The sequence below is a fragment of the Nocardia vulneris genome (assembly GCF_001613425.1).
Taxonomy (GTDB): domain Bacteria; phylum Actinomycetota; class Actinomycetes; order Mycobacteriales; family Mycobacteriaceae; genus Nocardia; species Nocardia vulneris.
Map to the genome: position 1 here is coordinate 171,376 of NZ_BDCI01000021.1, position 54,180 is coordinate 225,555.

A 54,180-nucleotide genomic window follows, 5' to 3' on the forward strand; every position below is an offset into this window, starting at 1 on the left:
CCCCGCGTGGCAGGCTCGGCCCGGCCGCGCGAAGGACGCGAAGGACGCCCCGCCGCGCGCGGCGCCGCCCGCCCGACCGCGGCCATGCCCCGCACCGACAACGACCCGGCCCGCGGCAACACCGCCCGCCGTCGCAGCGAACTCCCTCCGCCACACCCCCAACCCAACGTCCGCTACCGCGAACGTGATTCGAGCCGCACCGAACGCCGCCGCCCCGAAAACCTCTGAACGGGTCGCACTCCAGGCTGTCCGTAGTCACACTCTGCGATGCCACGACCTAGGCCCCATAAGGCGTCACCAGTCACGCTCGGCGATGACATGACCAGGCAGTCGTCAGCCGGACAATCGCGGTCGCGCTCAGCCACGCCGGAACCACTGAACCGGCCTCAGCTCGACAGTCCGATGTCGCGCTCAGCAACGTCGCGATCACTGAGCCATCCGCCGGCCCGACGGCCGCCGGTCACGGTCGGCGATGCCGCGACCGAGACCGCCCCTGGGCTGCTGCGGTCCTGCTCGGCGACACCGCGGCTGCTGAGCCGGTGTAGCCGGGACTGTTGGTAGTCCTGCTCGGCGACAGCGCGGCCCGAATCGCCGCGCGTCGGCGGGCGCGCCGCCGTTTGCACGCACATTTGCAAGTACATTTTGGTAGTTCCAGTGCCAGACTCGATGGCGTGAACGCAGAGCAGCGCTTCGAATGCCCCGAGCCGGCCGGGACCCGGGGGAGCATCAATATCGGCGATGTGCCGACGGTGCTTCGTCGGATGCTGGGGTTGCGCCTCCAGCAACTGCGTAAGGAACGGGGGTTGACCCAGCACGAGGTCGGTCGGCAGCTCTACTGGACCGGATCCAAGGTCAGCCGGATCGAATCCGGCATGGTCGGCCTCAATCGGCCCGACGTGGTCGAATTGCTGCACTGCTACGGCATCACCGATCCCGAAGAGCACGACCGGTATCTGTCGCTCGTGCAGCTGGGCAACCGTCCCGGCTGGTGGCACAGCGACAGTGACTCGCTCCCCAAGGGATTCGAGCTGCTCAGCCTCGAAGGGGCCGCACGCACGATCCGCTGCTACGAACCCGCGATCATCCCCGACCTTTTGCAAACACCCGAATACGCAAGGGCAGCACTGTGTTTGCGGCACCCTTACCGTCCCGACGCCGAGATCGACCAGCTGCTGGCGGTGCGCCTGCAGCGGCAGCAGATCCTGTACCGCGACAATCCGCCGTACCTGTGGACCCTGGTCGAAGAGAGCGCGTTACGCAGGCAGATCGGCGGTGCCGCGGTCTGGCGGGCGCAACTGGAGTACCTGGCACGGTGTATCGAGCGGGAGCACATCGTGATCCAGATCGTGGACGAGGCCGCCTTCGGGCCCGCGATCGTGGACAGCGCGTTCGTCTATCTGCGTTTCGCCGAGACCCTGCTGCCGGACGTCGTATGCATCGCGCAACCCACCAGCACGCTGTACATGGAGGGCCGGGACCACATCGTCCGCTATCTCAATATCGCGGAGACCCTGGCCCAGCAGTCCGCACGCCCGTCCGAAACCGGTCGGCTCCTCCAGACGCTGCTGGAGTCCGCATGAGCACCCACCCACCGCAGGAGGAACGCAACTCTCAGCCGAGCCCACCGCCGCCCGCACCCCCGTGGCGAGAACTCGCCGCCGCCATTGCCACCGCCGCACCGGTCGGTCTGCTGGTCGACTGGCCGACGGCGGTACAGGTTCTGCTCACCGTCTTCGCGGGCCTGACCGCCGCACGCCGAAGCCCGGACCACGAATGACGCTCCGCACCAACGGCGGACGCTGCACCAACGGCGGACGCTGCACCAACGGCGCACGCTGCACCAAGGGCGGGTAGCCCTGCACAGCCACGGGCACTCAGCGCCAACGGCAGGCGTCCTGAGTTCAGCGGCGAGTGGTGGTGCGCAGTTCTCGGGGGAGGGAGAAAACCAGGGTTTCGTTGGCGGTGGTGACCGGCTGGACGTCGCCGAAACCGTGCTCCTCGAGCATGTCGAGCACGCCGCGCACCAGGATGTCGGGCACCGAGGCGCCGGAGGTGATGCCGATCGTCTGCACACCGGCGAGCCAGGCGGGATCCACCTCGCGGGCGAAGTCGACCAAGTAGGCCGCCTTCGCGCCCGCGTTGAGCGCGACCTCGACCAGGCGGACCGAGTTGGAGGAGTTCTTCGAGCCGACGACGATCACCAGATCGCATTCGGGCGCCATCGCCTTGACCGCCGTCTGCCGGTTCGAGGTGGCGTAGCAGATGTCGTCGCTCGGCGGATCCTGCAGCGTGGGGAACCGCTCGCGCAGCCGCCGCACCGTCTCCATCGTTTCGTCGACGCTGAGCGTGGTCTGGGACAACCAGATCACCTTCGACTCGTCGCGCACGGTGACGTTGTCCACCGAGTCGGGGCCGTCGACGAGTTGGATGTGCTCGGGCGCCTCGCCCGCCGTGCCCTCCACCTCTTCGTGGCCTTCGTGACCGATCAGCAGGATGTCGTAGTCGTCGCGGGCGAAGCGCTTGGCCTCTTGGTGCACCTTGGTCACCAGCGGGCAGGTCGCGTCGATGGTGTGCAGGTTGCGGGCGGCCGCCGATTCGTGCACCGCGGGCGAGACGCCGTGCGCGGAGAACACGACCAGCGCCCCTTCGGGCACCTCGTCGGTTTCGTCGACGAAGATGACCCCGCGCTCACGCAACGTCTCCACGACATGCCGGTTGTGCACGATCTCCTTGCGCACGTAGATCGGCGCGCCGTGCTTGTCCAGCGCCTTCTCGACGGTTTCCACCGCGCGGTCCACGCCGGCGCAGTACCCGCGCGGCTCCGCTAGCAGCACCCGCTTGCCACCGGCGCGCTCGGTGGTTCCGGCTCCCGTCGAGCGGGCGATTCCGAGGTTCAAGGGTATGGCCGTGGACATGCCGACAGCTTACGTGCGGATACCGACCTCGCGCTGTCCGGGCGCCGGCGCGCTCGGCGTCCGTATCGGCCGCACACCGTGCTCTACGTGCCGGGTGACCGACCGCGCCGACCGGGCGCGCGCCGCCGCGAAGGTGTGCCATCTCACCGCCGGATCGAGTCGCGCGAACGCTGCCGCACCGGCGGCGAGGCGTGCGGCGAGCGCGCCCGTTCATACGCCAGAATCACACCCCGTGATCCCCGACCTTTGCTTAGCACACCATTTCGGGCAGGCTAGGACCATGTTTCGACCACCGTTCCTGGCCCGGGTAGCCGCCGGGGCCGCCGTTTACGCCATCGAGGAGACTCGTCGGCTACCCACGGCCGCAATGAATTTGCCGATCACCGCCATCAGCCAGCTGCTGCAGACGACGATGCACGTCCAGCAGTTCGTGACCAGCCTCGCGCTCAAGGGCGACGCGGTCTTCGACCGGTTGGCCACGACTCCGGAGGAGCAGCCGGAGTGGGCGACCTTCGACGAGGACCTGCCCGCCGAACCGGCGTCCGGCCAGGTCCGCGCGAGCCGCTTCGACCTGTACGCCGACGACCCGGAGCCCGAGACCCGCGCGGGCGAGCGCAACGGCCATGGCGCCACCGTGCACGCCATCGAGCCGGAACCCCTTGCCCCCGTGGCAGAACCCGAGATCGACCGCGCGGCCGACCCCGCGCCGGAGATCCGTGAGCCGGAAGTAGCCACCCGCTACGACTACGCGAACATGACTTTGGCCCAGTTGCGCGCCCGCCTGCGCATGCTGAGCCTCGAAGACCTTTCCGCGCTGCTCGAGTACGAGCAGCAGACCCTCGCCAGGGCGCCGTTCGTGACCATGCTGACGAATCGGATCGCCACCGTGCGGGCGCAGTGACCGAACCCCGGACCTCACCGTCGCAGGCGGGCCGGGAAACCCCCGGTCCGCCGCGCGAATCCGGCCCCGCCGCCGCGGCCGCGCCGAACGCTGCGCCCGGCCGGGAGAACTCCGCCGAACAGCCGTGGCCGGTCCGCTCCGTCGCGCTCAAGGTCGCCCAGTGGATCGACCGGCTCGGCAGCATCTGGGTCGAAGGGCAGATCACCCAGATCACTCTGCGGCCGGGCACCCGCACCGCGTTCCTGGTGCTACGCGATCCGTCGGCCGATATGTCCCTGTCGGTCACCTGCGACCCGGATCTCATCCGTAAATCGCCCGTCCCGCTGCAAGAGGGCAGCCGCGTGGTGGTCTACGGCAAGCTCGCGTTCTTCACCGGCCGCGGCACTCTGTCCCTGCGGGTCATCGAGATCCGCCCGGTCGGCGTCGGCGAATTGCTCGCCCGCATCGAACGACTCAAAGCGCTGCTGGCCGCCGAGGGGCTCTTCGACCCGCGGCTCAAGCGCGCGCTGCCGTTCCTGCCCAAGACGATCGGCCTGATCACCGGACGGGCCAGCGCCGCCGAACGCGACGTCCTGACCGTGGCCCGTAATCGTTGGCCCGCAGTACGTTTCGAGATCCGCAATACAGCGGTGCAGGGACCGACCGCGGTCCCGCAGATGCTGGAGGCACTGGCGCAGCTCGATCGCGACCCGGCGGTCGAGGTGATCGTGCTCGCCCGCGGCGGGGGCAGTGTCGAGGATCTGCTGCCGTTCTCCGACGAGGCCCTCTGCCGCGCGATCGTCGCCGCGACCACCCCCATCGTCAGCGCGATCGGGCACGAACCCGACAACCCGCTCAGCGATCTCGTCGCCGACCTGCGGGCCGCGACACCGACCGACGCCGCCAAACGTGTGGTGCCCGACGCCGCCGCGGAACTGGCGGGGGTGCGCGAGATGCGCGCCCGCTCGGCCGCCGCGCTGCGGGGCTGGGTCGAGCGGGAAACGCGCGCGCTCACCCAGCTGCGGTCACGTCCGGTCCTGGCCGATCCGCTGCGCGAAATCGACCGCCGCACCGAGGAAGTCGAACGGCTGCGCGCCTCGGCCCGGCGCTGCGCCGAACAGTTCCTCCGCGCCGAGGCGACCGCGACCCGGCACCTGCGCGAAAAGCTCACCGCCGTGGGACCGGCCGCGACCATGGCCCGTGGTTACGCTGTCGTGCAGCGCGTCACGGGCACCGAACGCCACGTGGTGCGCACCATCGAGGACGCCCCCGCGGGCAGCCAGCTACGCATCCGCGTCGCCGACGGCGCGATCACTGCCGCGGGACTGGGCACGCAGGCGCTGGGGCCGCGGGCCACCGACACCGACACCGAAACGAGAAGGAGCTGATCCTTGGCCGAGCCCGGTAAGGACACCGACACCGAACTGGCCGAGATCGCTACCTTCGGTTACGAACGTGCCCGCGACGAACTGGTCAATGTCGTGAAGATGCTGGAGCAGGGCGGCCTCGACCTGGACGAGTCGCTGACCCTGTGGGAGCGGGGCGAGGCCCTGGCCAACCGCTGCGAGGAGCATCTGGCCGGCGCCAGGAAGCGCGTCGAGGACGCCCTGTCGCGCACCGACCTTGAGGACGAGAAATGACGATCCGGCGCGCCACCCCCGACATCCGCACCGACGATATCGAGGGCAGCCGCGAGTTCTACCGGCTGCTCGGTTTCGAGGAGGCGATGGATCTCGGCTGGGTCGTCACCATGGTGTCCCCAACGAACCCGACCGCTCAGGTCTTGCTCGTCGGGCCGGACGCGGAGAAACTCCAGCCGAATATGAGCGTGGAGGTCGAGGACGTCGACGCGGTGCACGCGGCGATGACCGCGGCAGGCGCCGATATCGTCTACCCCCTACGCGACGAACAGTGGGGCGTACGCAGGTTTTTCGTCCGCGATCCGAGCGGCACCATCGTCAACGTGGTCAGCCACCGCTAGGGAAACGCACGTCGGCCCGAACTGTCGACGTAGCCGGCCCGCACGACCCCGATTCCGGACGTCGGCGACGGCGACCGCGGCGGTGATCCAGCGCGGGTGGTATCCGCCGTCCTGCGTATCGGGTACCGCCGGGATCAGGCGCCGGCTTTGAGGGGCTGCGCGGCGACGACGGCCTGGGCCAGGGTGGTGAACGCGGCCCGATCGCCCGCGCCGGTGATCAGCACCCGGGACTGGCCGAGGTCGGCGACCCAGGCCGGTTCCGAACCGGGTTCGGAGTACACGACCCACTTCTGCTCGCCGATCGTTTCGGCACCGGTGGCGTAGCGCGAGCCCAGGACGTAGCGCGAGAGCGCCTCTTCGGTCGCGTTGCTCTGCGTGAACCGCATGTAGGTGCCCTGCGTAGTGATATAGCCGACAGTGCTGACCGGTCCGCCGCCGGTGCCGCTGATGGCTTGGCGACTGCCGGAGTTCGGCGTCCAGTCCGCCGGCACGGCCGGGTTCCGGATCGGGAACGGCAGCGAGCGCGCGTCGGCGGTGAGCGCGGCCTTCACGTCGAAATGCGGGATCTGGCCCTGCGTCGGACCGTTTCCGGCGAAACTGCACTGGCTGGCGAGCCCGGCGAACACCACCGCGATCAGCACCAGCGGAATCAGCGACCAGAACAGATCCCGGTAGTCGTTCAGGATGCGCGGCTTTTGGTTGGGCACGGTTCCAGTATCCACTCGCCCCTACGGTGTTCCTTCTCGCACCCCGATCCACCGAGCAGGGTGTACGGCCGTCTCAAACCGAGTGAGACAATCGTCCGGTACGTACCGACGCACAGGAGGCACCCCGCAATGACGGCATCTTCCCCGACACCGAGCCGCCGCGAGGCGCCGGACCGCAACCTCGCGCTCGAGTTGGTCCGCGTCACCGAGGCCGGGGCGATGGCCGCCGGCCGGTGGGTCGGCCGTGGCGACAAGGAGGGCGGCGACGGCGCGGCCGTCGACGCGATGCGGCAGCTGGTCAATTCGGTGTCCATGCGCGGCATCGTGGTGATCGGTGAGGGCGAGAAGGACGAGGCGCCCATGCTGTTCAACGGTGAACTGGTCGGAGACGGCACCGGTCCCGAGGTCGACTTCGCGGTGGACCCGGTGGACGGCACCACCCTGATGTCGAAGGGTTCGCCGGGCGCCATCGCCGTGCTCGCGGTCGCCCAGCGCGGCGCGATGTTCGATCCGTCGGCGGTGTTCTACATGAGCAAGATCGCGGTCGGCCCCGACGCCGCCGACGTGATCGATATCTCGGTGCCGATCAGCGAGAACATCCGCCGCGTCGCCAAGGCCAAGGGCCTGTCGAAGTCGGACCTGACCGTCTGCATCCTGGACCGCCCCCGCCACGCCGACCTCATCCAGCAGGTGCGTGACGCGGGTGCGCGCATCCGACTGATCTCCGACGGTGACGTCGCGGGCGCCATCGCCGCGGCCCGCCCCGATTCGGGCACCGACATCCTGGTCGGCGTCGGTGGCACCCCGGAGGGCATCATCGCCGCCGCCGCCATGCGCTGTATGGGCGGCGAACTCCAGGGCATGCTCGCGCCCACCGACGACGACGAGAAGCAGAAGGCGATCGACGCGGGCCACGACCTGGACCGGGTGCTCACCACCGAAGACCTGGTGGCCGGGGACAACGTCTTCTTCTGCGCCACCGGCGTCACCGACGGCGACCTGCTGCGCGGCGTCCGCTACTACGGGGGCGGCGCGTCGACCCAGTCGATCGTCATGCGCTCCAAGTCCGGCACTGTCCGCATGATCGACGCCTACCACCGGCTGACCAAGCTGCGCGAGTACTCCTCGGTCGATTTCATCGGCGACGAGCACGCGGTCCCGCCGCTCCCCTGACCGGGACCCCGAATCGATCAAGGCGCGCAGGCACATCCGCCCGCGCGCCTTTTTCATGCCGGCACCCCTATTCCCGATCGACGCTGCCACGGCGGTGTGCGAATCACTACAGGCGTGGCAGCCCCACTGCGCTCCGCTCGGGCATATGGTCGGAAACATGGCAGACGAGACGCAGTACCGCATCGAGCACGACACCATGGGCGAGGTCCGGGTCCCGGTGGATGCGCTGTGGCGGGCGCAGACCCAGCGGGCCGTGGAGAACTTCCCGATCAGCGGACGCGGCCTGGAGCGCGCGCAGATCCGCGCGCTCGGCCTGCTGAAGGGCGCCTGCGCCAAGGTGAACAAGGACCTCGGCCTGCTCGATCCGGCCAAGGCGGACGCCATCATCGCCGCGGCGAACGAGATCGCCGCGGGCGCGCACGACGACCAGTTCCCGATCGATGTGTTCCAGACCGGCTCGGGCACCAGCTCGAACATGAACGCCAACGAGGTGATCGCCTCGATCGCGAAGGCCAACGGCGTCACCGTGCACCCGAACGACGACGTGAACATGTCCCAGTCGTCCAACGACACCTTCCCGACGGCCGTGCACCTGGCCGCCACCGAGGCCGTGATCACCGACCTGGTACCGGCGCTGGAGCATCTGCGGCTCGCGTTGCTGGACAAGGCGACCGAGTGGCGGACGGTGGTCAAGTCCGGTCGTACCCACCTGATGGACGCGGTCCCGGTGACACTCGGCCAGGAGTTCGGCGGTTACACCCGGCAGATCGCCGCGAGCATCGACCGCGTGATGGCGACCCTGCCGCGCCTCGGCGAGCTGCCGATCGGCGGCACCGCGGTGGGCAGCGGCCTGAACGCACCGGACGGCTTCGGCGGCAAGGTCGTCGCGGAGCTGGTCCGCGCGACCGGGATCGACGCGCTGCGCGAGGCGCGCGATCACTTCGAGGCGCAGGCCGCCCGGGATGGTCTGGTGGAGGCGTCGGGTGCGGTGCGCACCGTCGCGGTGAGCCTCACCAAGATCGCCAACGATATTCGCTGGATGGGTTCGGGCCCGCTCACCGGTCTCGGTGAGCTCCAGCTGCCCGATCTGCAGCCCGGCAGCTCGATCATGCCCGGGAAAGTGAATCCCGTGCTCCCCGAAGCGGTGACGCAGGTTGCCGCGCAGGTGATCGGCAACGATGCCGCGGTCGCCTTCGGCGGCGCGAACGGCGCGTTCGAACTGAACGTCTACATTCCGGTGATGGCGCGCAATCTGCTCGAATCGATTCGCTTGCTCGCCAATGTTTCCCGGCTGTTCGCGGACAAGTGCGTGCACGGTTTGGTCGCGAATGTGGAACACCTGCGCACGCTTGCCGAATCGTCGCCGTCCATTGTGACCCCGCTGAATTCGGCGATCGGTTACGAGGAGGCCGCCGCGGTAGCCAAGGAAGCGTTGAAGAACAAGAAGACAATTCGACAGACGGTCATCGACCGCGGCCTGCTCGACGAGAAACTCACCGAAGCAGAACTCGACCGCCGATTGGATGTGCTGTCGATGGCGAAGGTGAAAGACGGGAAATAGAAATACTCTTCGAGCGTCACGTCGGATGCGCTGCGAACTGCACCGACGTGACGTTCGAGAACATGCGCGCGGGTACGTCAGCCGAAGTCGGACGTACCCGCGCCGGGCATCACAGGAAGATGCCGAGTGCCGCGAGGAACGCGCCTGCGCCGACCGTGGCCAGAGCGAGAAGACCGCCGAGAATTGCACTGATCATGTTTCTTTCCTTTCTTGCTCCCGCCGAAGCGGGCGTACACACAGCTAATCGCCGGCTATACGACGTGTGTTTCACCACATTTTCGCGGGAGCAGAAAAGAAAACCGGTCGGCGCCAGAAATCCTGGCACCGACCGGGAGAAATTCAGCGCAGGTGCGAAAGTTCCTCGCGGGCCTTTTCACCCGCGGTACCGAGATCGGTACGCGTGAAAACGTTCCACCGCTGCAGCAGCGGCTTGAAAACCAGCTCGTCCTGCCGCGCCGGATCGTAGATCCCGGCCGCGGCGAGTACGTCGTCGCTGTTGCGCCCGTCGGCCAGGGTCACCGATGGCACGGCGAAATCGGCGATCCGATCGGCGATGGCCCGCATCGTCTGATCCGGCGCCACGTTGAAGCCCGCCTCGACCATCTTCGCGAAGAACTCGGCCTGCAGTTCGTCGTCGCGCGCGATGCGCTCGGCGATCGCGGTGACCATCGGGCTCTCGTTCAGCGCGGCGGTGTTGCGGTGCCGGATCGCGGCGGCGACCTCTTCGAAAGCGCACGCGGCGAGCACGTCGAGCAGATGCATGCCGGGGCGGCGGAAGCCGGTGGTCATGTGCGCCATCCGCATCCGCTCCAGTTCGACCGGGTCCACCGACCTGGTCACCATGAGGAAGTTGCGGATCAGGATCTCGTGACGGTTCTCCTCGGCGGTCCAGCGGCCGACCCAGCGCCACCAGGCCCCGGTGCGCAGGTACTTGCCGAGCTCGCGATGGTACGAGGGCAGGTTGTCCGCGATGAGCACGCTGACGGTCAAGGCCAGCTTGGCCACCTCGCTGAGTTCGGACTGTTCCGGATCCCAGTCGATACCACCGAGGAACGAGAAGTTACGGCCGTCGTCCCACGGCACGTAGTCGTGCGGCTGCCACCCGTCGGCGGCGTCGATGTGACGGCGCAGGGTGGATTCCACGTCCAGCTCGAGCGATTCGAGCAACTCGCGATCGGTCAAGAGAGTTTGCACCTAGACAACCTAGCGGTTGAGCCCGTGATACGGGGATTCAATGAATGAGACCGGACGGGCGTCCAGGACCGCCGTGGGCGGTCCCGGACGCCGAAATGCCAACTACTACTTCATCGTGACGGTCGTCTTGCCGTCCACCCAGGTGATGGTGCCGCCGGTGAAGTCGCTCTCCTTGCCGCCCGCGATGTCCTTCTCGTCGCTGGTGGGGTAGCCCAGCTTGCCCATGGCGCCGCCGTTCTCCTCCCACGCCTTGCGGATCTCGCCCCAGACGATGTGCGCCTGGCCGTCTTTGGCCTTGTAGACCGTGCCGCCGACGAAGTCCTGGTACTTGCCCTCTTCGGGACCGGACTCCTGCGCCTCCAGCGGAGCGCCGAGGGCGCCGGTCGGGCCGCCGCTCTGCATGTACTTGTCGAAGATGTCGCCGGAAACGGTGAGTTCGCCACGCTGCGTGGCGATCTTGGTCTCCTCCGCGGCACCCGAGGCGTGCTCCTCACCGCTGTGCATCGCGGCCGAGGTGGCCGTGACCGACGCCGCGGCGTTGTTGTCGTTCTTGTCGTCGTCCTTGCTGCAACCCGCGACGATCAGGCCAGCGGCCGCGAGCAGGGCAGTGTATCCAGCCGTTCGTCGAGCGAAGTGGTGCATTTCCATCCTCTCGAAAGTGGCTACCGCGGACGTCCCCGGCACGGTGACGCCGCTGGCAGCCTAGGCCGATGTTCAGCAATGACCCGGCGAATCATCAAGTGACACGCCGGGTCATGCGGAACAGCTATGGCCGGGATATTACCCGTCGGCTATTCGGCGAAACACACCGCCCAGATCAGGCGTTGGGCCCGTACTCCTCCAGCATCTCTGTGACGAGCGCCGCAATCGGCGAGCGCTCACTGCGGGTGAGTGTGATGTGAGCAAACAGCGGGTGACCCTTCAGCTTCTCGATCACCGCGGCCACACCGTCGTGCCGGCCGACCCGCAGATTGTCCCGCTGGGCCACGTCGTGGGTGAGCACCACCCGCGACCCGGTGCCGAGCCGGCTGAGCACGGTGAGCAGCACGTTGCGTTCCAGCGACTGCGCCTCGTCCACGATCACGAAGGAGTCGTGCAGCGATCGGCCGCGAATGTGGGTGAGCGGCAACACCTCCAGCATGTCGCGACTGAGCACCTCCTCCATCACCTCGCGGCTGGCCAGTCCGTCGAGCGTGTCGAAGACCGCCTGCGCCCAGGGGCCCATCTTCTCGCTCTCACTACCCGGCAGATAGCCGAGTTCCTGGCCGCCGACGGCGTAGAGCGGCCGGAACACCACCACTTTGCGCTGGGTGCGCCGCTCCAGCACCGCCTCCAGGCCCGCGGTCAGCGCGAGCGCGGACTTACCGGTGCCCGCCCGGCCGCCGAGCGAAACGATGCCGACGCTCTCGTCCAGCAGCAGATCCAGGGCGATGCGCTGCTCGGCGGAGCGGCCGTGCAGGCCGAACGCCTCGCGCTCGCGCACCAGCTGGACCCGCTTGTCCGGGGTGACCCGGCCGAGCGCGCTGGAACTGCTGCCGAGGAGCCGGATTCCGGTGTGGCACGGCAGTTCCCGCGCGCCATCGAGATCCAGCACGGACTCCGCGTAGAGCTGGTCGATCTGCGCCGAGTTGACGTCGAGTTCCACCATGCCGGACCAGCCGGAGGTGACGACGTCCTGCGCGTGATACTCGTCGGCCTGTAAGCCCACCGCACTCGCTTTGACCCGCAGCGGAATGTCCTTCGACACGAGCACCACCTGGCGGCCCTCGGCCGCGAGATTGAGTGCGCACGCCAGGATTCGGGAATCATTGGTGTCGGTGCGGAAGCCGACCGGAAGGACCGCGGGATCGGTGTGGTTCAGTTCCACCTGCAGCGTTCCACCCTCGGTGCCGATCGGCACCTGCTGATCCAGCCTGCCGTGCTGCAGGCGCAGATCATCCAGGTTGCGCAGGGCTTCCCGCGCGAACCAGCCCAGTTCGTGGTGATGCCGCTTGCCTTCGAGTTCGCTGATGACCACCAGCGGAAGCACGACGTCGTGTTCGCCGAAACGGGTGAAAGCCCAGGGATCGGACAACAGGACCGACGTGTCGATGACGAAGGTATCGGCCGGGGAATGCGAGGGGTGTGCCCCCTTCGCGGCGGTTCCGCCTTTCGCGGAACGGGATTGCGCCGAGGGAGCGGGAACGGAGCGTGAAGCAGTCACGGTGGGCTCCTCTTTGTCCGCGCGGCACCCGCACGAACGATCTCGCTGGACCGGTCCGTCCTGATGGACCCGACGTTGCCGTCAGATGCCACGAGGGCCGGGTGCCGGCCCCCTCGTACTGAATAGCTCAGTCACGGTCAGGACCTCCCGTACGAGCCACACCGCCGCGGCCCGCACCACCGACGCTACCGCCGAACCACGCTTCCCCGCTTCCGCACAGGTAGGCGTGTCCGTGAATTTGTCGTTAACCTCACGCCCCGGCCGCGCTCGCCGGGCCGTCGCTGCCGGTCGGCGCGAGCCGCCGCTGCGCCGGTGCGGTCCCCGGCCCGCATCCGGCGCGGCCCGCTACAGTCGCTGGTATGGCCGGTAACGAGGACCTGGACACGCTGTCGTCGAAGGAACTGCACGACCGAGCGGTGAAGCTTGCCGTCCGACACGGGGACGTGAAGTTCCTGTGGCGGCTGCTCACCTCGATCCCGGCCGCCGAGGCCGCCGCGGGCAACCTCGGCGAGAGCGAGGCCGATATCAAGTACGTGCTGCCCATGATCGACGACTACATCCACGCCGGTGACGGCGAGATCGCCGAGGTGTTGCGGCCGTTCTATCTGGAATACCTGAACGAGCACAGCTGACCTCGGTCTAGGAGTCCGTTGCGGTGGTCACCGAGATCGCCGCGGACGGACAGGTCTGCTCCGCTTCCCGCGCCGCGGTGTGCTGCCCGGGCGGCGGCGCGGCATCGAGCAGCCACACCCGGCCGTCGGCGGTGTCCTGATCGAACACGGCGGGGGCGAGCAGCGCGCACATCCCCGCGCCGACGCAGCGGTCCCGATCGACGGTGATCTTCATCGAGCGCTCCTCCCTACCAGGTGACCGGAAGCCGGTACACGCCGTAGATGTCCATGTCGTGCCGTAGCGGCACCTGCTCGGGCGGCACCGCGAGCCGCAGGGTCGGGAACCGAGTCAGCAAGGCGGGCAACGCGACCCGCATCTCGACGCGCGCCAGTTGCTGACCGAGACACTGATGCGGGCCGTGCCCGAAGCCGAGATGCCCGACGGCGTTGCGGCGGATATCGAAGCTGTCCGGGTCGTCGTACTTGGCGGGGTCGCGATCGGCCGCCTGGAACGACAGCGCGACCGTCTGGCCCGCCGTGATCAGCTGCCCGTCGATCTCGACGTCCTCGAGCGCGACCCGGGTCGAGGTGTGCGTGATGGTGAGATAGCGCATCAGCTCTTCGATCGTCTGATCCGCGAGTTCGGGGCGCGCCCGCAGCTCGGCCAGTTGATCGGGGTGGCCGAGCAGCGCGAAGGTGCCCAGCGCGATCATGTTCGCCGTGGTGTCCAGGCCCGCCCCGAGCAGCAGCGCGCCGACACCGGACAGCTCGTCCTCGGCGAGTTCGGTGCCGGTGAGGTCGCTGAGCAGGTCGTCGGTGGGCGCGGCCCGCTTGGCCACGACCAGCTCGCGGATGTAGTTCTGCACCTCGATGAACGCGTTGTTGCGATCCACGACCGCCGAGTTCACGCTGTTCGCGGCGACGAGGAACCGATGGAAGGTGTCCCGGTCGGCCGGGGGCACACCGAGCAGTTCGCAGACGGTCAGCGCGGGCACCGGAAAAGCGAACGCCTCCACCAGATCCACCGGACCGCCGGTGCGCGCCATGGCGTCCAGATGGTCGGTGGTGATCTGCTCGACCCGCTCGGTGAGCTGTCCCATGCGCCGGACAGTGAACTTGCCCGCCAGCAACTTTCGGTATCGCGTGTGCGCCGGGGCGTCGACGCCGAGCATGTCGCCGGGCAGGGCGGGCGGCATCTCGCCCATCGGGGCGAACGGGTAGTGGATCAGCTCGTAGCGGACGCTGAACCGCGGATCGGCCAGGATCGCCCGTACCGTCGCGTAACCCGTGGCGAGCCAGCCGCGGTGGTCGTCCGGAAAGGTGAACGGCACCAGCGGACGCAGCGCGGCCAGTTCCGCGGGCGGATCGAACGGGCACCCCGGCGGTCGGACGGTCGGCAGCTCGACGACTTCGGACAAGGACTCGTTCATGGCGATTCCCCTCGATCGATGATGTTTTTGGCTTGATCTGAACGCTACGTTGCGTTCGGATCAGGTCAATGCGGGAATCGCTGATTTCACGGAACTTACTGGTATGAGCCAGATTTGAATTGCAATGGGAATGCGGGTGAATGCACCGACGGAGTCCCGTCGTTGCAATGAGATGCGACTGAGCGCAATACTTGGGTCCCACGGAACGGACGGGGAGGCGCACATGCCGGGCGGCAGATTGACCGAGCAGGAACGCATGCTCATCGCCGAAGGTCTGTCCGCAGGGATCGGCTACGCCGAGATCGCCCGGCAGTTGGCGCGGCCGACCTCGACCGTGAGCCGGGAGGTCACCCGCAACGGCGGACCGAGCCGCTATCACCCGGGCCGGGCGCACCGGGCCACCGAGCGGCGCGCGCGGCGCAGCGGATCACGCACCGGCGCAACGACTCCCGCGCCCGGAGCAGGCGCACTGCGCGAATTCGCCGAGCAGCTCACCGTGTTGATGGCCAAGTCCGGCCTGCCGCGCACCGCGGCCGCCGTGCTCACCTCGCTCTATCTCACCGATTCCGGCAGCCGCACCGCCGCCGAACTCGTCGAACAATTGCACGTCAGCCCGGCGACCGTTTCGGCCGCGGTGAAGGCGCTCGAAGTCCAGGGGCTGATCCGGCGCGAACGCGAGGCCGGCAGTCGGCGCGAGCGCTATGTCGTCGACGAACACGCTTGGGTCCGTGCGACTGTGACCAGCGCGCAGCAGATCTACGATCTCGCCGAGATCTCCCGGCGCGGCGTCGAAGTGCTCGGCGTCGACACCCCCGCCGGCGCCCGCGCGCACGAGACCAGCCGCTTCTTCGAGTTCGTCGGCCGCGACATGATCGAATCCGCCGAGCGGTGGCGAAAGGTGCTGGATCAGGAGCGAATACGGGACTGACTCACCGCGACAGCGCGGCCCGCGCGACGCCGGCGACCGCGCCGCGCAGCAGGTTCTCCCAGCTGAAGTGGTCGTCCCACAGGATGATTCGGCCGTCGCGCACCTCGAGCGTGCCCATCACCCAGAACGCCACCCGCACGGGCCCGACCCGCAGCACGTCGGTGCGATCGGTGAGCACGAAGTCGCCGTCGGCGGCGATGTGATGGATCTGCACCTCGAAACCGAACGCGTCGCGCTCCAGTCCGCGCAGGATCTTGCGCGTCAGCCCGCCGCCGACAGCGGGCAGCGTGGAATTCTTCCAGACCACGTCGGGGTGCAGCAGTTCCAGCGCCTCGGCGACGGCGCCTAGCTCGAGCGCGGAGAAGAACTCCCGCACCGTGGTGATCGCGTCCTGCTGGAGGTCGAGGTCCTGGGTCATGGTCCGACCATAGGCCGCAGACCCACTGTTCGACAGACCCGATCCGAAACGGCTACGTCGTGGCGCGGGCCGCGATCAGCACGCCGAGACCGTCGAGGATGCGATCGATGCCGAACCGCAGCGCACCCACCCCGCCCGCGACCGCGCCCTCCTCGGCGAACGCGGCCACCGCCAGCGGATATCGGTCCGACGCCACCGACACCATGGCCGCGAGTTGCCCCGCGACCTGTTCCTGGAACGCCTCCGCGACGGCCGGACCCTGCTGCACGAGGCTGCGCACGTGTCCCGACAGCAGCACGATGGAGTCCAGGCACTCCGGTGCGGTCAGCCGGGTCTCGGCGAGCGCACCCAGCGCGGCTTCCATCCACCCCATCTCGTTGGGCCCCATCGGCCGCACCCCCACGGTGAGCTCGATCCCCCACGGATGGGCACGGTAGCGCTCGAACAATGTCTCGGCCCACCCACAGAGCGCGGCGCGCCAGGGTTCCTCACCCGAGTCACGCTGCACCGCAGCGATTTCCGGCGGTGCGCCGATGGCTTCCTCCAGCATCAGCGCGGTCAGCTGCTCCTTGCCCGGCACATACCGGTACAGCGACATCTTCGTGAACCCGAGCCGATCCGCGAGCCGCTGCATGGACAGGTTCGCCAGCCCTTCGGCGTCGGCGAGCGCGATCGCCTCCGCCACGATCCCCGCCAGCGTGAGAGCGGGTTTCGGCCCGCGCTTGGGCCGCTGCTGGATACCCCAGAGCAGTTCGACGGTGGTCGGCGTCGGCATGGCCCCATCCTTCCGGAGGACGTCTTGACTTCAAAACTGTGTCTACCATACGCTGATCTGTGTCCATCGGAAACAGAATCCGTCGGACACAGATCAGGACTTCAGGAGCCACCATGCGCAACAAGACCGTTCTCATCTCCGGCGCGAGCATCGCCGGGCCCGCCCTCGCCTACTGGCTGCACCGCTACGGTTTCGACGTCACCGTGGTCGAACGCGCCCCGGCGCTGCGGCCGGGCGGCCAGGCCATCGACTTCAAAGGCCACACCCACTTCACCGTGCTGGAACGGATGGGCATCCTCGACGACATCCGGGCCCGCCGGACCGGGACCAGCGACACCGTCTTCGTCGACGACAACGGCACACGGCTCGCCGTGATGTCCGGCGAGTTCACCGGCGGCGAGCTGGAGATCCTGCGCGGCGACCTGGCCGAGGTGATGTACCAGCGCACCGCCGACCGCTGCACATACCTGTTCGGCGACTCGATCAGCGCGCTCACCCAGCACGCCGACGGCGTGCACGTCGAATTCGAGCACGGGCCCGCCCGCACCTTCGACCTGGTCTTCGGCGCCGACGGCATCCACTCCCGGGTACGCCGACTCGCGTTCGGGCCGGAACGCGATCTCGTCGAATACCTCGGCTACTACTACTGCATCGCGGGCGCGAGTCCGTGGCGCGGCGACCGTCTCGGGTCGCGCGAACGCGCGATCGGTCACGGGCACAACGTCCCCGGCAAGCTCGCGATCAGCGGCGGCGCGAAAGCACAGCAGATGTACGTGTTCGCCTCCCCCGAACTCGACTACGCGCGCGACGACACCGCGGCCCAGCGCCGCCTCGTCGAGCAGGCGTTCGCGGACGTCGGCTGGGAAGTGCCGCGGATGCTCGGCGAAATGCGGGACTTCGACGACTTCTACCTCGACACCCTCAGCCTGGTACGCCTGAAAGGCCACTACACCAAGGGCCGGGTCGCGTTGATCGGCGACGCAGGATACGGAAACACCTTGGGCGGCTTCGGAACCGGGCTCGCCGTGGTCGGCGCGTACGTGCTCGCGGGCGAACTCGCCGTCGCCGGTGGGGATTACGAAGTGGCCTTCGCCCGCTACGACGAGATCATGCGGGGCTACGCCAAGATCGCGGGCAACAGCAACGCGGGCCGGTTCCTCGCGCCGAAGACCGCACTCGGCATCCGGCTGCGCAACCGCTTCTTCAACTCACGCCTGTTCACCCTCATGATGAAGTACACCGGCAAGGTCGCCAACGACATCGACCTGCGGGACTACCCCAGCCTCGTCGCCGCCGCAGAGATCAACTGAAACCATTTGGCGCGCATCGGATTGGACCCCACCGACGGTTCCAGGCCGACCGGTACGTGCCGGTCCATTCCCGATCCGCAGACAGCAATGAATCGGCTGTGTTTCGATGGAACCGATGCGGGGCGAGGCGCGTCTATAGGGTCAGAGGCACTGACGAAAGGGGACGGTGATGGTGGACAGCCCGTTTCCGGGGTACATCGAGGATGCGAAGTCCGGGGCGTTGCAGGTGCGGATGGATCCGCAGGGGTTCGTCGATATGGACAAGGCGTGCCAGGAGCTGATCGATGCGCTCGTCGCGGTGCAGACCGATGCGCGCGAGCTCGGTGAGCGGCAGTATTGGGGCCTGGGCGAAGGTAATCCGCGGTTGACGTCCGCCGTCGAACTGGTCGGCATGTTCCGCGAAAAAGCCCTCGGTGGACCGAATAACGCCTTCGACACCCTCGCCGACTACATCGCGGTGGCCCAAGAGGTCCAAGCCATGTTCACCGCGATGCGCGACACCTATGCGCGCACCGACGCCGGATTCGCCGCGAAACTGCGGGAGCTCAGCGTATGAGCCTCGGCTGTGACAGAAAGGCCACTCCGCGAACAGGTTTCGCGGCGATAGCGGTGGGGTTACTGCTCCTGACCGGTTGCGTCGGGGAAAAGGCAGGCGGCACACCGACAACGACCACCCCGGCGAATCAGTCTGCCGCCGCGACAACGCAGGTCGCGTCGAACCCGCACACCGCTTTCGATCCGTGCTCGGCCTTGACGCCCCAGTTCCTGGCCGTTCATCAGTGGGATGCCAAACCACCGGAACCCAAGCAGGACAGCGCCGCCGGAGTCACGTGGAAAGGTTGCCGCTACGTCGCCAAGGCGGGTTACGGCTTCGTCGTGGAGACCACCACCGGCACACTCGCCCAGGTACGGGAGAAATTCCCCGCCGCCACCGAGGTCGCGGCGGGCGCACGCAAGGCCCTGCGCTACGAAGCGCGACCGGACGTGCCGGGCGGATGCACCATCAATGTCGAGATGCAATCCGGATCCCTGTACATCCTCACCAACGTGCCGCAGACACCGGCGAACAAACACCTCGGCGCTTGCGATATCACCACCGAAATCGCCCAATCAGTCGCACCATTGCTGCCGGCGGGCAGCTGAACAACCCTACGGGGGAGCGATCATGAAACAGACCGACGGCCGCGCGATCACCAATCCCGAGAACGCGCAAAGCTTTACCCACGCCGAGATCAAGCAGGCGGCCGACGAGATGAGCCCGGACGGGGTGAACAGCGCGGTCGACGCCTGGTCGAAGATGGCTACCGCGGTAACCAACGCCGGTCACCAGTTCGAGACCGCGATCAAGCAGGCGGTCGAACAGCATTGGGAGGGTGCGGCCGCCGAGCAGGCGGTGCGCGGTATCCGCGACTACGCCACGCGGGTCGGTGAATTCGGGGAGTCGTTGAATGCGCAGAGCACGCCGCTGTCGCAGGCTTCCGGCGCGGCGGCGAAATTCAAGGCATCGGTGCCCCCGGTGGTGGACACGTCGACGAATCCGCGCGGACCGGAACTGCGCAACGCGGGCGAGGAGCAGGCCCGCGACGACATGACCACGCACTATATCCAGCCGTACGGCACCACCGCCCCGGCCATTCCGACGTTGCCGCCGCCGATCAACCCGGTTTCCGCACCACTACCGAGTCCCGGCACCGGGACGGGCAGCGACACCGGTACCGGCCCGGCCACCACCACCGACGGCGATACCGGCTCCGGCACAACCGGTTCCGGGACGTCGTCGGAGAACAGCGGCGATGCCGAAACCGGCCGAGCCGAGCAGCCGACCGAGCCCGGTTCCGGCGAAGAACAGCCGAGTACTGAACCCGCTGCCACCCAGTCGGCTTCGAACGGCCAGCCCACCGACACCGCGACGACGCCGGCGGCCACCACCGCTAAACCGACCACCACGGCCAGCCCGTTCAGCACCCTTCCGACGGTGGTGCCGCCTTCGACGCTGCCGAGCACGCCGTCGAATCCGTCGACGGTCACCTCGGCCGCGGTCAACGGGACACCGAACCGGCCGAGCACGCCGACGTTCGATCGTCCGAGCGGTGTGGCGAACCCGGTCAACGACCCGGGCACCTCACGTCCCGCCACGCCCGCGACGACACCTGGCGCCACCGGCACGCAGCCGGCCGCCGCCTCGGTACGCGCCGGAACTCCCGGTGTCGCAGGGTATTCCGGCATGGTCCCGCCGGGCGTCCGCGCCCGCGGCGAGGACGACGACGAGCACAAGGCGCCCGGCTATCTGCGGACCGAGGAGCACGCGAAGGAACTGCTCGGCGAGGTGAAGCCCACGGTGCCGCCGGTGATCGGGGTCGAATGACGTCGCAGTGGTCGCTGTCGGCAGAGCAGTTCGCGGCGGCCTGGTTCGGTACCGGCCTCGACCGCCTGCCTTTTCCGTTCCGCTTCACCAGCCGATTCCCCGGCTTGCACGAATACCAGCTCTACCAGCAACGATTTCGGGAAGAACTAGCCAGGGAGGAGCGAATCCCGCTGTCGCGCACCATCACCGCGCTGGCCCGGCCCGACTGGCGGATCGAGCTGCTCGGTTGCGACAACACCCGCGACGGCGTCGAGCTGCGGGCCATCGGCTGCGCGACCCGCAGCGGCGTCGGCGTGATCGCGCGGCAAGAGCAGGCTCCCGACGGTGGCCGGGTGCAGTTGCGGCGATGCCGCGCCGACCAGCTCGCGAGCGAGCTGGTGCGCATGCTCCCGGACGCGGGCGCGGGCAGCACGGGTGAGAAGAGCTTCCTCCTGGACGATCTCAACGACGATCGGCCCGACCTGTTCGGCAGCGCGCCCGCCAGCGAGGTGAAGGAGAAGTATCGGCGGTTCTGGCGGCAAACCTGCACCACCCGGGGGATGGCCTCGGTGCTGCTCGGCCCGCGCAACGCCGAACCGCTGCGCACCGGCCGCCTGCGCTGGATCGACACGACCGACGGCCGCTACTACGAGGTTCCGGCCAATCGTGCCCTGATGATCAGGCCGGGCACCAGCGCCGATATCCGGCGCTACCTCGACGATGCGATCGCCCGGGCCAGGGCGCGGATGGATGCCGGGTGAGCGGTGTTGGCGGCACCGCGCGTGGGTAACTCGCCGATATGACTACTACTCGGGACGAGATCGAGTCTTTTCTGGTCGAATATCGAACCGGATTGAGCACCTTCGACGCCGAGCGTTCGGTGGCGCTGTGGGGCGAGCCGGGCATGATCGTCAGTGACGCGTTCGTCGGCGCACTGTCCAGCACCGCCGACATGGCCGAGGGACTGAAGCAGTCCTACCCGTTCTATCAGGCGCTCGGCCTCGCCTCCGTCGGCCACACGTTGCTCGAACAGGCCGACCTCACCGCCCGCGTCACCCGAATCCGCGTCCGTTGGCACTTCTATGACGGTGACGGTACGGAAATGACCGACAGCGACTACGAATACCTGCTGCGCCGCGACGACGACGGCCGGTTGCACGTCCATCTGGCTGTGGCCATCGACGAAATGGAGAAGCTCGCCGCCCTCGCGGCCGCCAAGGGAATCGAGATGCCGGGCAGCTGAGGCGCCTCGAGCGTCGATTCACGTATTACGGCGGATGGCCTCGGTGAGCACGCGAGCTTCGCATGCGAAACGGGCTCGCACCCCCGGTTGTGGAGGTGCGAGCCCGTTCAGGAAATCGGTGGGACTCAGCCGAGCAGGCGCCAGTCCTCCAGGCCGTCGTACAGCGGGACGCTCTGGGCGAGCTTGGTCACGCGGCCGCGCAGGGTGTCCACATCGGAGGTGCCGGCGAGGGCACTGGCGATGATGTCGGCGACCTCGGTGAACTCGGTGTCGCCGAAGCCGCGGGTGGCCAGCGCCGCGGTGCCGATGCGCAGGCCCGAGGTGACCATCGGCGGGCGCGGGTCGAACGGAACAGCGTTGCGGTTCACCGTGATTCCGATCTCGTGCAGCAGATCCTCGCCCTGCTGACCGTCGAGCTCGGAGTTGCGCAGATCGACGAGCACCAGGTGCACGTCGGTGCCGCCGGTGAGCACGCTGACGCCCTTGCCCTGCACGTCGGCCGCGGTCAGACGGTCGGCGAGGATCTTCGCGCCGGACAGGGTGCGCTCCTGCCGCTCCTTGAACTCGCCACCGGCAGCGATCTTGAAGGCGACGGCCTTCGCGGCGATGGCGTGCATGAGCGGACCGCCCTGCTGTCCGGGGAACACCGCGCTGTTGAGCTTCTTGGCGAAGTCCTGCTTGGCCAGGATGAGGCCGGACCGCGGGCCGCCGAGGGTCTTGTGCACGGTGGACGACACGACGTGCGCGTGCGGCACCGGCGAGGGGTGCAGACCCGCGGCGACCAGACCGGCGAAGTGCGCCATGTCCACCCACAGGTAGGCGCCGACCTCGTCGGCGATCGCGCGGAACGCGGCGAAGTCCTGCTGGCGCGGGTAGGCCGACCAGCCCGCGACGATCACCTTCGGACGAGCCTCGAGCGCGATCTTGCGCACCTCGTCCATGTCGATGCGGTGGTCTTCTTTGCTGACCCCGTAGAAATGCGTCTCGTAGAGCTTGCCGGAGAAGTTCAGCCGCATGCCGTGGGTCAGGTGACCGCCGTGCGCGAGGTCGAGGCCGAGCAGTTTGTCGCCCGGATCCATCAGCGCCATCAGCACCGCGGCGTTCGCCTGCGCGCCGGAATGCGGCTGTACGTTGGCGAATTCGGCGCCGAACAGATCCTTGGCACGGTCGCGCGCGAGGGTCTCGACGACGTCGACGTGCTCGCAGCCACCGTAGTAGCGACGGCCCGGGTAGCCCTCGGCGTACTTGTTGGTCAGCACGCTGCCCTGCGCCTGCAGTACCGCGCGGGGCACGAAATTCTCCGAGGCGATCATCTCGAGCGTGTCGCGCTCGCGGGCGAGTTCCCCCGCCATCGCGGCGGCGAGCTCCGGGTCGAGCTCACCGAGAGATTGAGTATTGACCGAGGCCGTCGTCTGCGTCACCGCCTCAGTCTATGGGCCGCCTTTGCGCCCATCAGCAGGGGGTTCGCCGCACGTCACCAACCGGCCACGGCCCCACCGTGTCGCGTCTGCGCACCGGGATACCCAGCACTAGCCGTCGCGGGCGCGCTACTTCGCCGCACCGAGATAATGGTCCAGCAGGACACCGAGGTGTTTCTGCGCATCGAGCAACGGCTGGGTGGACTTCATCGCGCGGGACTGGACGATGGCACCCTCCATCGCGCTGATCACGAAACCGGCGAACGACGCGCCTTCCTCGGCCGGTAGACCTGCGGTTTCCATTGCGCTGCCGAGCTTTTCGTGCCAGTCGGCGAAGGCCGCACCGGCCGCGGCCTGTACCCCGGGTTCGGATTCGGCGAGCGCGGCGCCGACGATCGGGCACCCGGTGCGGAACGAACTCGTTTCGAGGGCGTTGACCCACCAGCCGATCAGGGCGTCCAGCCACTGCTGGGCGGGGCGGGACGCGGTGATCTTCTCGATCACCGCGGCGAGGCGCTCGCCCGCGACCGTGGTGGCGGTGGCCACCAACTCGCTCTTGCCTTCGGGAAAGTGCTGGTAGAGCGAGTTGCGCGAGGCCTTGCCGCGGTCGAGCAGCGCGGCGAGTCCGGCCGCGTGCACGCCTTGCTCGCAGACCAGTTGGATCGCGCTCTCGATCAAGCGAGCGCGGGGGCCGGCCATCCGGGCTCCTTCCGGGACGCAGTTGCGTGAACCGATCGGTCCATGCTCCAATCATGACAGATGTGGACCGATCGGTTCACCGAAAGGAGTGGATCGATGTCGGAAACCACCCTCGACCTCGCACAGCTGTCCGGTCTGGAATTGCTCCGGACCGCGATGACGACGCCGGATCGTCCGCCGTTCATCGGCGATCTGCTCGGCATGGAGGTGGACCTGATCGAACCGGGCAAGGTGGTCTTCGCGGTGCGCACCAGGCCCGATTTCGCCAACCCGCTCGGCACCACGCACGGCGGCATCTGCGCGACCCTGCTGGACTCGGTGATGGGCTGCGCGGTGCACACCACGCTGGAGGCGGGCGTCGGATACACGACGCTGGAGCTGAAGGTGAACTACATCCGCGCGGTGCCGACCGACGGACAGCGCATCACCGCCACCGGCACCACCATTCACGTCGGCCGTAGCACCGCGACCGCCGAGGGCCGCGTCGTCGACGAGCAGGGCCGCCTGGTCGCGCATGCCACCACCACCTGCGCCATCTTCCGCGGAAACCGCTGAAACCCAAGGAAAACGAGGAGAACCGCTATGCGTGAACGCAGCCCCAGCGCAGCCGTCCGAAAGTTCCGCCGCGAACGGTTTTTCGGCCGCTACTTCGCCAACCCCGCCGTCGGCCTGCTCGACCGCGTCGGCATCCGGTCCGCGCTGCTCGCCGAACTGGAGACCATCGGCGCGAAAACCGGTCAGCCGCGCCGGGTCCCGGTGACCGTCTCGATCGATCCGGATGGCGCCTGGCTCATCTCCCAGCACGGCCGTCGCTCCGGCTGGGCCCGCAACATCGTCGCCGACCCCAAAGTCCGCCTGCGCCAGGGCAAACGCTGGTACACCGGCACCGCCGCATTCGTCCCCGACGACGATGTGGTCGCCCGCGCGCGCAGTTTCGCGACCGGCCGCATTCCCGAATCCGCCGCGGAATGGACGATGAAAGCGCTGGAAAGCGACCCGATCTCGGTGCGTATCACCTTTACGCCCGCCTGAACCTCTCGACGCGTGATCTCGGCACCGCACCCCCTCGCGACGTAGCGCCGATCGACGCACCCGGTATTCTCGCCGCAGCCCCAATCCCTTGGGGCGCAACATTTCGGGTCACTCGGAATGTAACGAAACAACCATTTTCGATCGGTTAACCGGGTGCACAGTCCACCCGTCGAGGAGTCAGCATGCTCGCCTTCGTCGCAGTTCCGTCCAACCCCCTCGAAGGGCTGCTCCGCCAGCTCGCCTTCATGATGTGCACCCTCTCCGCCGGGGTGAACTGCGGAGTCATCCAGTAGGACGCACACGGCCGCCGCGTAACCGGCGCTGCCGCGATTCGCACCCGCTGCCACTGCCCGGCGGCGGGTGCGAATTCGTGTTCGGCCTTGGGTGCGCGGGCGGACTTCAGTCGCGGCGGATCGCGCCCGGCGTGAGCGGCTCGTCCAGCAGGCGACGGAAACGATCCGAGCGCTCCTCGGCGTCGGCCGCACGATCCAGCCAGCCGCCGAGCAGGCGATACCCCTCGACGTAGGTGGAGATGTAGGCGCGCCAGAGCGGGGAGGACAGGAAGCGCAGCGATTGCCGGGCGCGCTCGGGGGTGACCAGGCTCCAGGTCTGCAGGAACTCGGCCACCTCGTCCTGGGTGCGATGCCGGTCGTGCAGCAGCAGCGCCGCGTCCTGGCGGACGCTGACGAGTTTCGCGGAGGCGTCCGAAAGTCGTTCCGCCCGTTCCCCGTCGAAGCGCAGGCCGAGGTCGGCGTAGATCTCCTGCGCCCACTTGCCCCAGCCGGGCCCGACCAGGGAGCGCAGCGCCAGGTCGGCCAGTCCCTCCGCCATCAGGCACTGCGGCGTGTTCACCAGGAACAGCGTCTGCTCGGCCTGGCCCGCGGCGACCAGGCCGGCCTCCTTGCGGCAGTGCTCGGTGTGGTGACCGGGGTAGGACTCGTGCGCGATCAACAGCGGCAGATGCGTCATGTGCTGTTTGAGATCGGCGTTGATCGCCACGCGCGAGTGGAAATTGCCGAGGTAGTAGTTGAATCCGGACCACGGCTTGTCGCCCACCACCTCGTAGGTGACGTGCTCGTGGTCGGGCAGCGGATAGCGGGCGCGGACCAACTCGCGCAGCGCGCCGGAGAACGCCTCGACGCAGGCCGGCAGCCGCTCCGGCGGGATCTCGTCGGCTTTGCGGTGCGCGGCCACCCGTTCGGCCAGCGGTCCGTCGCCGATCAGGACCTCGTCCATCTGCCGGTGCGCGTCGCGGTAGTCCTCGACGTCGGCGGGCGCGATATCGACGTCGAAGTAGGCGCGCACCTCGTCGACGAATCCGATGTCGTCGCCGGCGAACTTGCGCCCGGAGCATTCCAGCGCGCGCAGGTGCACATCCAGGAACTCGGTGCGCTCGGCCGTCAGCCCGGCGTCGGGCAACTCGGCGCGCAGGGCCGCCGCCCGCTGCGCCAGCTGTCGCGGCTCCGGTGCGGGACCGTTCGCCACATCGCGACGCAATGCCGGGTCACCGGTGTACGCGTCGACGAACCCCTCTTCCAAACGGTCGAATGCCAAGCCGAGCCGCAGGTACTCGGTCACGAGTGGATGCGCTTCCATCCGACCGACATTAGCCCTCCGCCGGGTGCGGCGCGCGGCACAATGACACCCCGGTTACCAACAGGTACCGGTACCCCGCTTTTCCCGCGCTACCGGCGCAGAGCAGAATTCGGCTATGCGGCGAAAGCTAGACCGAATCTCACTGAGCCGGCACGGTATGTGTGCGTGTTTGCCGAAGTGGAGCGTCGGGTAAGTGGCACGAATGAGCGAGCCGAGTCCGTATGTGGAATTCGACCGGAAACAGTGGCGAACTCTGCGTAAGTCGACTCCCCTGGTGCTCACCGAGGAAGAACTGAGGGGCCTGCGCGGTCTCGGCGAACAGATCGACCTCGAGGAAGTGGCCGAGGTTTATCTGCCGCTCGCTCGACTCATCCACCTCCAGGTGGCCGCGCGGCAGCGATTGTTCGCCGCCACCGCCACCTTCCTCGGCGAGACCCATCCCGATCGGCAGGTGCCGTTCGTGATCGGCGTCGCGGGCAGCGTCGCGGTCGGCAAATCGACCACCGCGCGCGTGCTGCAGGCGCTGCTGGCCCGCTGGGACCACCATCCCCGGGTGGATCTGGTCACCACCGACGGATTCCTCTATCCCACCGCGGAACTCACCCGGCGCGGCATCATGCACCGCAAGGGTTTTCCGGAAAGCTACGACCGCCGCAAGCTGCTGCGATTCGTCACCGAGGTGAAATCCGGTGCGGCCGAGGTGTGCGCGCCGGTGTATTCGCACATCTCCTACGACATCGTGCCGGACAAGTTCCACTGCGTGCGCCAGCCCGACATCCTGATCGTGGAGGGCCTGAACGTGCTGCAGACCGGTCCGCGGCTGATGGTCTCGGACCTGTTCGACTTCTCGATCTACGTCGACGCCCGCATCGAGGACATCGAGAAGTGGTACGTACAAAGGTTTCTCACCCTGCGCGAGACCGCGTTCGCGAACCCGAACGCGCATTTCCACCACTACGCCGGATTCACCGACGACCAGGCGACGCACGCCGCGGAGGAGATCTGGAACAACACCAACCGGCCGAATCTGGTGGAGAACATTCTGCCCACCCGGCCGCGCGCGACACTGGTGTTGCGTAAGGACGCCGACCACGCGATCAATCGGCTGCGGCTGCGTAAATTGTGATCCCGCTTACAATTTCCACGCCTCGTCCAGACGTTTGGCCACATTGATATCGCGGGCCGCGGCAATGTGCGGTTTGTCGATCTCTTTGGCGATATAGCGCGCGATGAAACGCCGGATCTCTTGATCGACGCTGGCGAGGATGCGCAGGAGCTGCCCGCGCATGGTGCCGGTGGCGACGTTGATCCGGACATCGCTGGAGCGCGGCGTCGCGATGTCGATGATCACCCGCAGCGGCTCCGCCGCGCGCACGGTCAGGTGCAGATGGATGTTGCCGTCGACCTCGAACCGATGCCGATCCAGCGCCAGATCGATGAGCATGTCCACGCTGAGCGGGATCTTCAGCTGGAACGAGATCACGTCCTCGACCTCGCGACGCACCTGCGCCTGCCCGAGTTGCACCTGCGCGCTCGCCTTGGCCAGCTTCGCCGGGCCGACTCCGATCGGGCCGAAATCGAATGCCGCACCGGTCAATTGGTCGAAGGCGCCGAGAATACGCTGCTCGGAGGCGGCGTACTCGAAGAAGCGCCTGCCGAACTCCTCGTAACCGATGTACGGCCCGGCGGCCGCGACCTGTGCACCGTTGCGGCCGTCTACCTCGCGCACGACGCCCTCCCCGCCGGCGCGAGCGCCCGTGCGCGCCGGACTAGATGCCGAACCTGCGATGTCTGGCCGCGTAGTCGCGCAGCGCCCGCAGGAAGTCCACACGCCGGAACTCCGGCCAGTACGCCTCGGTGAACCATATCTCCGAGTATGCGCTCTGCCACAGCAGAAAACCGGATAGCCGCTGCTCGCCGGAGGTGCGGATGACCAGATCCGGGTCGGGCTGGCCCGAGGTGTAGAGGTGCTGGCCGATCGCGTTCACGGTGATCGACTGCACCAGATCCTCGCCGGTCTCCCCCGCCGCGATCTCCTGGCGGACCAGCGAGCGCACCGCGTCGGTGATCTCCTGCCGGCCGCCGTAGCCGATGGCCACGTTGACGTGCACCCCGTTGCGGTCCTCGGTGCGCTCGGCGGCGGTGCGGATGCGCTTGGCGATCAACTCGGGGAATCCGTCGAGCGAGCCGACGACGCGCACGCTCCAATTCTGTTCCGGCGCCGACAGTTCCTCGACCACGTCGGTGATCACCTCGAACAGCGTCTCCAGCTCGTCGGGATCGCGCTGCAGGTTCTCGGTGGAGAGCAGGTAGACGGTGACCATCTCGATGCCCTCGGCCTGACACCAGCCGACGAGCTCGGCGATCTTCACCGCGCCGACGCGGTGGCCATGACTCACATCGGCGAAACCGTTCTCCCGAGCCCAGCGCCGATTACCATCGCACATCACCGCGACGTGGCGGGGATGTTGTTTGCCGGCCAGCTGCTTGGTCAGCCGGGCCTCGTAGATGCGATACGGCAAACCCCGCACCTGAACCGGAAGCTCCACGCGGGCCACCCTACGCCCCACGGACAGGATCCTGTCAGCCACCGCACATCCCGGTACAGTGACGAAGGGGCGGTAACCTACGGTCCCGTAGGTTACCGGTGAGTTCAAGCAGGAGGTAGCTCGTGTCCGAATCCGTCGGTGCCACCGACTCCGGGGTGGTCGCGGGATCGGCGCCCGAGGCGCTCGCCGAGGCGCTGATCAAACCTCGGATGCGCGGCTGGATCCATACCTGGGCGGTCGGCATCGCGGCCATCGCGGCCATCGTGCTGATCGCGAAGGCGGCGACCCTCTCGGCGACCGCGGGCTGGTCCACCCTGGTCTACGGACTGACCGTCTGCGGGCTGTTCGGCATCAGCGCGATCTATCACCGGATCACCTGGCCGACCACGCAGGCCCGGATCCGGATGAAGCGCGCGGACCACTCGATGATCTTCCTGTTCATCGCGGGCAGCTACACCCCGTTCGCGCTGCTCGGCCTGCCCGGCCGCACGGGACAGACGCTGCTGGCCGTGGTGTGGGCGGGCGCTCTGACCGGAGTCGCGCTGAAACTGTTGTGGCCCACCGCGCCCCGCTGGGTCGGCGTGCCGCTCTACCTGCTGCTCGGCTGGGCGATCGTGCCGGTCGCGGGTCAACTGAACACCAATATCGGTATCGCACCGCTGATCCTGCTGTTCATCGGCGGACTGCTCTACAGCGGCGGCGCGATCCTCTACGCCACCAAATGGCCCAACCCGTGGCCGACCGTGTTCGGCCATCACGAGTTCTTCCACGCCGCGACGGTGCTCGCCGCGCTGACGCACTACATCGCGGTCTGGCTGGTCGTACTGCGCTGACCTGCACACTCGGCCGGGCACACCGGCAGAATGCCTGGTTTTCACCGATTCGGCAATAAAGTCGGCAGCGACATCGGAACGACAATGGCGGCGCAGCGATGGCACAGCGGAGCGGAAACGAGGTGCACGGCATGATCGCGCGGCTGGTCATCTGGGCGCTGAAGGCACGCGCCGGGCTGGCTGCGGTGGTGATCGCCGCCAACCTCAGCGGTCTCGGGGTGATCGTCACCGAACTGTGGCTCAGCGGGTCGCTCACCATGCTCGGCGACAACTGGCTCCGATCGGTCTTCCTGGCGGGCATCTACCCGACCGTCGGTTTCGTGGCCGGCGTTGCGCTCGCGGTACGCGACCGCTCGTCCCATTTCGGCTGGCTCGACCAGGGGCGCAAGCCGACCGAGGACGAGGCGCGACAGGTGCTTCGACTGCCGATCATCATCACCACCCGGGCCTTCGCGGTGTGGATCACCGGCGTGATCGTCGCCACGATCACGCTGATGAACCTCGCACCCGACAACGACCCCGCCGTGATGGCCGCGCTGTTCACCCTCGGCGGGGCCGAATCGGTCGGGCTCACCTTCCTCATCGTGGACCGGTTGATCCGGCCGACCATTCCGGTGGTCGCCGCGGTGCTCGGGCCGACCATGCACTGGAGTTCGAGCGTGCTGGTCCGGGTGGTGGTGAGCTGGGCGGTGGCCGGCGCGCTGCCGCTGCTGATGCTGATCGTGGTGCTGGCCAACCCGGCCGCCGCCCCGACCGACCGCATCCGCACCGCCATCTACCTCTCCATCGTCGGCCTGACCGTCGGCGCGATCGCCACCGCCTTCCTGGCCCGCGCCGTCGCCTCGCCGATGCGCACGCTGCGCCGGGCGCTGGATCGGATCACCAGAGGCGAACTCGGCGTGCGGGTTCCGGTCGGCAGTACCAGCGAGATCGGGCGGCTGGAGAACTCGGTCAACGAACTCGCCGCGAATCTGTCCGAGCGGCAGCGGATGCGCGATCTGTTCGGCAGGCACGTCGGCAACGAGGTGGCCGAACGGGCACTGGCCGGCGGTGTCGACCTGACCGGTGACGTGCGCGAGGTGACCGCGCTGTTCGTCGACGTGACCGGCTCGGTCGAGCTGTCCACCGGACTGCCCCCGGAAGAGTTCGTGGCCAAGCTGAACCGGCTGCTCGCCACCGTGGTCGCCGCCACCGAGGAGAACAACGGTCTGGTCAACAAATTCGAAGGCGATGCGGCGCTGTGCATTTTCGGTGCCCCGATCGCGTTGCGCGACAACGCGACGCCCGCGCTGCGCGCCGCCCGCCGGATCCGGGACGAGGTGCTCGCCGCGGGAGAACTCGATATCGGCATCGGCCTGGCGCGCGGACCGGTCTTCGCGGGCAACGTCGGCTCCGACACCCGCCTGGAATACACCGTCATCGGCGACGCCGTGAACGAGGCCGCGCGCCTCACCACCGAGGCCAAAGAGGTGCCGCGCCGAATCCTGGTGAGCGGCGCGGTCATCGCGGCCGCGGCCGCACACGAACGCACCAAATGGGTGCACTACGAAACCATCCTGCTGCGCGGCATGCACACCCCGACCGTCTGCTGGACCGACAACGACCGGCGCGCCGCCGCCCGCCCCAGCCCGGCCACCACCGGCACCGCCACCGAACCCGTGATCGACGGCAGCACCATCGCCGACCCCCTCATCAAACGCAGCCCAGTAGCCGAAGCCCGCACCGCCACAGCTGAACCCGAGTGACCCGGCGGGTTCGAGTCGGTCAGCCGATCACCAGGTAATGGTGGCGGCATCGGCCGAGAGCGCAACACCACCATTACCTGGTGATCAACAGTCCAGTACACGCCGGGCGGCCGCTGAGCGTAGTCGAGCGGCCGGCCGCTCCTTCAGGTGGAGAGCGGCGTGCAGTTCGTCCGCGGTGCTTACTGGAAGATCGCAGACCGAGCCGCAGCAAGGGAGCCCCAAGCGGCGCGCGGCGGGACGCGCGGATCCCACGGCTCAACTAGTCGTCTCAGCCGCCACCGAGACACTCACTTACGAACCTCCGCGCCCCCGGCCGCTACTTCAGGCGGAGAGCGGCGCGTAGTTCGTCCGCGGTGCCTACCGGGAGGTCGCAGACCGAGCCGCGGCATACGTAGGCGGCGGGTTCGCCGTTGAGGAGAGGGCGGTCGGCGAGGAGTGGGACCGCGTCCGGGGCGGCGGCGAGGATGATCGCTCCGCCCGGGGCCGCGGTGCGCGCGGCGGCCAGTAATTCCTTTGGGGCGCTGGGCGATTCGGCGGCGATGGCGATCTGCAGTGGACCCTGCAGCGCGGCCTCGGCGACCGTGAGCCACTGTCCTGCCGAGCGGGGGGCGCGCGCCAGTACGACCGCGCCGCGCTGCAGGGTCTGCTCGGCCAGTTCGCGGTACGGGATGGCCAGGTCGGGTTCGCTGGTGGCGGCGGCCGTGAGCAGGGCCTCGGCGAGCGACGAAGCGCCGGCCGGGGTCGCGCCGTCGATCGGGTCACGCGGGCGAGCGACCAGGGTTTCCGCATCGTCGGCGGTGTCGAACCAGCTGCCGGGGGTCGCGGGATCAGCGAAATGCTGAATCGCGGTGTCCAGCAGGCGTTGCGCGTGCTGGAGCCAATCCAGCTCGCCGGTGGCCTGATGCAGCGCGAGCAGGCCAGTCACCAACCACGCGTAATCCTCCAGCACGCCGGGCGACGCACCCGCCACACCGTGCAACGACGCTCGGCGCACCCGTCCGTCAATCACGTGCTCGGACAACAGGAATCGAGCACAGCGGGCAGCGGCCGCCACCCATTCGCCCGCTCCGAACGCGGCACCCGCTTCGGCCAGCGCCGTGATCACCATACCGTTCCACGCGGTGACCACCTTGTCGTCGCGGTCCGGCTGCGGGCGTCCGTCGCGGACCTTGCGCAACGTCTTTCGGACCCGTTCGAGCCGATCATGTTCCGCCGCTTCGGGTTCGGTGTACCGGGTGAGCACCGAGGTGCCCTGCTCGAAGTTCCCCGCCGTGGACACTCCGAAAAACGCTGCGGCCCAAGCACCATCGTCCGGACCGAGTTCGCCGATCAGTTCAGCGGGCGTCCAGACATAGGTGGCACCCTCCACCCCGGGCCTACCAGGTTCCACGTGCGTGTCCGCGTCCAGCGCGGAGGCGAAACCCCCGTGCTCGGTGCCGAGATCGTCGAGCAGGAACTGGACTGTCTCCCGGGTAACCCGGTGCGCCAGTGATTCCGGCGGCTCCCGGCGCGCCAAATGCGCGTAGGCCCGCAGCAATTGCGCGTTGTCGTACAGCATCTTCTCGAAATGCGGGATCACCCAGGCGGCATCGACCGAATACCGGGCGAACCCACCACGCAGCTGGTCGTAGATACCGCCCCGCGCCATCGCGTCGGCGGTACGAACGACCACCGCGTGCACCGCCGGGTCGCCCGTGCGCTCCCAGCTGCGCAGCAGGCCTTCCAGCAGCGCCGACGGCGGAAACTTCGGCGCCCCACCGAATCCGCCGTGCTTCGGGTCCTCGTCCCGCAGCGCCGCCGCCACCGCATGGTCGAGCAGTTCCGGCACGATCGTGAACTCCGAATCCGGCAATCCCGCGGCCTGCGCCTGCAACGCCTCGGTCACCTGCGCCGAAGCTTGATCGACCTCATCGCGCCGGTGCTGCCAGGTATCCGTGATCGCGGTGAGCAACTGCGTGAACGACGGCATGCCGCCGCGCGGCACCTTCGGGTAGTACGTCCCGCAGTAGAACGGCTCCCCCGCCGGAGTCAGGAAGCACGTCATCGGCCACCCGCCCTGCCCGGTCATCGCGACCGTCGCATTCATGTACACCGCATCCAGATCGGGCCGCTCCTCCCGATCCACCTTCACGCACACGAAGTTGTCGTTCATCAACTCTGCCGTCGCCGCATCCTCGAACGACTCGTGCGCCATCACATGACACCAGTGGCAGCTCGCGTACCCCACCGACAACAGGATCGGCACATCCCGCTCCCGCGCCTCTGCCAGCGCCGCCGCATCCCATTCCCGCCAATCAACTGGATTGTCGGCATGCTGACGCAGGTAGGGAGACGTCGCAGCGGCCAATTGGTTCACGCTTCCAGCCTGCCATACCGAGGTGCACACAAACTTGGTCCTTGCTCGTCTCTCACGTCCGGGTTAACTCGGTGTCCCTGCCACCAAGGATCGCCACACAGGCAGTCGACATCGATGCTGCGCTGTCGACCGAATTGGAGGCGGCGGTTCGGGAGATCGCGGTGTTGGACGCCGCGCACGGGGGCCAACTCGAGGCGTTGGGGTTGCTGCTACTGCGCACCGAGTCGGTAGCGTCGTCGAAGATCGAAGCCATCGACGCGGATCTCGACGACTACGCTCGCGCGCTACACGGCATTCGGAGCACCCCTTCGGCGGTGGCGATGGCCGCCGCAACAGATGCGCTGGACGCGCTGATTGGCTCCACCTCCCGAGAGCGCCGGGTCACCATACCGAATTTCCTTGCCGCGCATCGCATTCTCATGGCCGACGACAAGTACGAACACAGGTATGCAGGGCGCTTCAGGGACATGCAGAACTGGATTGGCGGCAGCGACCATTCGCCGCGTGGTTCGCTCTACATTCCGCCACCACCGGACACCGTGGCCGATTACATGGCCGATCTGGAGACGTTCGTCAACCGGAGCGATCTGTCGGCGCTCGCGCAAGCGGCGGTCGCGCACGCGCAGTTCGAGTCCATCCATCCGTTCACCGACGGCAACGGCCGGATCGGACGGGCGCTCATCAACAGTGTGCTGCGGTTGCGTGGCGTAACCACACTGGTGGTGGTTCCGCTCGCGTCGGCACTGGCAGCCCGGCGCGACCGCTACTTCGAGCTGCTCACGCTCTACCGGACAGGTGATGTGCGGCCGCTCATCTCGGATTTCGCGCGATGTGCGGCGATCGCGGCGGCGCAGTCGCGAACGACAGCCGAGCGGCTGCGCGACGAGATCCCGCGCGAGTGGCGCGAGCTGCTCGGCGGCGTGCGCGCCGGCAGCGCCGCCGCCGCGTTACTCGGGCACCTGCCCGCCCACCCGATCCTGTCCGCCGAAGAGGCGCAAGCCCTGACAAACGCTTCTCGCAGCAGTGTTTTCGCGGCAATCGACCGCTTGGCCGAAGCCGGCGTACTACGGCCCCTCACCGACCGGAAACGCAACCAGATCTGGGGCGCCGGCGCAGTCCTCGACGAACTCGACGACCTCGGCGTCCGGATCGCCGACGCGGCTCGCCCACTGTGATCATGTCGGCGACTCGCTCTGGGTTGTCGATACGAACTACAGGCCACGCTCTCCGTGTCCAACCGGCGAGGACGGCACCGTCTCCCAATCCACGGCCCCGTATCCGCCCGTCGTAGACAAGACCAGCTGTTGCGGACCCAGCCGGTTAAGAGCCGTCGCGGCCGACGGCGTCAATCCTTGACGAGCCCTTCGGTGGCGGTGCGTCCGGCGGCGGTGACGCGGTCGAGGAATCCGGCCAGTAGTTCGAGTTGCTCGGGGGTGTAGTCGGCGCAGAGTTCGTCGACGGCGGTGTTCATTCCGGACAGCAGGTCGTACATCTCGCCGAGCCGGCCGGGGAGGGAGCGGACCAGGACCGCGCGGCGGTCGTCGCCGGCGCGTTCACGCACGATCCAGCCTGCCCGCTCCAGTCGGTCCAGGACGCCGGTGAGCGTGGCAGGGTGCACGCCGGCGTGTTTCGCGAGCGCACTGGGGCTCAGCGGGCCGTGACCGTTGATCAGGTCCAGGCAGTCGAAGTCGACCTCCTTGAGTTCCAGTCGCGCCCCGACCTGCCGGTTGAACAGGGCCAACTGACTGCGCACCGCGCGCAACGAGCCTTTGATCCGGGTCGTCACCCGACGGCGGTGACGAGCATCACCGTCATTTACTACGGAACTCATATCATCTCCAGCTCATATCAAATAATATGACTTTCATATTTTACGACATCCATTGGAGGCCGTGGCAGCGGCCGACCAGGAACGAAGAAGGTCGATCATGATCGTCGTCATCGGCGCCACCGGCACGGTAGGCCGGGAAGCAGTCGCCCAATTGCACGAGTCCGGCGCGAAAGTCACCGCCGTCACCCGCGACGCCGCCGCGCAGCTACCACCGGGAATCACTGTGGTGCAGGGTGATCCGTCAGTGCCGGCGATCCCCCGCGAGGCGTGGAGCGGCGTCGAGGCGGTGCTGCTCAGCTCGCGCGCGGCCCTCGCCACCGCACCCGAAATCCTTTCCACCGCAGCCGAGTTCGGTGCGCGCCGGGTAGTGGTCGTCTCGGCGGCCACCGTCGAATATCCCGCCGGCGAACCCCGTTTCATCGCCGGATTCCGGGCGCTCGAGGCCGCCGCCGAAACCTCGGGTCTGGCGTGGACTTCCTTGCGCTGTGCCGACTTCGACGCCAACACGCGCGCCTGGATACCGCAACTGCGCGGCGGGGACGTGGTGCGCGGCGCCTACGGCAAAGCCGCCACTTCGCCGATCCACGAACGCGATATCGCCGCCGTCGCCGTCCGCGCGCTGACGAGCGGGGACCACGCCGGTCGCCACTACGTGCTGACCGGTCCAGAGTCGCTGACCCAGTACGACAAGGTCCGCCTGCTCGGCGACGCCATCGGCCGCGACCTGTCGTTCCTCGAACTGACACCGGAACAGGTGCGTGCCGCGATGAGCGCACAGGGCCTACCCGAAGAGATCGCAGCCCGGCTGCTCGGTTCGCTCGCGGACTACGCCCGCGTCCCCGGTCCCACCACCGGCACCGTCGAAGAGTTGCTCGGCCGCCCGGCTCTCGGCTTTTCGACCTGGGCCGCCGACCACGCCGCGGCATTCAGCCAGGCAAAGTGACTTGCACAGAGCGCAAAACGGACTTACACAACTTGCGTGGCGCGCAGTACTGCCGGATTTCTAACCTCATGGTCATGTCACTGTCCGCCCGCCCAACGACTCCTCGATCAGGCGGCAACAGAAGGGAATTCCCATGAGTACGACCGCCGCCATCACCGCGTTCATGCTGGTGAAGACCACCCCGGAATGGCTGGCGCTGACCGTTCCGCAACGGGTCACCGCCTTCGAAACCGAAGTCCTGCCCGCCATCAACGAAAGGACGAAGGGCGTCCGCTCCCGTTTCTTCGACACCGAGTTCTACTCCACCCGCGTCACCGACGTCTGGATGTGGGAGGCCGACGACCACGAGTCCTACCAACTCCTGATCGAGGCCCTCCGCGAAACCCCCTTCTGGGACCGCTATTTCGAGATCGTCGACCTCCTGGTGGGGGTCGAGAACGGGTACGCCAAGAACTACGACCTCGAAACCTTCGCCACCGTCAGCACATAGTCAGGCCGGCCATCCGGTCGACGCAGGGGGTCGGACAGTAGTGCGTACGAACGAATTTGCTGTGCTCGACGCCGGTTTCGCGGCAGCTCGGGATGCGGTCTGGCAGGGTGTTTGGGTTGACCGCGTTCGGTGAGGGGGCAGTCTGTTTACGTATCGGGTCGAGATCTTCGAGGGCGATCGACACAGTCCGGTGTGGTGGCAGGTGGCGAACGCGGGCTGGGCAGCGGAAGTGTCGGCGGCACTGAAGGAAATGGCCGTGCGACTGGAACTCGACCTGCCCTACCATCCGAGCGAGCGATGGTGCTGGTACCGATACGAGGTGCGCTGGCCGGACGGCGCGATCCTGGAAGGGTTCGAAGGCGCGGTCGAACCGGATTCCATCGCCGACGATCTACGCGCCCTGGCCCGAGCGGTGATCGCGGTGAGCGTCCGCGATCTACGGCGCAGCACCGAGTGATCGCGGCCGCGTCACACCTGCGGGACGGTAAAGGTCTGGAGGTGGTCGAGCTGGATGAACTCGCTGCCGGGGCTGGCTTGGACGACCGCTTTGCGGAGGGAGTCGAGGCCGCCCCAGTCGCGGGCCGGTGCGGTGAGCGGGTGGTCGAAATCGTCCCAGTGCGTGGGCAGAACGTAGCGGGGATTGCCGGTGACCTGGAGTAGGCGGGCGACGTAGTCGGTGATCTTGCCGCCGCCCGCGGGGAGCAGCAGGACGTCGGGGTGCAAGCCGGAGAGTTCGGATTCGATGTAGTTGGAGCCGCCGAAGTTCAGGACGCGCATACCGCCACCGGCCACCTCGTAGGCGAGCGTGCCACCTTCGACCAGATCACGAATCACCCTGGGCTCCGGCAGTTTTCCCGCGCCGAGGCCCGGCCGGGTGCCCGCGAACGCCACCTCCGCCCTGGCTCCGGATGTGGAATGCAGCGACCGCAGCACCCGGATGGTGTAGCCGTCGAAGCGCAGGTACTCGCCGCCGGTGGCGATGGCCAGCTGGTCCTCCGGTGCGCCGAGGGCGGCCATCAAGTTGAGATGGGTCTCGGTGCCGAGCACCGTCGCGCCGGTCTTCCTGGCCAGATAGGGCACGTCGGTGAGATGGTCGTAGTGCCCGTGGGTGACCAGGATGTGGTCGGCGCGCAGCTCACCGCTGTCCACGTAACGGTCGATCAGCGCGGTGTCGACGGTGATCGGGGTCTCCGGGTCGGCACCGGCCTCGGTATAGGTTCCGGTATGGAACCTGGTCAGCCAGGGATCGATCAGCACCGTCTTGCCGCCGGGCAGCCGGATCTCCCATCCGTTGTTCCCCCACCACCGCAGCGTCACCGGGCCGGGTCCCGGCGCACCGGATGCCACCGCCGGTTGCGCGGATTCCGTTCCGCCACATGCCACTACGCCCGCGAGCACCGCCGCGCCCGCGGTCACACCGAAGAATTCTCGCCGTCCGAAACCTGTCATGCCGGTACCACAGCACATGCCCGATCCCGCTGTCCAAGACCGCGCACCCGGCCCGGTGATATCGACAGCGATATCGTCGCAGTGTGGACCCGCTACGCCAGCTGCGCTATTTCCTCGCCGTGGCCGAAGAATTACATTTCGGCCGGGCCGCCGAGCGTCTCGGCATCGCCCAGCCGCCGCTGAGTCAACGCATCCGCAAGCTCGAAAACGACCTCGGCGCACGGCTGTTCGACCGGGACAGCCGCCGCGTCGAGCTCACCGAGGCCGGTCAGATCCTGCTCGCGGAAGCGCGGGACCTGCTGGCCCGCTGGGAGCGGACCACCGCGCTGGTCGGCAAGGCGCATCGCGGCGAAATGGACGCGATCCGCGTCGGGGTACCACCCGAATTGGCCGGGCGCGTGCTCGCCGCGCTGCTCACCGCGTTCGAAAGCCACGACGTACGAGTCGATCTGCAAGAGCACACCACCGCGGAACAGGTGCGCCTGCTCGCCGACCGGCAGCTCGACGCGGGCCTGCTGCAACATCCGGTGGACGCGATCGGGCTCGAACTCGGACCCGCCGTGGACACCCCGCTCGGCGTGGTGCTCCCCCGCGATTCGCCGCTGGCCGTGCGCTCTTCGCTGACCCTGGCCGATCTGGCGGGTCTCGGCCTGGTGATCTTCCCCAGGGCGGCAGCGCCCGGGCTCTACGACACGACGTTACGCACCTGCTGGGAGCACGGCTTCCGGCCGGCCGGGGTGCAGCACGCCCGTAATCCCGAATTCGTGCTCGGGATGGTGCTTTCCGGCCGTGGCGTGGCGTTCGACCAGGGCATGATCGCGCAGAAGGAACCGCGGGTGGTGTGGCGGCCGCTCCCGCCCGGGACGCTGAGCTGGCGACTGTCGCTGGCCTGGCCGGTTGCCGCGCCACATCCCCTGGTGCCCGAACTCGCCGAACTGGTGGTGCGAGTGGTGCAGGGCGACGGCGCTTCTCGGCCCGTGGGCGCTCAGGATCCGCCGCAGCGGCCGTGGGATGTGGTGTACGGCAAGCCGTGAACGATGCCGTCGATCGCCGCCACCGCCGCGGCGCCGATCGCGCGATCCACCTCGGGCAGCCGCTGGACGAGAGACTCGGTTCTGGTGAATACCGCTACCGCATAACGGCTTCCGTCGGGGTACTCGATCACGCCGATCTCGTTGCGCACCCCGGGCAGCGTGCCGGTCTTGGCCCAGATCTGCGCCTCGGGCGGGAACGCCGCGGCGAGCCGATACCAATTCACCTGTTCGCGCATGACATCTCGCACCCACTGGCAGGCCTGCGCCGAGCCGGCGAGATCCTGACCGATGAGGGTGAGCAGGCGGGTCATCTCCCGTGGCGTGCTCGCCGTGCTCCGCCGAGGATCGAGGGCCCGGCTGCCCAGCACCGCCGCCGCGCCGAGGGTGGAAAATCGCGCGGCGAACTCGGCCGCGTCCCGCGCGCCGATATCGTCGGCCATACTTTGCACGATATCCCTTGGCGCACCGGTGATTCGGGTCTCGGTCAAGCCGAGTTCCCGGACCAGCGAACGCACGTTGTCCAGTCCGACCCGGTCGAAGAGCAGATCGGCGGCGGTGTTGTCGCTCAGCGTCAGGGCGAAGAAGGCGGCATCGCGCAGACTCAGCTCGACATCGTCGAAACAGCCCGCGGTGCCCACCCCGCCGAGCCGATCCGCCGCGCGCACCCGCACCCGATCGGCCGGATCGAGCTGACCCGCCGCGACCTGCCGGGCGAACTCCAGCACCAGCGGCACCTTCACCACCGAGGCGAGCACCACCGGCTCGTCGGCGTCGAGCCCGTTCTCGCCCGCACACCCGAAACACCGAGCGTGTACCCACCCCTGCACGCCCGCCTTCCGAAAGATCTCCCGCACCACTGCCAAGCTGCCATACCGGGCCGCCACCGCCGTGCTTGACTCTCCAGTCACTGGAGCACCGAGGCTGGCCTTTCCGTCCGCGTACCCGACTGGAGGACCCGATGAAGATCGACCTGGCCAAGACCGACAAGCACTACTACAGTGCCCCGATCGACCCGGTCCGGCGCACCTTCGGTAGCTACGGCTACGTGACCGTCACCGGTTCGGGCGCTCCGGAAGGCCCGGAGTACACCGCCGCGCTCGAGACGCTCTACCGCGCCGCGTACGGCGCCAAGAAGGTCGCCAAGTCCGCCGATCAGGACTTCGTGGTGCCGAAACTCGAAGGACTCTGGTGGGTCGAATCCGATGAACCCCCCTTGACGGTCCCGCGCGAACAATGGCATTGGCGGCTGATGATTCGCATGCCGGAGTTCGTCACCGCAGACCTGGTCACCGGTGCGACGTTCGAACAATTCAGTGAAGGCGATGCCATTCAGGCATTGCACATCGGCCCCTACGCGACCGAACCGGAGACCTTGGCGCGCATGGCAGCGTTCATGCAGCACGAAGGACTCACGATGAACGGCCGCCACCATGAGATCTATCTCACCGATCCGCGCCGCTCGACCGGCGCGAAGACCAGGACCATCCTGCGCCACCCGGTCCGGCCGATCCCGCGCCGGGACGCGCACGCCGAAAAATAGGATGCGCCGGTCGAATTCGTCCGGATACAGTGCGCAGAGCGCCCAGCGCGCGGGCAACGATTGATCGCCGTTTGCCTTTTGCGTGCCCGAAATACCCTGGGCGCGAGTGAAATCAGTCCACCCTGCTTCTCCGCCGGAAAGGGCAGAATTGCCATGCGCATATTCAGCAGCACACGTCCGAACGACGACGCAGCCCGGAATATCGGCGCCGTGACCTCGGACACGCACGCCGAACATCACGCACTGCACCGCAATCACGGCGGCCGCCTCACCTACCAGGGTGCGGCGTCCCGCGAGCTGTTGCTGCTCGCCGCGTCGACCGTGGTGCGGATGCGGTAGCCGCGCCCCGGTCTAGGGCGTCCGCGCCAGCACCTCTCGGCCGACGTAGCCGAGCAGCCTGCGATGCGCGGACGCCCCGTCCTCGACCGCGACCTCGGCGCCGAAGACCCCGGGCACCCGGAACTTGTCGATGCCACCGCGGCTCTGCATGATGGCGAGGAGTTCGCCGCAGAGCTCGTCATCGGCGAGATCGGACCGATCGATGGCGACCGCGATATCCACGCCGTGCACCACGAGTTCGGTGAGATGCACCAGCGCCGCCGTCGACGCCGGCACGGTGCCCAGCGGCGTGCGCACCTTGTAGTCGAGCGCGTCGGGCCGGTGCCAGGCCGCGCGGTCCACCTCCGCCGCCGCGGCGTAGGCGCCCTGCGGATCCCCGCCGAGCCAGTCGGATTCATGATCGGCGCCCGAATCCGTGCCGCTCAACGCCGCCGCATAGACGTGCATGCCGCCGACCACGTGGTTCAACACGGTGCGCACGTCCCATTCCCGACAAGGTGTCGGCGCGGCCAGAGCGCTGTCGTCCAAGACGGCGACGATGACGCTCGTCGCCTCGAGTGCACGGTCGATCTGTCCGATCACGTTGTCCATGAGCTTCCTTCGGTCGAGCGGTCTGGCTGAATTGGTAACACAGGCGGGCAAAATGCGGAGGCCGTTGCGAAAGCTGCTCTCGCCTGAATAGGTTGCCAGCAGTGTGCTTCTCGATGGCCGACGGGAAAAGCGGATGTGCGCGCCGAATACAACTCGCTACAGTGTGCAATGCCACCGGTGCACACGCAACGTGCTTTGCCATATCTGAAAACTGTTGAGCCACTACTGTTACCACCGTAGAGTGCGCTACGCGCCCGAGCGGAGGCAAGAATCGCCGCCACGTGGGCCGACGAGATTTCATACCCCGGCACGCGGTTATCGAAACCTGCCACGGCGATTCAATTCATGTCGATGTCACCCACCGCACATTGCCGGTTCTTCGACTCGACAGCCGATTTCCGCCAGTACCGGTCCCTAAAGTCAAGGAATAGTAAAAGATTTCGGCGCGGGAGGGATTCGACCGCCCGGTCAATCGACGTTCCAGCACTCCACGGCAATGTGATTGAAGCCGCGGCCATCCTTTTGGTAAGCCACGACGCACACCCGGCCCCGCCCGATCCCGTGCACGATCCAACTCGGATCCGCCTCGGTCGCCGACGAGGAGAGGTCGCGGTCGATACCCGGACCGGTGAAGCTGAGGAACCCGACGAACCCCCGGCCCACAGCCGAGGCCTGATACCCGTCGGCGCCGCCGACCACGCACAAGCAGATCGGCGCCACTGCGGTACCCATAGTCGCCACCCCCATGGCCTCGAACGGACGCGGCGCGGATCGCACGCCGAGCCAGTGTATCCGTCATTTGCCTTCCCCCACTTACCCTTTCGATCGCGCGGACAGGGCTGGATACCCAGCCGGGATGTCCACCATGGTGTGATCCAGCTCACATATCGAGTGCGGCCTGCGGCGAACCGGTTTTCCACAGCGCATTCGCGAGCCGCACCGGTGGGTAAACTCACGTCGGTGCAGCGCAGTACCGGTGTGCTATCAGGAAGGTCGGCCGTGCGATCGTCTAGAACCCGAACCGGCGCAGGTGCCGTCGCGATCCCCCGCCCGGCGGACTCGCGCCGCGGCGGCGGGTCGCCGTGCCCGGCGCTGCGGCAGACCGGACCGGGGTGGGCCGCATGACCGACCACCGCGCCACCGAGCAGCCCGGCCCGGACCCCGACTTACACGCGGATCTGCTTGCGGCCCTCGGCGTTCCGATCGACGACGACCTGCTCACCCTGGCCCTGACGCACCGTTCCTACGCCTACGAGAACGGCGGGATGCCGACCAACGAGCGACTGGAGTTCCTCGGCGACTCGGTCCTCGGGCTCAGCGTCACCGAGAGCCTGTACCTGCGCCACCCACAGCGCTCAGAAGGCGATCTGGCGAAGATCCGGTCCCGGGTAGTCAACATGCACGCCTGCGCCGAGGTCGCGCGCAGCCTGGGCCCGGCCGGCCTCGGTCCGCACCTGCTGCTCGGCAAGGGCGAGGAACTGACCGGCGGCCGCGACAAGACCAGCATCCTGGCCGACGGCATGGAATCGCTGCTCGGCGCGGTACACCTGCAGCACGGGATCGACGTCGCGCGCACGGTGGTGCTGCGGCTGTTCGACGATCTGCTCGAACGGGCCGCCAAAATGGGCGCGGGACTGGACTGGAAGACCAGCCTGCAGGAGCACACCGCCGAACACGGCCTCGGCGTGCCCAGCTACGAGATCACCTCGACCGGACCCGACCACGACAAGGAGTTCACCGCCACCGCGGTGGTCGGCGGCCTCGCCTACGGCAAGGGCGTCGGACGGTCGAAGAAGGAAGCCGAGCAGAACGCGGCCGCCGCCGCCTACACCGCGCTCACCCAGAAGCCGAGCTGATCGGCCCTCAGGTACGGATCGGCGGCCCGTCCGGGCCCGCCTCGTCGGTGCGCTTGGTGATGCCGTGCTCGGTGCCCTCGTCGGCTTCCTGATCCGGCTCGGGATGATCCGGCTCGAAGGTCGCAGGCAGCCGCTTGATGTGCTTGTTCATCGAGCGCACCAGCAGCACCGTGCCGGCCAGCAGGATGAGGATGATCAGGAAGCCCAGCGGCGACGCCTTGCCGAACTCGGGTCCGGTCGGCGTGCCGGGGCTCGTCTGGGCGAGCAGAACCAGCATCACCGCTGCTCGTCTTCGATGCCGGCGAACAGGTCGGTCTCCGGCAGCGCGGTGCGCACCCGGGTCTTGGCCAGCTCGAACTCCTCGGTCGGCCAGAGCCGCTGCTGCAGCTCCAGCGGGATGGCGAAGAACGCGCCGTTCGGGTCGATCTGCGTGGCGTGCGCCCGCAGCGCGTCGTCGCGCTGCGGAAAGTACTTGGCGCAGTCGATCTGCGTGGTGACCCGGGAGAACACGTCGCCGCGCTCGGGCACGTACTTGCGCATCCGGTCCAGCCACTCCTGCAGCGGGAACGGCTCACCCATCCGCTCGTACTCCTCGGCGAACACTTCCATCCGCCGGGCGGTGAAACCGTGGTCGTAGTACAGCTTCAGCGGCGTCCACGGCTCGCCCGCGTCGGGGAAGCGCTCCGGATCGCCCGCCGCCTCGAACGCGGCCATCGACACCTCGTGGCAGCGGATGTGGTCGGGGTGCGGGTAACCGCCGAGCTCGTCGTAGGTGGTCATCACGTGCGGCCGGAACTCGCGCACCACCCGGACCAGCGCCTCGGTGGACTCCTCCAGCGGCACCAGCGCGAAGCTGCCCTCGGGCAGCGGCGGCAGCGGATCCCCCTCGGGCAGGCCGGAATCGACGAAACCGAGCCAGTGCTGCCGCACGCCGAGCGCGCGGGCCGCGGCGGCCATCTCCTCGCGGCGGATCTCGTCGATCCGGTCCAGGACGCCCGGGGTGTCCATCGCGGGATTCAGGATGCTGCCGCGCTCCCCACCGGTCAGCGTGACGATGAGGACGTCGTGTCCCTCGTCGGCGTACCGCGCGGTCGTCGCGGCACCCTTGCTGGATTCGTCGTCGGGGTGGGCATGCACCGCCATGAGGCGAAGGCCACTCACGTCTCGTTCACCATCGCTCTCGCTCGCGGGTGTCTGGTCTTCGTTCCCTATAGTTCCATTCGACCGACATTTGTTCCGACTTACCCCCCGGGAGCGATCACATGGGCGACCGCGACGACGCCACGGCTCCGGCGGCGATCCAGAGGCCGACCGACCGGTACGGGAAGCAGCCGGCCGCGCGTCCGCGCTGGCTGGCCCCCGCGCTCATCGCGGCCGTGGCGGTACTCGGCTGCGGCGTCGCCTTCCTCGGCTGGCAGAAGTACGGCCCCAAGGACATCGAGTCCGAACAACTCGGCTACACCGTCGTCGACGACGCCACGATGTCGATCCGGATCAAGGTGACCAGGAAGGACCCGCAGCAACCGGTGGTCTGCTTCGTGCGCGCGATGGCCCGCGACAGCGTCGAGGTCGGCCGCCGCGAGGTGCTCATCCCACCGTCCGACAGCGGCACGATCCAGCTGACGACCACGGTCAAGGCTTCCGAGCGCCCGGCCTCGAGCAGCATCTACGCGTGCAGCGCGGACGTACCCGAATACCTGCGCGCGGAGTGACCAGCTAACGACGGGCACCGCCACCCTGGACGATTTGCGGCATTTGCCGCAGCATATGTCCTCGAAATTAACTCCGACCTGCATGTTTGTGATTCATGCTAAAATGGCCTGACACACGGTTCCGGGGTTCGGAGCCGTGTTTGCTGCATTGGCGGCCAGCGCTATCTGTTCCGGATCATGAGCTTTGCCCGGAACCAGGGTCTGTCGGGGTTCGATGAACTTCCCAGGATCGCTCTAGCCGTCGACTGGTGCGTGCCCGCCCCACGGGTGGGTACTGCGGCAGTTATCAGGGAATCCCGGCCTGCCGGGAACAACTACTAGGGAGTGATCGAGATGACTGAGACGCAAGTGACTTGGCTGACCCCGGAGTCGCACGACAGGCTCAAGGGCGAACTCGATGCGCTCATCGCCAATCGTCCCGTTATCGCTGCCGAGATCAACGAACGCCGTGAAGAGGGCGACCTCAAGGAGAACGGCGGATACCACGCCGCGCGCGAGGAGCAGGGCCAGCAGGAGGCGCGCATTCGCCAGCTGCAGGAGCTGCTGAACAACGCCAAGGTCGGCGTCGCGCCGACCAAGTCCGGCGTCGCGCTCCCCGGCTCGGTCGTCAAGGTCTATTACGACGGCGACGAGTCGGACACCGAGACCTTCCTCATCGCGACCCGCGAAGAGGGCCTGAACGACTCCAAGCTGGAGACCTACTCGCCGGCGTCCCCGCTGGGCGGCGCGCTCATCGACGCCAAGGTCGGCGAGACCCGCGAGTACACGTTGCCCAACGGCAACACCATGAAGGTCACCCTGGTCAGCGCGGAGCCCTACCACAGCTGACGCATGCGGCCGGGCCGCACCGCGCCCCGGCCGTACGTTCCCCCTGAGACACGAGCGGCCGCACCCGTATTCCAGGTGCGGCCGCTTCGTCATCTCGGGTGTCCCGTCAGCTCGCGAGGGCCTGCTCGACATCGGTGAGCAGATCGGCCGCATCCTCGATGCCGACCGAGAGGCGGACCAGGTCGGCGGGCACCTCCAGCACGGAGCCCTCGGTCGACGCGTGCGTCATCGCGGCCGGGTGCTCGATCAGCGATTCCACCCCGCCCAGCGACTCGGCCAGCGTGAAAACCTTGGTCCGCGCGCAGAACTCGCGGGCGGCGTCGGCGCCGCCGTGCAGCCGCACCGAGATCATGCCGCCGAACCGGCGCATCTGCTTCGCCGCCACCTGGTGACCCGGGTGCTCCGGCAGGCCGGGGTAGATCACCTGGGCGATCGCCGGGTGCCCGGCAAGGAACTCGACCAGGGTCTCGGCGTTGTCGCAGTGCCGGTCCATCCGCACGGCCAGCGTCTTGGTGCCGCGCATGGTGAGGAAGGCATCGAACGGTCCGGGCACCGCGCCCGCGCCGTTCTGCAGGAACGCGAACGCCGCGTCGAGTTCGGGATCGTTGGTGATCAGCGCGCCGCCCACGACATCGGAGTGACCACCCAGGTACTTCGTGGTCGAGTGCGTCACGATATCGGCGCCGAGCTGCAGCGGCTGCTGCAGGTACGGGGTGGCGAAGGTGTTGTCCACCACCAGCTTCGCGCCCGCGGCGTGCGCGACATCGGCGAGCGCCGGGATGTCGCCGATGCTCAGCAGCGGATTGGTCGGCGTCTCGACCCACACCAGCTTGGTGTTCGGGCGGATCGCCGCGCGCATCTCGTCCACGTCGAAGACGTGCGCGGGCGAATGCTCGATGCCCCACTGGCTGAATACTTTGTCGATCAGGCGGAAGGTGCCGCCGTAGGCGTCGTCCGGGATGACGATGTGGTCGCCGGGGCGCAGCGTGGCCCGCAGGGCACAGTCGGTGGCGGCCATGCCGGACGCGAAAGCCCGGCCGTACCGGCCGGATTCGAGCGCGGCGAGGTTCGCTTCCAGCGCGGAGCGCGTCGGGTTTCCGGTGCGGGCGTATTCGAAACCGCCCCGCAGGCCGCCCACCCCGTCCTGGGCGAAGGTCGAACTGGCGTAGATGGGCACGTTCACCGCGCCGGTCTGCGGATCAGGATCGAACCCGGCATGCACCGCGCGCGTAGAGAACCCGAATTCACTCATGAACCTCACCCTAATTGGCGGCCATCGACGGGCAACCCCCTGGTCGGGCTACCGGCTCATAGAACCACCGCTCGGGCCGCGTTGTTCCGCGTGGCAGGGCACCGACTCGGCGCCGATCGGACAGATCGAGGCACTTACCCCTGGTCGCCGTTCTAATTCCACAGCTGAGCCCTAGCGACAGAAATATTTTCTGCCACTAGGGGTGGTGAACCCGATCTCACCGGCGCGGCGGCCAATTAGGCTGAGCGCATGGTCACTGTGGAAGAACTGTTCGCGATCGATTCCCTCCTCTCCGACGACGAGCGCGAGATCCGCGACACCGTCGCCGCCTTCGCCGCACAACGGCTGCGCCCGCACATCGCGGACTGGTTCGAGGCGGGCACCTTCCCGGCCCGCGAGATCGCCCCCGAACTGGGCAAGGTGGGCCTGCTCGGCATGCACCTGGACGGCTACGGCTGCGCGGGCATGTCGGCCACCATGTACGGGCTCGCGTGCCAGGAGCTGGAGGCGGTCGATTCCGGCGTGCGCAGCATGGTGTCGGTACAGGGTTCGCTCGCGATGACCGCAATCCACAAGTACGGCTCCGAGGAGCAGAAGCAGCAGTGGCTGCCCGAAATGGCGGCGGGCCGCGCGATCGGTTGCTTCGGCCTCACCGAACCGGATTTCGGCTCCAATCCCGGCGGCATGCGGACCAGGGCCAAGCGCGACGGCTCCGACTGGGTGCTGAACGGTTCGAAGATGTGGATCACCAACGGTTCGGTGTCCGATGTCGCGGTGGTGTGGGCGCAGACCGAGGACGAGGGCAAGCAGGTGATCCGCGGCTTCCTGGTACCCGCCGGGACCAAGGGTTTCACCGCGCGTGAGATGCACCGCAAGCTGTCGCTGCGCGCCTCGGTGACCGCCGAACTCGATTTCGACGACGTCCGGCTGCCCGCCGACGCGGTGCTGCCGCAGTCGCGCGGGCTGGCCTCGCCGCTGGCCTGCCTGAGCGAGGCCCGGTTCGGGATCATCTTCGGCGCGCTCGGCGCCGCGCGCGACTGCCTGGCCGCGACCATCGACTATGCCCGGACCCGTGAGGTGTTCGACAAGCCACTGGCCGCCTACCAGCTGACCCAGGCGAAGCTCGCGGACATGGCCCTGGAATTCGGCAAGGGTCAGCTGCTGGCCCTGCACCTCGGCCGGCTGAAGGATCGCGGCGCGGTGACCCCGGAGCAGGTGAGCGCGGGCAAGCTGAACAGCACGCGGGAGGCCATCGCGATCGCCCGCGAATGCCGGACCATCCTCGGCGCCAACGGCATCACGCTGGACTACCCCGTGCTGCGGCACGCGAACAACCTCGAGTCGGTGCTCACCTACGAGGGCACGGCCGAGGTGCACCAGTTGGTGCTCGGGCGCGCGCTCACCGACGCGAATGCCTTCCGCTGACGAACCGAATACGAAGCCGGTAATTTGCTGGAACTCACCAATTGGCGGAAGCCGAACGGGAGAATCGTCACAGTTTCATCAAGACACGCCGGTTGCTAGCATCGCAACATGTTCCTGCTCGGCCCCGCGTTGCTCGAAGTGTCGGCACGCAAGATATTGAACCGCCTGCACAAGACGCACGGGGTACCGGCGCTCGCTGCCGCGGCGCAGTTGCCCGCGCTCTCGGCGGCACTGGACCAGCACGCGGCGGCCGTGCGCGACATTCTCGAATGGGGTGTCGAGGATGCCGCGCGGGTGCCCGCGAGCGTGCTGCTCGCGGGTTACGCCCGCGGACTGCTCGATCAGGTCCGCGAGGCCGCGGCCGGCGCCGAGCGGACCCCGCTCCTCAGCGCCGCGCCCGGCGATCTCGGCGGCTGGGCCGGCGCGGACTGGTTGCAACTGCGCCTGGCCGGCGTCTGCCTGCACGCGTCGCGCACCCCCGCCTGAAACGCGAAAGACGTCCGTCACCAGCTCGGCCGATGACGGACGTCCTTGGTCTCGCTTGGTGATTCAGCGATCGGTGCCCGGGTCCCGATAGCCCATGTATTCACCGGAACGCTGGTAGGAACCGCCGCCCTGCTGGTACCCGCCACCGTGCATCGCGCCCTCGTCCCACTGCTGGCCCTGCTGGCCCTGCTGGCCACGGGCGGCCTGCTGATCCATCCACAGCTGCTCGCGCGAGGCGTCTTCGCGGCCGCGCGAGTACGCCTCGGCATGGCCCTTGACCGCAGGCATCTCCTCCTCCAGCCCGCTGAGCCAGTTCTCCCAGCGCTGCTGCATCGGACGGACCATGCCGCCGCCGACACCGACCACCAGGATGCCGCCGATGGTGGCGAGCACGGTGATCAGGATCGGCATGGTGACCGACATGGCCACCCCGATCTGGTTCAACGCGGCCACGATGCCGACGCCCCAGATGAACACGGCCGCGATCCGGCCGATCATGGCGCCGTAGGAGAGTCCGCCGAGCATGTTGCCGACCAGGTCACGCACGGCGGAGGCGATCGCGCCCGCGATGACCACGATGATGATCGCGACCGCGGCCTTGGGTAGCCAGGAGACGATGCCGTCGAGTAGATCGCTGACCGGATTCGGACCGAACACGCCGAAGCCGAGTTGCAACGCGATCAGCAGGATCGCGTAGTAGGCCAGCTTCGCGAGCAGATCCGACGCGTCGTAGCGACTGCGCGACATCATCTGCCGCAGCCCGCCGCGCTCGACCAGCCGGTCGAAGCCGACCCGGTCCAGCACCTTGTCCACGATGGTCGACACGATCTTCGCGACGATCCAGCCGATGAGCAGGATGACGAGGAATCCGGCCAGTTTGGGGACGAACGTGGCGACGGAACTCCATGCGTCGGAGAGGCCCTGCTGGAAATCGATAGCCAAACTGGAGGTGTACATGCCCATCCCTTCGCTATCCGATTAGCCGGGGCGGTTTGCCGAGGCTGCTTCAAGGCCGGTTATACCCCGGCGACATCACTCGAACCCTCTGTTTGCAGCTAATTTGCCACATTGATGCATTCCGCGCGACAAGTAACTCGAAACGATATGTCCCGCCGCATCGTCGACGCTTCGTGGCGGCGGGTCGGCCACCCTCGTTCACAACCGACCGTGCGGTATGTGGAGAAGAGTGTTACGACCTGTCATCGGAGTGCCATCTTGCTGTCACCGACACGCCAAGGTTGACCGTTCACGCTGATACCCGGATCCGGCATTGGGCAATGCCTCTCGCCCGACACCACCCGGAGGTGCACGATGAACCCGCTGTCCGCCGAACCCGCCGAACGAAGGGCCCGCCCCGACGCCGAACCGAGCCGTAAGCCGTTGGGAGCCCGCGATGTTCGTGCGTGATCGGGCCCTGCTCGCGACGGGTGCCACCGCTCGGCCACTGCCCGAACAGCGCGAACTCGTCGCCGCCTTCGGCGACTGTCCGGGCGATCCGGCCACCGACCATCCACTCGTGAGCTGGGCCCGCGCGCTGGGCTCGCTGCATCGGACCCGCCGTGGCAACCCGCTCGCGGCCGCCGGAATCGATTGCCGCCGTGCCGAATTGGTCGCGGCGATCGATGCGTGGGTTGCCGCCCAGGTGCCACACCGCCGCTATACCGAGCACCTGCGGTCGGGTTCGCTCGGCGGCACCGTCGATCGGATGGCCGCCGCCCACGTGCACGCCAGCCACCTGCTGCATACCGCAGAAAAGGTGTCCGACGACCGAGTGCACGCGGCGTGGTATCGCCTGGCCCAGCTCGCCGACGAGTGGACCGATCTGATCATGGGCGCGGTGCCGGCGCGGACGCGAAAGGTCTAGTGTTCAGACGCAGAACACTAGGCGACGAACTCGGGCTGCGGCGCGAACTGCCGCTGGGACACCCAGCGCATGCCGCGGGTCAGCAGCGGCAGCATCAGCACCATCAGCAGCAGCCGCAGGCTCTGCACGCAGGTGATCAGCGGCAGGTTCGCGTCCATCGACTCGGCGGTGGCCAGCACCGCGTTGATGCCGCCGGGCGTGGTGGCCAGGTAGATGTCGGACAGCTCGAGGTCGACGAAGGTGGCCACCGCGAAAGCCAATCCGGCCACGATGGCCGACAGCGCGACGATGGTGACGGTCATGCCGGGGATCATCCGCGCCATCTCGGTGACCACGGTTTTGGTGAAGCGAGTGCCGACCTCGAAACCGATGAGCACGAACAGCAGATCCTTGAACAGGTTCGTGGGGGCGTACCCGTGACTGACGCCCAAGCCGGTCAGTACCGCGGTGAGCATCATCGGCCCGATCAACGCGGGACTCGGCAGGTGCAGCCGCCGGCCCAGCTTGGTGCCGATGATGCAGAGCATGATCGCGATCGAGAGCCCGGCCACCTGGTCACCGCGTCCGACGATCATCCAGCTCGGCAGGTCCGGGTTGGTGACGGCGCCGCCGAGGGTCACGTGCGCGGCGGTGAGACCGGTGGTGTTGTTGTTCAGCAGCGCGCCGAGCGCGGGCGCGCTCACCGCGACCAGGGCGACGCGCAGGTACTGCATGAACGCCACCTGGCGCGGATCGGCGTCCATATCGTCGGCGCAGGACACCACCGCGGCGGAGCCGCCGGCCAGCAGGCCGAGCGTCGCGGTCGGCAACTCCACGTGCGCGAGGCGGGCGAACACCACCGCGACGAGCAAGCTGATCACCAGCGTCGCGACCGTCACCGCGAGCACCGGGATCAGCGCCAACCCGATGCTGGACAGCAGCGAGATCTCCAGATAGCTGCCCATCAGCACGCCGAGCATGCCCTGGACACCGAGCGTGAGCCGGCGCGGAAGCGGGGTCGGCAACTTTCCGGTCAACGCCAGCGCGCCGCCGACGACAATGGCCAGGATCATCTGTGGCGCCGGAAAGTGCACCCGATCGAGAAGATGCGCTCCGGCAAGCACCGAGGCCAGCAGAGCTACCCATCCGATCACTTGCCTGCGCGTCATACCTAGTAATCCTTGCTGCCGCTAATGAACAATCCGTTACGGCTCCGTTATCGGGGTTGGCGGCGGTTGTGATCCGCGACGCAATTGCGCCATTCCCCATGTCAGAGCGGAGATTTCGGAGTCTCGCGCACAATTCGAAGAACATCAGGCAGTGCAGATTGACGAGCCGGCGAACTCATCGTTCACCACCACAAACGTACCTCGCACCCGCGGAGCACGCCGCTCGGCGAGGGGTCGCGTGTACTATTCGGCCGGAATCACCCCACCGCGGGAGCTCGGGCACGGCCGGGCTGAGAGGGCGGACCCCAGCGCTTCGCCGACCGCATGAACCTGTCCGGGTAATGCCGGCGTAGGAAGAGCGTTTCGGGCATGTCTGCATCGACCCTGCACAACTCCGAACGGCACGAAGCACCGTTCACCCTCGACGAGCCCGCCCCCAAGGTGCTGTCCTTCTGGGATCAGAGCGCATTCTGGGCAAACCTCGGCGTCAGCCTCATCGCCTTCTCCGGCGCGTACACCGTGCTCGCGCCGAATTCCGACGGCGCGGCTCAGATCTCCATCGCCGCGGGCATCCTCGCGATGATCGTCGGCACGGTCGTCGGCGGCGTCATGCTCGGCTTGGCCGCGGTGCCGGGCGCGCGCACCGGCAAACCCGCGATGGTGCTGCTGCGCGGGCTGTTCGGCGCGAAACTGAGCTACCTGCCGACCGTGCTGAACATCGCCCAGCTGATCGGCTGGGGCACTTTCGAATTGATCGTGATCGGTGACGCGGCCGACGAATTGTTCGGCGGCGGACCGCACTGGCTGTACGTGGTGGCGGCCGGCGTGCTCACCACCGCGCTGACCATCTGGCCGCTCGGTTCGGTCCGGATGCTGCGCCGGTTCGTCACGGTCGGCGTGGTGATCGCGCTGGTCTGGTTCTACATCCAGTTCTTCCGCAGCGGACTGCCCGATCTGACGGCCAACCCCGGTCCGCACGGCAGTGGTCCGTTCGGCGTCGACTGGAATCTCTTCTGGATCGCCACCGACGCGGCGCTGGCGGTCTCCATCTCCTGGGTGCCGGTGGCCGCCGACTACACCCGGCACGCGCGCAGTACCCGCAGCGCGTTCGGCGCGGCGAGCGGCGCGTACGCGCTCACCCAGATCGTCGCCTACATCCTCGGCCTGTTCGCACTGGCCCGCGCGACCGGCGACGGCCAGTACTCGCCGTTCCTCCAGGTAACACTGGGTGGCCTGTTCTTCTTCGTCTTCGTGCTGCGCGAGGCGGACCAGTCCTTCGCCAACGTGTACTCCACCGCCGTATCGATCCAGAACCTGTGGCCGCGCCTTGACCGGCGGGTGCTCTCGATCGGGCTCGGCGTGCTGATCACGGTGCTCGCGCTGCGCCTGAACATGGCCAACTACTTCGGCTTCCTCGGCCTGATCGGCTCGGTGTTCGTGCCGCTGCTCGGCGTGCTCGTCGCCGACTTCTTCCTGCGGGCCCGAGGTGAA

General features: G+C 67.9%; 61 protein-coding genes (2 of these 61 cut by a window edge). 36 read left to right on the plus strand and 25 right to left on the minus strand.

Going from position 1 to position 54,180, the window contains the following annotated elements:
* From NVU01S_RS22815 to NVU01S_RS22830, 3 genes are all read left to right on the plus strand, one after another.
* On the plus strand, positions 1–228 hold the end of the coding sequence (locus NVU01S_RS22815; protein ID WP_244467143.1) for a DUF6542 domain-containing protein. The gene continues 603 nt to the left of window position 1, outside the view; only the last 228 of its 831 coding nucleotides appear in the window; its start codon lies beyond the left edge, outside the window; the stop codon is at positions 226–228.
* A 443-nt stretch (positions 229–671) separates the two neighbouring features.
* Positions 672–1,580, plus strand: a complete 909-nt coding sequence (locus NVU01S_RS22825) for a helix-turn-helix domain-containing protein (RefSeq protein ID WP_082031898.1) — start codon at positions 672–674, stop codon at positions 1,578–1,580.
* Positions 1,577–1,777 carry a hypothetical protein gene (locus NVU01S_RS22830; RefSeq protein WP_014988035.1) on the plus strand — a complete coding sequence of 67 codons (201 nt, stop codon included), beginning with the start codon at positions 1,577–1,579 and terminating at the stop codon, positions 1,775–1,777. Before NVU01S_RS22825 ends, NVU01S_RS22830 begins: the two co-directional genes overlap by 4 nt.
* 124 nt (positions 1,778–1,901) lie before the next feature.
* On the opposite strand, the gene NVU01S_RS22835 is transcribed toward NVU01S_RS22830, so the two are convergent.
* Complete coding sequence (locus tag NVU01S_RS22835) at positions 1,902–2,915, minus strand: 4-hydroxy-3-methylbut-2-enyl diphosphate reductase (RefSeq protein WP_043666065.1); 1,014 nt, start codon at positions 2,913–2,915, stop codon at positions 1,902–1,904.
* 280 nt (positions 2,916–3,195) lie between these two features.
* Here NVU01S_RS22835 and NVU01S_RS22840 point away from each other — a divergent pair, with 280 nt between their 5' ends.
* The 4 genes from NVU01S_RS22840 to NVU01S_RS22855 are packed head-to-tail and all read left to right on the plus strand — an operon-like array spanning position 3,196 to position 5,776.
* Complete coding sequence (locus NVU01S_RS22840; protein ID WP_043666068.1) at positions 3,196–3,816, plus strand: lipid droplet-associated protein; 621 nt, start codon at positions 3,196–3,198, stop codon at positions 3,814–3,816.
* On the plus strand, positions 3,813–5,183 hold the full coding sequence (xseA, locus tag NVU01S_RS22845; protein ID WP_043666072.1) for an exodeoxyribonuclease VII large subunit: 1,371 nt from the start codon (positions 3,813–3,815) through the stop codon (positions 5,181–5,183). The genes NVU01S_RS22840 and xseA overlap by 4 nt, the downstream gene beginning before the upstream one ends.
* A 3-nt stretch (positions 5,184–5,186) precedes the next feature.
* Positions 5,187–5,435, plus strand: coding sequence for an exodeoxyribonuclease VII small subunit (locus tag NVU01S_RS22850; protein WP_014988040.1), 249 nt, complete (start codon positions 5,187–5,189; stop codon positions 5,433–5,435).
* Positions 5,432–5,776, plus strand: coding sequence for a VOC family protein (locus NVU01S_RS22855; RefSeq protein WP_043666075.1), 345 nt, complete (start codon positions 5,432–5,434; stop codon positions 5,774–5,776). Before NVU01S_RS22850 ends, NVU01S_RS22855 begins: the two co-directional genes overlap by 4 nt.
* Before the next feature lie 134 nt (positions 5,777–5,910).
* Here the strand turns inward: NVU01S_RS22855 and NVU01S_RS22860 are convergent, their stop codons facing one another.
* Entirely contained in the window at positions 5,911–6,483 is a 573-nt protein-coding gene (locus NVU01S_RS22860; protein WP_043666293.1) for a DUF4245 domain-containing protein, read from the minus strand.
* A 129-nt stretch (positions 6,484–6,612) separates the two neighbouring features.
* Here NVU01S_RS22860 and glpX point away from each other — a divergent pair, with 129 nt between their 5' ends.
* Entirely contained in the window at positions 6,613–7,656 is a 1,044-nt protein-coding gene (gene glpX, locus NVU01S_RS22865) for a class II fructose-bisphosphatase (RefSeq protein WP_014988043.1), read from the plus strand.
* Between the two features lie 157 nt (positions 7,657–7,813).
* On the plus strand, positions 7,814–9,217 hold the full coding sequence (locus NVU01S_RS22870; protein ID WP_043666296.1) for a class II fumarate hydratase: 1,404 nt from the start codon (positions 7,814–7,816) through the stop codon (positions 9,215–9,217).
* A gap of 339 nt (positions 9,218–9,556) precedes the next feature.
* On the opposite strand, the gene NVU01S_RS22875 is transcribed toward NVU01S_RS22870, so the two are convergent.
* The 3 genes from NVU01S_RS22875 to phoH2 form a co-directional block, all read right to left on the minus strand.
* Positions 9,557–10,411 carry an acyl-ACP desaturase gene (locus NVU01S_RS22875; protein ID WP_043666078.1) on the minus strand — a complete coding sequence of 285 codons (855 nt, stop codon included), beginning with the start codon at positions 10,409–10,411 and terminating at the stop codon, positions 9,557–9,559.
* A 105-nt stretch (positions 10,412–10,516) separates the two neighbouring features.
* Positions 10,517–11,059, minus strand: coding sequence for an LGFP repeat-containing protein (locus tag NVU01S_RS22880; RefSeq protein ID WP_307683195.1), 543 nt, complete (start codon positions 11,057–11,059; stop codon positions 10,517–10,519).
* A gap of 169 nt (positions 11,060–11,228) precedes the next feature.
* Positions 11,229–12,614 carry an RNA 5'-3' helicase PhoH2 gene (phoH2, locus tag NVU01S_RS22885; protein ID WP_043666081.1) on the minus strand — a complete coding sequence of 462 codons (1,386 nt, stop codon included), beginning with the start codon at positions 12,612–12,614 and terminating at the stop codon, positions 11,229–11,231.
* A gap of 359 nt (positions 12,615–12,973) precedes the next feature.
* On the opposite strand from phoH2, the gene NVU01S_RS22890 reads away from it, so the two are divergent.
* The gene (locus tag NVU01S_RS22890; RefSeq protein ID WP_043666083.1) at positions 12,974–13,246 is read left to right on the plus strand and encodes a hypothetical protein; all 273 of its coding nucleotides are present in this window, start codon (positions 12,974–12,976) and stop codon (positions 13,244–13,246) included.
* A 7-nt stretch (positions 13,247–13,253) separates the two neighbouring features.
* On the opposite strand, the gene NVU01S_RS22895 is transcribed toward NVU01S_RS22890, so the two are convergent.
* Positions 13,254–13,460: a ferredoxin gene (locus NVU01S_RS22895; RefSeq protein WP_043666086.1), complete on the minus strand. Its 207-nt coding sequence runs from the start codon at positions 13,458–13,460 to the stop codon at positions 13,254–13,256.
* Positions 13,461–13,473: 13 nt separating this feature from the next.
* Positions 13,474–14,655 carry a cytochrome P450 gene (locus NVU01S_RS22900; protein ID WP_043666089.1) on the minus strand — a complete coding sequence of 394 codons (1,182 nt, stop codon included), beginning with the start codon at positions 14,653–14,655 and terminating at the stop codon, positions 13,474–13,476.
* 223 nt (positions 14,656–14,878) lie between these two features.
* On the opposite strand from NVU01S_RS22900, the gene NVU01S_RS22905 reads away from it, so the two are divergent.
* Positions 14,879–15,583 (plus strand): GbsR/MarR family transcriptional regulator, encoded by a 705-nt coding sequence (locus NVU01S_RS22905; RefSeq protein WP_043666092.1) that lies wholly within the window; start codon positions 14,879–14,881, stop codon positions 15,581–15,583.
* Position 15,584: 1 nt separating this feature from the next.
* On the opposite strand, the gene NVU01S_RS22910 is transcribed toward NVU01S_RS22905, so the two are convergent.
* Positions 15,585–16,001 carry a limonene-1,2-epoxide hydrolase family protein gene (locus NVU01S_RS22910; protein ID WP_043666095.1) on the minus strand — a complete coding sequence of 139 codons (417 nt, stop codon included), beginning with the start codon at positions 15,999–16,001 and terminating at the stop codon, positions 15,585–15,587.
* 52 nt (positions 16,002–16,053) lie between these two features.
* The gene (locus tag NVU01S_RS22915; protein WP_043666098.1) at positions 16,054–16,776 is read right to left on the minus strand and encodes a TetR/AcrR family transcriptional regulator; all 723 of its coding nucleotides are present in this window, start codon (positions 16,774–16,776) and stop codon (positions 16,054–16,056) included.
* Between the two features lie 113 nt (positions 16,777–16,889).
* Here NVU01S_RS22915 and NVU01S_RS22920 point away from each other — a divergent pair, with 113 nt between their 5' ends.
* The 6 genes from NVU01S_RS22920 to NVU01S_RS22945 all read left to right on the plus strand — a co-directional run bounded on the left by NVU01S_RS22920 (position 16,890) and on the right by NVU01S_RS22945 (position 21,673).
* Entirely contained in the window at positions 16,890–18,086 is a 1,197-nt protein-coding gene (locus NVU01S_RS22920) for an FAD-dependent monooxygenase (RefSeq protein WP_043666101.1), read from the plus strand.
* A gap of 169 nt (positions 18,087–18,255) precedes the next feature.
* A complete protein-coding gene (locus NVU01S_RS22925; RefSeq protein ID WP_043666104.1) occupies positions 18,256–18,642 on the plus strand; it encodes a hypothetical protein in 387 nt (128 codons plus the stop codon).
* Positions 18,643–18,695: 53 nt separating this feature from the next.
* Positions 18,696–19,229 (plus strand): DUF3558 domain-containing protein, encoded by a 534-nt coding sequence (locus NVU01S_RS22930; RefSeq protein ID WP_043666107.1) that lies wholly within the window; start codon positions 18,696–18,698, stop codon positions 19,227–19,229.
* Between the two features lie 22 nt (positions 19,230–19,251).
* Positions 19,252–20,451, plus strand: a complete 1,200-nt coding sequence (locus tag NVU01S_RS22935; RefSeq protein ID WP_043666110.1) for a hypothetical protein — start codon at positions 19,252–19,254, stop codon at positions 20,449–20,451.
* Positions 20,448–21,191, plus strand: coding sequence for an ESX secretion-associated protein EspG (locus NVU01S_RS22940; protein ID WP_043666113.1), 744 nt, complete (start codon positions 20,448–20,450; stop codon positions 21,189–21,191). The genes NVU01S_RS22935 and NVU01S_RS22940 overlap by 4 nt, the downstream gene beginning before the upstream one ends.
* A 38-nt stretch (positions 21,192–21,229) precedes the next feature.
* On the plus strand, positions 21,230–21,673 hold the full coding sequence (locus tag NVU01S_RS22945; RefSeq protein ID WP_014988059.1) for a DUF6841 family protein: 444 nt from the start codon (positions 21,230–21,232) through the stop codon (positions 21,671–21,673).
* Positions 21,674–21,798: 125 nt separating this feature from the next.
* Here NVU01S_RS22945 and glyA read toward each other — a convergent pair whose 3' ends face one another.
* Both glyA and NVU01S_RS22955 read right to left on the minus strand, forming a co-directional pair.
* A complete protein-coding gene (glyA, locus tag NVU01S_RS22950; RefSeq protein ID WP_043666116.1) occupies positions 21,799–23,094 on the minus strand; it encodes a serine hydroxymethyltransferase in 1,296 nt (431 codons plus the stop codon).
* Positions 23,095–23,220: 126 nt separating this feature from the next.
* A complete protein-coding gene (locus NVU01S_RS22955) occupies positions 23,221–23,790 on the minus strand; it encodes a TetR/AcrR family transcriptional regulator (RefSeq protein WP_052280291.1) in 570 nt (189 codons plus the stop codon).
* A gap of 96 nt (positions 23,791–23,886) precedes the next feature.
* Here NVU01S_RS22955 and NVU01S_RS22960 point away from each other — a divergent pair, with 96 nt between their 5' ends.
* Together NVU01S_RS22960 and NVU01S_RS22965 are read left to right on the plus strand one after the other, a co-directional pair.
* Complete coding sequence (locus NVU01S_RS22960) at positions 23,887–24,345, plus strand: PaaI family thioesterase (RefSeq protein WP_043666305.1); 459 nt, start codon at positions 23,887–23,889, stop codon at positions 24,343–24,345.
* Between the two features lie 27 nt (positions 24,346–24,372).
* Complete coding sequence (locus NVU01S_RS22965) at positions 24,373–24,822, plus strand: nitroreductase family deazaflavin-dependent oxidoreductase (protein ID WP_043666118.1); 450 nt, start codon at positions 24,373–24,375, stop codon at positions 24,820–24,822.
* 399 nt (positions 24,823–25,221) lie between these two features.
* Here NVU01S_RS22965 and NVU01S_RS22970 read toward each other — a convergent pair whose 3' ends face one another.
* Positions 25,222–26,418 carry a hypothetical protein gene (locus NVU01S_RS22970; protein WP_043666121.1) on the minus strand — a complete coding sequence of 399 codons (1,197 nt, stop codon included), beginning with the start codon at positions 26,416–26,418 and terminating at the stop codon, positions 25,222–25,224.
* A 193-nt stretch (positions 26,419–26,611) separates the two neighbouring features.
* Here NVU01S_RS22970 and coaA point away from each other — a divergent pair, with 193 nt between their 5' ends.
* Entirely contained in the window at positions 26,612–27,544 is a 933-nt protein-coding gene (gene coaA, locus NVU01S_RS22975) for a type I pantothenate kinase (RefSeq protein ID WP_029899319.1), read from the plus strand.
* A gap of 6 nt (positions 27,545–27,550) precedes the next feature.
* Here coaA and NVU01S_RS22980 read toward each other — a convergent pair whose 3' ends face one another.
* Positions 27,551–28,147, minus strand: a complete 597-nt coding sequence (locus NVU01S_RS22980; protein ID WP_052280292.1) for a hypothetical protein — start codon at positions 28,145–28,147, stop codon at positions 27,551–27,553.
* A gap of 40 nt (positions 28,148–28,187) precedes the next feature.
* Positions 28,188–28,976, minus strand: a complete 789-nt coding sequence (locus NVU01S_RS22985; protein ID WP_014988067.1) for an isoprenyl transferase — start codon at positions 28,974–28,976, stop codon at positions 28,188–28,190.
* Between the two features lie 200 nt (positions 28,977–29,176).
* Between NVU01S_RS22985 and trhA the strand changes: the two genes are divergently transcribed.
* A complete protein-coding gene (trhA, locus tag NVU01S_RS22990) occupies positions 29,177–29,800 on the plus strand; it encodes a PAQR family membrane homeostasis protein TrhA (protein ID WP_052280307.1) in 624 nt (207 codons plus the stop codon).
* A gap of 98 nt (positions 29,801–29,898) precedes the next feature.
* On the plus strand, positions 29,899–31,545 hold the full coding sequence (locus NVU01S_RS22995; RefSeq protein WP_052280293.1) for an adenylate/guanylate cyclase domain-containing protein: 1,647 nt from the start codon (positions 29,899–29,901) through the stop codon (positions 31,543–31,545).
* Between the two features lie 316 nt (positions 31,546–31,861).
* Here NVU01S_RS22995 and NVU01S_RS23000 read toward each other — a convergent pair whose 3' ends face one another.
* Positions 31,862–33,901, minus strand: coding sequence for a thioredoxin domain-containing protein (locus tag NVU01S_RS23000; protein WP_156161460.1), 2,040 nt, complete (start codon positions 33,899–33,901; stop codon positions 31,862–31,864).
* A gap of 41 nt (positions 33,902–33,942) precedes the next feature.
* Between NVU01S_RS23000 and NVU01S_RS23005 the strand changes: the two genes are divergently transcribed.
* Positions 33,943–35,076, plus strand: coding sequence for a Fic family protein (locus NVU01S_RS23005; protein WP_244467144.1), 1,134 nt, complete (start codon positions 33,943–33,945; stop codon positions 35,074–35,076).
* A 170-nt stretch (positions 35,077–35,246) separates the two neighbouring features.
* Here the strand turns inward: NVU01S_RS23005 and NVU01S_RS23010 are convergent, their stop codons facing one another.
* On the minus strand, positions 35,247–35,687 hold the full coding sequence (locus NVU01S_RS23010; RefSeq protein WP_043666135.1) for a MarR family winged helix-turn-helix transcriptional regulator: 441 nt from the start codon (positions 35,685–35,687) through the stop codon (positions 35,247–35,249).
* Positions 35,688–35,829: 142 nt separating this feature from the next.
* Here NVU01S_RS23010 and NVU01S_RS23015 point away from each other — a divergent pair, with 142 nt between their 5' ends.
* The 3 genes from NVU01S_RS23015 (at position 35,830) to NVU01S_RS23025 (ending at position 37,622) form a co-directional block, all read left to right on the plus strand.
* Positions 35,830–36,675, plus strand: coding sequence for an NAD(P)H-binding protein (locus tag NVU01S_RS23015; RefSeq protein WP_043666137.1), 846 nt, complete (start codon positions 35,830–35,832; stop codon positions 36,673–36,675).
* A gap of 133 nt (positions 36,676–36,808) precedes the next feature.
* Positions 36,809–37,165, plus strand: a complete 357-nt coding sequence (locus NVU01S_RS23020; protein WP_043666139.1) for a darcynin family protein — start codon at positions 36,809–36,811, stop codon at positions 37,163–37,165.
* A gap of 256 nt (positions 37,166–37,421) precedes the next feature.
* The gene (locus tag NVU01S_RS23025; protein ID WP_146154139.1) at positions 37,422–37,622 is read left to right on the plus strand and encodes a hypothetical protein; all 201 of its coding nucleotides are present in this window, start codon (positions 37,422–37,424) and stop codon (positions 37,620–37,622) included.
* Positions 37,623–37,633: 11 nt separating this feature from the next.
* Here the strand turns inward: NVU01S_RS23025 and NVU01S_RS23030 are convergent, their stop codons facing one another.
* Complete coding sequence (locus tag NVU01S_RS23030; RefSeq protein WP_043666141.1) at positions 37,634–38,614, minus strand: MBL fold metallo-hydrolase; 981 nt, start codon at positions 38,612–38,614, stop codon at positions 37,634–37,636.
* Positions 38,615–38,697: 83 nt separating this feature from the next.
* On the opposite strand from NVU01S_RS23030, the gene NVU01S_RS23035 reads away from it, so the two are divergent.
* Positions 38,698–39,648 (plus strand): LysR family transcriptional regulator, encoded by a 951-nt coding sequence (locus tag NVU01S_RS23035; protein ID WP_043666142.1) that lies wholly within the window; start codon positions 38,698–38,700, stop codon positions 39,646–39,648.
* On the opposite strand, the gene NVU01S_RS23040 is transcribed toward NVU01S_RS23035, so the two are convergent.
* Positions 39,600–40,556 (minus strand): serine hydrolase, encoded by a 957-nt coding sequence (locus NVU01S_RS23040; protein ID WP_244467145.1) that lies wholly within the window; start codon positions 40,554–40,556, stop codon positions 39,600–39,602. The genes NVU01S_RS23035 and NVU01S_RS23040 overlap by 49 nt on opposite strands.
* Positions 40,557–40,606: 50 nt before the next feature.
* On the opposite strand from NVU01S_RS23040, the gene NVU01S_RS23045 reads away from it, so the two are divergent.
* Together NVU01S_RS23045 and NVU01S_RS45265 are read left to right on the plus strand one after the other, a co-directional pair.
* On the plus strand, positions 40,607–41,188 hold the full coding sequence (locus NVU01S_RS23045) for a GyrI-like domain-containing protein (RefSeq protein WP_043666144.1): 582 nt from the start codon (positions 40,607–40,609) through the stop codon (positions 41,186–41,188).
* A 210-nt stretch (positions 41,189–41,398) separates the two neighbouring features.
* On the plus strand, positions 41,399–41,527 hold the full coding sequence (locus tag NVU01S_RS45265; protein WP_280140714.1) for a hypothetical protein: 129 nt from the start codon (positions 41,399–41,401) through the stop codon (positions 41,525–41,527).
* Positions 41,528–41,539: 12 nt separating this feature from the next.
* On the opposite strand, the gene NVU01S_RS23055 is transcribed toward NVU01S_RS45265, so the two are convergent.
* Together NVU01S_RS23055 and NVU01S_RS23060 are read right to left on the minus strand one after the other, a co-directional pair.
* Entirely contained in the window at positions 41,540–42,118 is a 579-nt protein-coding gene (locus NVU01S_RS23055; RefSeq protein ID WP_043666149.1) for a TIGR03086 family metal-binding protein, read from the minus strand.
* Positions 42,119–42,586: 468 nt separating this feature from the next.
* A complete protein-coding gene (locus NVU01S_RS23060; protein ID WP_042260710.1) occupies positions 42,587–42,850 on the minus strand; it encodes a hypothetical protein in 264 nt (87 codons plus the stop codon).
* A gap of 389 nt (positions 42,851–43,239) precedes the next feature.
* On the opposite strand from NVU01S_RS23060, the gene rnc reads away from it, so the two are divergent.
* A complete protein-coding gene (gene rnc / locus NVU01S_RS23065; RefSeq protein ID WP_029899301.1) occupies positions 43,240–43,974 on the plus strand; it encodes a ribonuclease III in 735 nt (244 codons plus the stop codon).
* 7 nt (positions 43,975–43,981) lie between these two features.
* On the opposite strand, the gene NVU01S_RS23070 is transcribed toward rnc, so the two are convergent.
* Both NVU01S_RS23070 and mca read right to left on the minus strand, forming a co-directional pair.
* Positions 43,982–44,251, minus strand: a complete 270-nt coding sequence (locus NVU01S_RS23070; RefSeq protein ID WP_014988084.1) for a hypothetical protein — start codon at positions 44,249–44,251, stop codon at positions 43,982–43,984.
* Positions 44,251–45,117 (minus strand): mycothiol conjugate amidase Mca, encoded by an 867-nt coding sequence (gene mca / locus NVU01S_RS23075; protein WP_043666155.1) that lies wholly within the window; start codon positions 45,115–45,117, stop codon positions 44,251–44,253. Before mca ends, NVU01S_RS23070 begins: the two co-directional genes overlap by 1 nt.
* A 119-nt stretch (positions 45,118–45,236) precedes the next feature.
* Between mca and NVU01S_RS23080 the strand changes: the two genes are divergently transcribed.
* Together NVU01S_RS23080 and greA are read left to right on the plus strand one after the other, a co-directional pair.
* The gene (locus NVU01S_RS23080; protein WP_052280297.1) at positions 45,237–45,686 is read left to right on the plus strand and encodes a DUF4307 domain-containing protein; all 450 of its coding nucleotides are present in this window, start codon (positions 45,237–45,239) and stop codon (positions 45,684–45,686) included.
* A gap of 333 nt (positions 45,687–46,019) precedes the next feature.
* Positions 46,020–46,514 carry a transcription elongation factor GreA gene (gene greA / locus NVU01S_RS23085; protein ID WP_014988087.1) on the plus strand — a complete coding sequence of 165 codons (495 nt, stop codon included), beginning with the start codon at positions 46,020–46,022 and terminating at the stop codon, positions 46,512–46,514.
* A 106-nt stretch (positions 46,515–46,620) separates the two neighbouring features.
* Here greA and NVU01S_RS23090 read toward each other — a convergent pair whose 3' ends face one another.
* Complete coding sequence (locus NVU01S_RS23090) at positions 46,621–47,766, minus strand: cystathionine gamma-synthase (protein WP_043666158.1); 1,146 nt, start codon at positions 47,764–47,766, stop codon at positions 46,621–46,623.
* A gap of 249 nt (positions 47,767–48,015) precedes the next feature.
* Between NVU01S_RS23090 and NVU01S_RS23095 the strand changes: the two genes are divergently transcribed.
* Together NVU01S_RS23095 and NVU01S_RS23100 are read left to right on the plus strand one after the other, a co-directional pair.
* Complete coding sequence (locus NVU01S_RS23095) at positions 48,016–49,191, plus strand: acyl-CoA dehydrogenase family protein (RefSeq protein ID WP_014988089.1); 1,176 nt, start codon at positions 48,016–48,018, stop codon at positions 49,189–49,191.
* Positions 49,192–49,299: 108 nt separating this feature from the next.
* Positions 49,300–49,677 (plus strand): DUF6401 family natural product biosynthesis protein, encoded by a 378-nt coding sequence (locus NVU01S_RS23100; RefSeq protein ID WP_043666161.1) that lies wholly within the window; start codon positions 49,300–49,302, stop codon positions 49,675–49,677.
* Between the two features lie 63 nt (positions 49,678–49,740).
* Here NVU01S_RS23100 and NVU01S_RS23105 read toward each other — a convergent pair whose 3' ends face one another.
* Positions 49,741–50,634 carry a mechanosensitive ion channel family protein gene (locus NVU01S_RS23105; RefSeq protein WP_043666321.1) on the minus strand — a complete coding sequence of 298 codons (894 nt, stop codon included), beginning with the start codon at positions 50,632–50,634 and terminating at the stop codon, positions 49,741–49,743.
* 436 nt (positions 50,635–51,070) lie between these two features.
* On the opposite strand from NVU01S_RS23105, the gene NVU01S_RS23110 reads away from it, so the two are divergent.
* A complete protein-coding gene (locus NVU01S_RS23110; RefSeq protein ID WP_043666165.1) occupies positions 51,071–51,541 on the plus strand; it encodes a DUF4254 domain-containing protein in 471 nt (156 codons plus the stop codon).
* A gap of 17 nt (positions 51,542–51,558) precedes the next feature.
* Here the strand turns inward: NVU01S_RS23110 and NVU01S_RS23115 are convergent, their stop codons facing one another.
* Positions 51,559–52,689: an AbrB family transcriptional regulator gene (locus NVU01S_RS23115; RefSeq protein ID WP_082031900.1), complete on the minus strand. Its 1,131-nt coding sequence runs from the start codon at positions 52,687–52,689 to the stop codon at positions 51,559–51,561.
* A gap of 369 nt (positions 52,690–53,058) precedes the next feature.
* Between NVU01S_RS23115 and NVU01S_RS23120 the strand changes: the two genes are divergently transcribed.
* Positions 53,059–54,180, plus strand: partial view of a purine-cytosine permease family protein gene (locus NVU01S_RS23120; protein WP_043666171.1) — the 5' portion only. The gene runs 249 nt beyond the window's last position; only the first 1,122 of its 1,371 coding nucleotides appear in the window; the start codon lies at positions 53,059–53,061; its stop codon lies off the right edge, out of view.

Coding starts and splice junctions, on each gene's coding strand:
- NVU01S_RS22855 (WP_043666075.1), top strand. CDS start 5,432: ATGACGATCCGGCGCGCCACCCCCGACATCCGCACCGACGATATCGAG.
- NVU01S_RS22880 (WP_307683195.1), bottom strand. CDS start 11,059: ATGGAAATGCACCACTTCGCTCGACGAACGGCTGGATACACTGCCCTG.
- NVU01S_RS23095 (WP_014988089.1), top strand. CDS start 48,016: ATGGTCACTGTGGAAGAACTGTTCGCGATCGATTCCCTCCTCTCCGAC.
- NVU01S_RS23060 (WP_042260710.1), bottom strand. CDS start 42,850: ATGGGTACCGCAGTGGCGCCGATCTGCTTGTGCGTGGTCGGCGGCGCC.
- NVU01S_RS23100 (WP_043666161.1), top strand. CDS start 49,300: ATGTTCCTGCTCGGCCCCGCGTTGCTCGAAGTGTCGGCACGCAAGATA.
- NVU01S_RS22955 (WP_052280291.1), bottom strand. CDS start 23,790: ATGGCCGGCCCCCGCGCTCGCTTGATCGAGAGCGCGATCCAACTGGTC.
- NVU01S_RS22965 (WP_043666118.1), top strand. CDS start 24,373: ATGCGTGAACGCAGCCCCAGCGCAGCCGTCCGAAAGTTCCGCCGCGAA.
- mca (WP_043666155.1), bottom strand. CDS start 45,117: ATGGCGGTGCATGCCCACCCCGACGACGAATCCAGCAAGGGTGCCGCG.
- NVU01S_RS23045 (WP_043666144.1), top strand. CDS start 40,607: ATGAAGATCGACCTGGCCAAGACCGACAAGCACTACTACAGTGCCCCG.
- NVU01S_RS23115 (WP_082031900.1), bottom strand. CDS start 52,689: ATGACGCGCAGGCAAGTGATCGGATGGGTAGCTCTGCTGGCCTCGGTG.
- trhA (WP_052280307.1), top strand. CDS start 29,177: ATGCGCGGCTGGATCCATACCTGGGCGGTCGGCATCGCGGCCATCGCG.
- NVU01S_RS22960 (WP_043666305.1), top strand. CDS start 23,887: ATGTCGGAAACCACCCTCGACCTCGCACAGCTGTCCGGTCTGGAATTG.
- rnc (WP_029899301.1), top strand. CDS start 43,240: ATGACCGACCACCGCGCCACCGAGCAGCCCGGCCCGGACCCCGACTTA.
- NVU01S_RS23030 (WP_043666141.1), bottom strand. CDS start 38,614: ATGACAGGTTTCGGACGGCGAGAATTCTTCGGTGTGACCGCGGGCGCG.
- NVU01S_RS23090 (WP_043666158.1), bottom strand. CDS start 47,766: ATGAGTGAATTCGGGTTCTCTACGCGCGCGGTGCATGCCGGGTTCGAT.
- NVU01S_RS22870 (WP_043666296.1), top strand. CDS start 7,814: ATGGCAGACGAGACGCAGTACCGCATCGAGCACGACACCATGGGCGAG.
- NVU01S_RS22945 (WP_014988059.1), top strand. CDS start 21,230: ATGACTACTACTCGGGACGAGATCGAGTCTTTTCTGGTCGAATATCGA.
- NVU01S_RS22900 (WP_043666089.1), bottom strand. CDS start 14,655: ATGAACGAGTCCTTGTCCGAAGTCGTCGAGCTGCCGACCGTCCGACCG.
- NVU01S_RS22915 (WP_043666098.1), bottom strand. CDS start 16,776: ATGCCGACGCCGACCACCGTCGAACTGCTCTGGGGTATCCAGCAGCGG.
- NVU01S_RS22940 (WP_043666113.1), top strand. CDS start 20,448: ATGACGTCGCAGTGGTCGCTGTCGGCAGAGCAGTTCGCGGCGGCCTGG.
- NVU01S_RS22890 (WP_043666083.1), top strand. CDS start 12,974: ATGGCCGGTAACGAGGACCTGGACACGCTGTCGTCGAAGGAACTGCAC.
- NVU01S_RS22835 (WP_043666065.1), bottom strand. CDS start 2,915: ATGTCCACGGCCATACCCTTGAACCTCGGAATCGCCCGCTCGACGGGA.
- NVU01S_RS22995 (WP_052280293.1), top strand. CDS start 29,899: ATGGCACAGCGGAGCGGAAACGAGGTGCACGGCATGATCGCGCGGCTG.
- NVU01S_RS22970 (WP_043666121.1), bottom strand. CDS start 26,418: ATGGAAGCGCATCCACTCGTGACCGAGTACCTGCGGCTCGGCTTGGCA.
- NVU01S_RS22895 (WP_043666086.1), bottom strand. CDS start 13,460: ATGAAGATCACCGTCGATCGGGACCGCTGCGTCGGCGCGGGGATGTGC.
- NVU01S_RS22830 (WP_014988035.1), top strand. CDS start 1,577: ATGAGCACCCACCCACCGCAGGAGGAACGCAACTCTCAGCCGAGCCCA.
- NVU01S_RS23070 (WP_014988084.1), bottom strand. CDS start 44,251: ATGCTGGTTCTGCTCGCCCAGACGAGCCCCGGCACGCCGACCGGACCC.
- NVU01S_RS22935 (WP_043666110.1), top strand. CDS start 19,252: ATGAAACAGACCGACGGCCGCGCGATCACCAATCCCGAGAACGCGCAA.
- NVU01S_RS23110 (WP_043666165.1), top strand. CDS start 51,071: ATGTTCGTGCGTGATCGGGCCCTGCTCGCGACGGGTGCCACCGCTCGG.
- NVU01S_RS22840 (WP_043666068.1), top strand. CDS start 3,196: ATGTTTCGACCACCGTTCCTGGCCCGGGTAGCCGCCGGGGCCGCCGTT.
- NVU01S_RS22905 (WP_043666092.1), top strand. CDS start 14,879: ATGCCGGGCGGCAGATTGACCGAGCAGGAACGCATGCTCATCGCCGAA.
- NVU01S_RS23020 (WP_043666139.1), top strand. CDS start 36,809: ATGAGTACGACCGCCGCCATCACCGCGTTCATGCTGGTGAAGACCACC.
- NVU01S_RS23105 (WP_043666321.1), bottom strand. CDS start 50,634: ATGTACACCTCCAGTTTGGCTATCGATTTCCAGCAGGGCCTCTCCGAC.
- greA (WP_014988087.1), top strand. CDS start 46,020: ATGACTGAGACGCAAGTGACTTGGCTGACCCCGGAGTCGCACGACAGG.
- glpX (WP_014988043.1), top strand. CDS start 6,613: ATGACGGCATCTTCCCCGACACCGAGCCGCCGCGAGGCGCCGGACCGC.
- NVU01S_RS22920 (WP_043666101.1), top strand. CDS start 16,890: ATGCGCAACAAGACCGTTCTCATCTCCGGCGCGAGCATCGCCGGGCCC.
- NVU01S_RS22925 (WP_043666104.1), top strand. CDS start 18,256: ATGGTGGACAGCCCGTTTCCGGGGTACATCGAGGATGCGAAGTCCGGG.
- NVU01S_RS22910 (WP_043666095.1), bottom strand. CDS start 16,001: ATGACCCAGGACCTCGACCTCCAGCAGGACGCGATCACCACGGTGCGG.
- NVU01S_RS23015 (WP_043666137.1), top strand. CDS start 35,830: ATGATCGTCGTCATCGGCGCCACCGGCACGGTAGGCCGGGAAGCAGTC.
- NVU01S_RS23055 (WP_043666149.1), bottom strand. CDS start 42,118: ATGGACAACGTGATCGGACAGATCGACCGTGCACTCGAGGCGACGAGC.
- NVU01S_RS23080 (WP_052280297.1), top strand. CDS start 45,237: ATGGGCGACCGCGACGACGCCACGGCTCCGGCGGCGATCCAGAGGCCG.